Annotated in this window: 51 protein-coding genes (1 of these 51 running past the window's edge); 22 read left to right on the top strand and 29 right to left on the bottom strand. The window is 25.8% G+C overall.

Features of this window, described 5'->3' with window-relative positions; all coding sequences use genetic code 11:
* The 14 genes from CP523_RS00250 to CP523_RS00185 form a co-directional block, all read left to right on the top strand.
* Positions 1 to 1158, top strand: the end of a protein-coding gene (locus CP523_RS00250; RefSeq protein ID WP_120140393.1) for a glycyl radical protein. Its footprint begins 1251 nt before the window's first position; the window shows 1158 of its 2409 coding nt (coding positions 1252-2409); its start codon lies beyond the left edge, outside the window; the stop codon is at positions 1156 to 1158.
* Between the two features lie 243 nt (positions 1159 to 1401).
* Positions 1402 to 2157, top strand: coding sequence for a DeoR/GlpR family DNA-binding transcription regulator (locus CP523_RS00245; RefSeq protein ID WP_066677372.1), 756 nt, complete (start codon positions 1402 to 1404; stop codon positions 2155 to 2157).
* A gap of 287 nt (positions 2158 to 2444) precedes the next feature.
* Positions 2445 to 3122 carry a fructose-6-phosphate aldolase gene (locus CP523_RS00240; RefSeq protein WP_066677374.1) on the top strand — a complete coding sequence of 226 codons (678 nt, stop codon included), beginning with the start codon at positions 2445 to 2447 and terminating at the stop codon, positions 3120 to 3122.
* 233 nt (positions 3123 to 3355) lie between these two features.
* Positions 3356 to 3988, top strand: coding sequence for a cysteine hydrolase family protein (locus tag CP523_RS00235; protein WP_066677377.1), 633 nt, complete (start codon positions 3356 to 3358; stop codon positions 3986 to 3988).
* 43 nt (positions 3989 to 4031) lie between these two features.
* A complete protein-coding gene (locus CP523_RS00230) occupies positions 4032 to 5498 on the top strand; it encodes a nicotinate phosphoribosyltransferase (protein ID WP_066677379.1) in 1467 nt (488 codons plus the stop codon).
* Between the two features lie 109 nt (positions 5499 to 5607).
* Positions 5608 to 9840 (top strand): 2-hydroxyacyl-CoA dehydratase, encoded by a 4233-nt coding sequence (locus tag CP523_RS00225; protein WP_083089542.1) that lies wholly within the window; start codon positions 5608 to 5610, stop codon positions 9838 to 9840.
* A 250-nt stretch (positions 9841 to 10090) separates the two neighbouring features.
* Positions 10091 to 10594, top strand: coding sequence for a QueT transporter family protein (locus CP523_RS00220; RefSeq protein ID WP_391489237.1), 504 nt, complete (start codon positions 10091 to 10093; stop codon positions 10592 to 10594).
* A 102-nt stretch (positions 10595 to 10696) separates the two neighbouring features.
* Positions 10697 to 12619: an ABC-F family ATP-binding cassette domain-containing protein gene (locus CP523_RS00215; RefSeq protein ID WP_066677383.1), complete on the top strand. Its 1923-nt coding sequence runs from the start codon at positions 10697 to 10699 to the stop codon at positions 12617 to 12619.
* Positions 12620 to 12748: 129 nt separating this feature from the next.
* The gene (locus CP523_RS00210; RefSeq protein WP_066677385.1) at positions 12749 to 13228 is read left to right on the top strand and encodes a DUF4358 domain-containing protein; all 480 of its coding nucleotides are present in this window, start codon (positions 12749 to 12751) and stop codon (positions 13226 to 13228) included.
* 72 nt (positions 13229 to 13300) lie between these two features.
* A complete protein-coding gene (locus CP523_RS00205; RefSeq protein WP_120140392.1) occupies positions 13301 to 14677 on the top strand; it encodes an MBOAT family O-acyltransferase in 1377 nt (458 codons plus the stop codon).
* 13 nt (positions 14678 to 14690) lie between these two features.
* Positions 14691 to 15821, top strand: coding sequence for a DHHW family protein (locus CP523_RS00200; protein WP_227909505.1), 1131 nt, complete (start codon positions 14691 to 14693; stop codon positions 15819 to 15821).
* A gap of 25 nt (positions 15822 to 15846) precedes the next feature.
* Entirely contained in the window at positions 15847 to 16032 is a 186-nt protein-coding gene (locus CP523_RS00195; RefSeq protein ID WP_066677389.1) for a hypothetical protein, read from the top strand.
* Between the two features lie 186 nt (positions 16033 to 16218).
* Positions 16219 to 17688: a DUF2828 family protein gene (locus tag CP523_RS00190; RefSeq protein ID WP_066677390.1), complete on the top strand. Its 1470-nt coding sequence runs from the start codon at positions 16219 to 16221 to the stop codon at positions 17686 to 17688.
* Positions 17689 to 18575: 887 nt separating this feature from the next.
* Positions 18576 to 19553, top strand: coding sequence for a tyrosine recombinase XerC (locus tag CP523_RS00185; protein ID WP_391489236.1), 978 nt, complete (start codon positions 18576 to 18578; stop codon positions 19551 to 19553).
* 66 nt (positions 19554 to 19619) lie between these two features.
* On the opposite strand, the gene CP523_RS00180 is transcribed toward CP523_RS00185, so the two are convergent.
* On the bottom strand, positions 19620 to 20003 hold the full coding sequence (locus CP523_RS00180; protein ID WP_066677392.1) for a hypothetical protein: 384 nt from the start codon (positions 20001 to 20003) through the stop codon (positions 19620 to 19622).
* Positions 20004 to 20170: 167 nt separating this feature from the next.
* Here CP523_RS00180 and lexA point away from each other — a divergent pair, with 167 nt between their 5' ends.
* The gene (gene lexA / locus CP523_RS00175) at positions 20171 to 20785 is read left to right on the top strand and encodes a transcriptional repressor LexA (RefSeq protein ID WP_066677393.1); all 615 of its coding nucleotides are present in this window, start codon (positions 20171 to 20173) and stop codon (positions 20783 to 20785) included.
* A 69-nt stretch (positions 20786 to 20854) separates the two neighbouring features.
* The gene (locus CP523_RS00170) at positions 20855 to 21445 is read left to right on the top strand and encodes a metalloprotease family protein (RefSeq protein ID WP_066677395.1); all 591 of its coding nucleotides are present in this window, start codon (positions 20855 to 20857) and stop codon (positions 21443 to 21445) included.
* 15 nt (positions 21446 to 21460) lie between these two features.
* On the opposite strand, the gene CP523_RS00165 is transcribed toward CP523_RS00170, so the two are convergent.
* The 9 genes from CP523_RS00165 to miaB form a co-directional block, all read right to left on the bottom strand.
* On the bottom strand, positions 21461 to 22738 hold the full coding sequence (locus CP523_RS00165; RefSeq protein WP_066677396.1) for a methionine gamma-lyase family protein: 1278 nt from the start codon (positions 22736 to 22738) through the stop codon (positions 21461 to 21463).
* Positions 22739 to 22903: 165 nt separating this feature from the next.
* A complete protein-coding gene (gene hfq, locus CP523_RS00160) occupies positions 22904 to 23134 on the bottom strand; it encodes an RNA chaperone Hfq (protein WP_066677398.1) in 231 nt (76 codons plus the stop codon).
* A 43-nt stretch (positions 23135 to 23177) separates the two neighbouring features.
* The gene (miaA, locus tag CP523_RS00155) at positions 23178 to 24104 is read right to left on the bottom strand and encodes a tRNA (adenosine(37)-N6)-dimethylallyltransferase MiaA (protein ID WP_066677400.1); all 927 of its coding nucleotides are present in this window, start codon (positions 24102 to 24104) and stop codon (positions 23178 to 23180) included.
* Between the two features lie 29 nt (positions 24105 to 24133).
* Entirely contained in the window at positions 24134 to 26080 is a 1947-nt protein-coding gene (mutL, locus tag CP523_RS00150) for a DNA mismatch repair endonuclease MutL (protein WP_066677401.1), read from the bottom strand.
* A gap of 13 nt (positions 26081 to 26093) precedes the next feature.
* Positions 26094 to 28736, bottom strand: coding sequence for a DNA mismatch repair protein MutS (gene mutS / locus CP523_RS00145; protein ID WP_066677402.1), 2643 nt, complete (start codon positions 28734 to 28736; stop codon positions 26094 to 26096).
* Positions 28737 to 28840: 104 nt separating this feature from the next.
* Positions 28841 to 29641 (bottom strand): class I SAM-dependent methyltransferase, encoded by an 801-nt coding sequence (locus CP523_RS00140; RefSeq protein ID WP_066677404.1) that lies wholly within the window; start codon positions 29639 to 29641, stop codon positions 28841 to 28843.
* Positions 29642 to 29701: 60 nt separating this feature from the next.
* Positions 29702 to 32956 carry a DEAD/DEAH box helicase gene (locus tag CP523_RS00135; protein ID WP_066677406.1) on the bottom strand — a complete coding sequence of 1085 codons (3255 nt, stop codon included), beginning with the start codon at positions 32954 to 32956 and terminating at the stop codon, positions 29702 to 29704.
* Positions 32957 to 33027: 71 nt separating this feature from the next.
* A complete protein-coding gene (locus CP523_RS00130; RefSeq protein ID WP_066677407.1) occupies positions 33028 to 33531 on the bottom strand; it encodes a hypothetical protein in 504 nt (167 codons plus the stop codon).
* Between the two features lie 87 nt (positions 33532 to 33618).
* Entirely contained in the window at positions 33619 to 34950 is a 1332-nt protein-coding gene (gene miaB, locus CP523_RS00125; RefSeq protein ID WP_066677408.1) for a tRNA (N6-isopentenyl adenosine(37)-C2)-methylthiotransferase MiaB, read from the bottom strand.
* 457 nt (positions 34951 to 35407) lie between these two features.
* Between miaB and CP523_RS00120 the strand changes: the two genes are divergently transcribed.
* From CP523_RS00120 to CP523_RS00110, 3 genes are all read left to right on the top strand, one after another.
* Complete coding sequence (locus tag CP523_RS00120; protein WP_120140391.1) at positions 35408 to 35593, top strand: hypothetical protein; 186 nt, start codon at positions 35408 to 35410, stop codon at positions 35591 to 35593.
* Positions 35594 to 35605: 12 nt separating this feature from the next.
* Positions 35606 to 35857 (top strand): spore coat protein, encoded by a 252-nt coding sequence (locus tag CP523_RS00115; RefSeq protein WP_120140390.1) that lies wholly within the window; start codon positions 35606 to 35608, stop codon positions 35855 to 35857.
* A gap of 152 nt (positions 35858 to 36009) precedes the next feature.
* Positions 36010 to 36786 carry an IS3 family transposase gene (locus tag CP523_RS00110; RefSeq protein ID WP_120140389.1) on the top strand — a complete coding sequence of 259 codons (777 nt, stop codon included), beginning with the start codon at positions 36010 to 36012 and terminating at the stop codon, positions 36784 to 36786.
* A 147-nt stretch (positions 36787 to 36933) separates the two neighbouring features.
* Here CP523_RS00110 and CP523_RS00105 read toward each other — a convergent pair whose 3' ends face one another.
* The 11 genes from CP523_RS00105 to CP523_RS00055 form a co-directional block, all read right to left on the bottom strand.
* Positions 36934 to 37236 carry a spore coat protein gene (locus CP523_RS00105; RefSeq protein WP_120140388.1) on the bottom strand — a complete coding sequence of 101 codons (303 nt, stop codon included), beginning with the start codon at positions 37234 to 37236 and terminating at the stop codon, positions 36934 to 36936.
* A 21-nt stretch (positions 37237 to 37257) separates the two neighbouring features.
* Complete coding sequence (locus CP523_RS00100; protein WP_066678936.1) at positions 37258 to 37455, bottom strand: hypothetical protein; 198 nt, start codon at positions 37453 to 37455, stop codon at positions 37258 to 37260.
* 238 nt (positions 37456 to 37693) lie between these two features.
* Positions 37694 to 38665, bottom strand: coding sequence for a ComEC/Rec2 family competence protein (locus tag CP523_RS00095; protein ID WP_423243255.1), 972 nt, complete (start codon positions 38663 to 38665; stop codon positions 37694 to 37696).
* A gap of 270 nt (positions 38666 to 38935) precedes the next feature.
* Positions 38936 to 39223, bottom strand: a complete 288-nt coding sequence (locus tag CP523_RS00090; RefSeq protein ID WP_066678939.1) for a hypothetical protein — start codon at positions 39221 to 39223, stop codon at positions 38936 to 38938.
* A gap of 19 nt (positions 39224 to 39242) precedes the next feature.
* Complete coding sequence (locus CP523_RS00085; RefSeq protein ID WP_066678942.1) at positions 39243 to 40196, bottom strand: GNAT family N-acetyltransferase; 954 nt, start codon at positions 40194 to 40196, stop codon at positions 39243 to 39245.
* Between the two features lie 157 nt (positions 40197 to 40353).
* Positions 40354 to 42261, bottom strand: coding sequence for a bifunctional 4-hydroxy-3-methylbut-2-enyl diphosphate reductase/30S ribosomal protein S1 (locus CP523_RS00080; protein WP_120140386.1), 1908 nt, complete (start codon positions 42259 to 42261; stop codon positions 40354 to 40356).
* An 84-nt stretch (positions 42262 to 42345) separates the two neighbouring features.
* Positions 42346 to 42990 carry a (d)CMP kinase gene (gene cmk, locus CP523_RS00075; protein ID WP_066678948.1) on the bottom strand — a complete coding sequence of 215 codons (645 nt, stop codon included), beginning with the start codon at positions 42988 to 42990 and terminating at the stop codon, positions 42346 to 42348.
* 99 nt (positions 42991 to 43089) lie between these two features.
* Positions 43090 to 44310 carry a BaiN/RdsA family NAD(P)/FAD-dependent oxidoreductase gene (locus CP523_RS00070; protein WP_066678949.1) on the bottom strand — a complete coding sequence of 407 codons (1221 nt, stop codon included), beginning with the start codon at positions 44308 to 44310 and terminating at the stop codon, positions 43090 to 43092.
* A gap of 180 nt (positions 44311 to 44490) precedes the next feature.
* Positions 44491 to 45387, bottom strand: coding sequence for a MurR/RpiR family transcriptional regulator (locus CP523_RS00065; RefSeq protein WP_066678950.1), 897 nt, complete (start codon positions 45385 to 45387; stop codon positions 44491 to 44493).
* 139 nt (positions 45388 to 45526) lie between these two features.
* A complete protein-coding gene (gene mnmM, locus CP523_RS00060; protein WP_066678955.1) occupies positions 45527 to 46069 on the bottom strand; it encodes a tRNA 5-(aminomethyl)-2-thiouridylate-methyltransferase MnmM in 543 nt (180 codons plus the stop codon).
* Between the two features lie 10 nt (positions 46070 to 46079).
* A complete protein-coding gene (locus tag CP523_RS00055) occupies positions 46080 to 46802 on the bottom strand; it encodes a pseudouridine synthase (protein ID WP_066678956.1) in 723 nt (240 codons plus the stop codon).
* A 357-nt stretch (positions 46803 to 47159) separates the two neighbouring features.
* On the opposite strand from CP523_RS00055, the gene CP523_RS00050 reads away from it, so the two are divergent.
* Positions 47160 to 47972, top strand: a complete 813-nt coding sequence (locus CP523_RS00050) for a TIM barrel protein (RefSeq protein WP_120140385.1) — start codon at positions 47160 to 47162, stop codon at positions 47970 to 47972.
* Positions 47973 to 48045: 73 nt separating this feature from the next.
* On the opposite strand, the gene CP523_RS00045 is transcribed toward CP523_RS00050, so the two are convergent.
* Together CP523_RS00045 and CP523_RS15850 are read right to left on the bottom strand one after the other, a co-directional pair.
* Positions 48046 to 48918, bottom strand: coding sequence for an SDR family oxidoreductase (locus CP523_RS00045; RefSeq protein WP_066678958.1), 873 nt, complete (start codon positions 48916 to 48918; stop codon positions 48046 to 48048).
* Position 48919: 1 nt separating this feature from the next.
* Positions 48920 to 49063, bottom strand: coding sequence for a hypothetical protein (locus CP523_RS15850; RefSeq protein ID WP_162925921.1), 144 nt, complete (start codon positions 49061 to 49063; stop codon positions 48920 to 48922).
* Between the two features lie 160 nt (positions 49064 to 49223).
* On the opposite strand from CP523_RS15850, the gene ilvA reads away from it, so the two are divergent.
* Entirely contained in the window at positions 49224 to 50423 is a 1200-nt protein-coding gene (gene ilvA, locus CP523_RS00040) for a threonine ammonia-lyase (RefSeq protein ID WP_066678960.1), read from the top strand.
* A 201-nt stretch (positions 50424 to 50624) separates the two neighbouring features.
* On the opposite strand, the gene CP523_RS00035 is transcribed toward ilvA, so the two are convergent.
* The 4 genes from CP523_RS00035 to CP523_RS00020 form a co-directional block, all read right to left on the bottom strand.
* Positions 50625 to 51863, bottom strand: a complete 1239-nt coding sequence (locus CP523_RS00035) for an IS256 family transposase (RefSeq protein WP_120140384.1) — start codon at positions 51861 to 51863, stop codon at positions 50625 to 50627.
* Positions 51864 to 51975: 112 nt separating this feature from the next.
* On the bottom strand, positions 51976 to 53280 hold the full coding sequence (locus CP523_RS00030; protein WP_120140383.1) for a hypothetical protein: 1305 nt from the start codon (positions 53278 to 53280) through the stop codon (positions 51976 to 51978).
* A gap of 80 nt (positions 53281 to 53360) precedes the next feature.
* A complete protein-coding gene (locus CP523_RS00025) occupies positions 53361 to 54065 on the bottom strand; it encodes a M48 family metallopeptidase (protein ID WP_120140382.1) in 705 nt (234 codons plus the stop codon).
* Between the two features lie 64 nt (positions 54066 to 54129).
* Positions 54130 to 54663 carry a hypothetical protein gene (locus tag CP523_RS00020; RefSeq protein ID WP_120140381.1) on the bottom strand — a complete coding sequence of 178 codons (534 nt, stop codon included), beginning with the start codon at positions 54661 to 54663 and terminating at the stop codon, positions 54130 to 54132.
* 123 nt (positions 54664 to 54786) lie between these two features.
* On the opposite strand from CP523_RS00020, the gene CP523_RS00015 reads away from it, so the two are divergent.
* The gene (locus CP523_RS00015) at positions 54787 to 55809 is read left to right on the top strand and encodes an IS6 family transposase (protein WP_120140380.1); all 1023 of its coding nucleotides are present in this window, start codon (positions 54787 to 54789) and stop codon (positions 55807 to 55809) included.
* A gap of 426 nt (positions 55810 to 56235) precedes the next feature.
* On the opposite strand, the gene CP523_RS00010 is transcribed toward CP523_RS00015, so the two are convergent.
* Positions 56236 to 56427, bottom strand: coding sequence for a hypothetical protein (locus CP523_RS00010; protein ID WP_066677279.1), 192 nt, complete (start codon positions 56425 to 56427; stop codon positions 56236 to 56238).
* Positions 56428 to 56441: 14 nt separating this feature from the next.
* Entirely contained in the window at positions 56442 to 57671 is a 1230-nt protein-coding gene (locus tag CP523_RS00005; protein WP_120140379.1) for an IS91 family transposase, read from the bottom strand.

The following is a 57671-nucleotide window of genomic DNA, read 5'->3' as shown; positions in this document are numbered from 1 at the left end:
ATTGAAAAGGGAGTTTCTAAAAATGATGCTTACAACTATAGCGCTATAGGTTGTGTTGAAGTTGCAGTTCCTGGTAAGTGGGGATACCGTTGTACTGGGATGAGTTTCCTTAACTATCCAAAAACTCTTTTAATTGCTATGAACGGTGGTGTTGACCCAAAATCAGGTATTAAACTTGTAGATGGATTAAAGAAATTTACTGATTTTACAAGTTATGCTGATGTAAGAGAATCATGGGATAAGATAATTAAAGAGCTTACTAAACAACAAGTAATTATAGATACTACTGTAGATAGATGCCTTGAATTAAATACTATGGATGTTCTTTGCTCAGCTTTAACTGATGATTGTATTGAAAGAGGTTTAAGTCTTAAAGAAGGTGGAGCTATATATGATATGATATCTGATTTACAGGTTGGTATTGCAAACCTTGCTGATTCTCTTTCAGCTATTAAGAAATGTGTATTTGAGGATAAATTATTTACTACACAAGAGCTTTGGGATGCTATATTAAATAATTTTGATGGTGAAAATGGTAAGAGAATACAAAAAATACTTCTTGAAGTACCTCCTAAATTTGGAAATGATGATGATTATGTAGATAATTTAATTCGTGAAGCTTACGACTCACATATAGTTGAAATAAAAAAATATCATAATACTCGTTATGGAAGAGGTCCAATTGGTGGAAACTATTATGCAGGTACGTCATCTATTTCTGCAAATGTTGGTCAAGGACTTGGAACAATGGCTACCCCTGATGGACGTAATGCTTGGGAACCACTTGCAGAAGGTTGTGCACCTTGTCATTCAATGGATAAAAATGGTCCAACAGCAGTATTTAAATCTGTTTCAAAATTACCAACAACAGAAATAACAGGTGGAGTTCTTTTAAATCAAAAAGTAAATCCTCAAACATTATCTTCAGAAGAAGATAAACTAAAGCTTATTGCATTGCTTCGTACATTCTTTAATAGATTAGATGGTTTCCATGTACAATACAATGTTGTATCAAAAGAGACCTTAAAAGATGCTCAAGTTAATCCTGATAAACACAGGGACTTAATTGTTCGTGTTGCTGGATATAGTGCTTTCTTTAATGTATTATCAAAGAAAACTCAAGATGATATTATTGAAAGAACTGAACAAACCGTTTAATAATAAATTTTAAATATAAAAATGAATTTATAAAAGGAGTGATTAATATATTTTAATTGCTCCTTTTAAATAATATTAATGGAGATTGTGTATTAGTAATAATATGAATATTGGGGTGTGTAAGGACAAATCAATATGAATAGAAAAAGCTCTTTAGATATTGTTTTTAATATTATAATTATTTTAGTTTGCAAATAGTTTATGATATAATTAGTATAAATTTTATAAATAGGAGGATTTACTATGACAAGTAGGTATACAAAACTTCTTGAAATTGTAAATGAAAATAAACGTATAGAAGTTAGTAAATTAGCTGAGCTTTTAAATGTGTCACAAGTTACTGTACGTAAAGATCTAGATGTTTTATGTGAAAGAGGATTATTAAAGCGTGAACATGGTTATGCTGTAACAACCTCTACCAGTGATGATATAAATAGCAGATTAGCTTTTAATTATAATATAAAACGTAAAATAGCAAATTTAGCATCTGAACTAGTTGTTGATGGAGAAACGGTTATGGTTGAATCAGGATCATCTTGTGCTTTGCTTGCAGAAGAGCTTGCATATAATAAAAAAGATATAACTATAATTACTAACTCTGTTTTTATTGCTTCTCACATTAGAGAAGGAAATGCTAAAGTGGTATTATTAGGAGGAGATTATCAACCTGAATCACAAGTAGTAGTCGGACCACTTACAAAAAAATGTGTAGAGGACTTTTTTGTAGACAAATTATTTGTTGGAACTGATGGTTACAATTCTAAAATAGGGTTTACAGGAAAAAATTTAATGAGAACAGAAACAGTAAAAGTAATGTCAGAAAATGCTAATAAGCTTATAATTTTAACAGAGTCATCAAAGTTTTCAGAACGTGGGGTAGTATCTCAATTTAAGACAGAAGAGGTTGACTATGTAATAACAGATGATAATATTCCAAAAGATGTTTTAGAAAATTTAAAAAATAAAAATATAGAAGTAAAAATGGTAAAAGTAGATTAATTTAATATTATTTTTGTAAAACACATATTCTAATATAAATTTAAAATTAGATTTGTGTTTTTTATTTTTCAAATTTATTTATAAAATTAAAAAATATTATTTCATATGAAAATATATAAAATTTCAAATGAAATAAAAATATTGACAAATGATTATTAAGTTGTATAATATAAGTATATTAATAAAAGTTTTAGAGACAAGAAAGCTCAAATGTAAGATCTTAATATTTCCTAATGTCAGGCTTTATTTTAGAAAACTAGAATATATACTAAAAGGAGAGAATCAAAATGGAATATATGTTTGATACAGCTAATATTGAAATAATAAAAAAATACAGCGATTTTTTTCCAATAACTGGGGTTACAAGTAATCCAACTATTTTAAAAAAAGAAGGAAAAATTGATTTCTTTAATCACTTTAGAAAAATTCGTGAAATAATAGGATTTGATAAAACTCTTCATATTCAAGTTATTGCACAAGATTGTGAAGGAATATTAAAAGAAGCAAAAGCTATTTTAGAAAATGTTGACGATAAAGTATGCATTAAAATACCAGTAAACTTAGAAGGATTAAAAGCAATGAGGATACTTAAATCTCAAGGAGTTTTTATAACAGCAACTGCAATTTACACTACTGCTCAAGGATTGTTAGCTATGGAAGCTGGAGCAGATTTTATTGCACCCTATTTTAACAGAATGGAAAATATGGGTATTGACCCTGGTAAAGTTATAAAAGAGCTTGCTGATATGATGGAAAAATATAATTATAAAACAAAAATACTTGCTGCAAGTTTTAAGAATATTGGTCAAGTAAATGAGTCTTTTGCTTGTGGAGCTCAAACTGCAACAATGGCACCTGAAATATTAATAGATGCATTAAAAATGCCTGCAATTCAAAAAGCTGTTGATGATTTTTCAACTGATTGGGAATCTGTATTTGGAAAAATTTCTATAGCAGATTTATAGATTATACAAATTAAAAGCATATTCTACTAAATTACAAATGTAGAATATGTTTTTTATTTATTAGAAAAATTTAAATTTAACTAATTTGCTATTAACTATATTATATTTATTAATGTAAATATTTTTAAAAGTGCAATTGTTGACATATATAGGAAAGTAACATATATTATACTTAAAGTTAATTATAATACGGAAATAAGAATTCTATATTTTGTAATATTTAGGAGGATTTTATGTTTCAAACCATAGAAAGAATACAGGAAGAAATAAATTCTATAAAAAAAATAACTTTAGATGAGATAAAAGGTAAAAAAGCACTAATTATTGTAGATATGGTTAAAGGATTTTATAATATTGGACCATTAGCTTCCTCTAGAGTATCTAAAGTAATAAATCCTATCAGCATATTAGCTAATAAATTTGAAAATGACGAAAAGATATTTTTCATAGATAGTCATACTAAAAATTCTGTTGAATTTAAAAGCTATCCTATACATTGTGTAAAAGAAAGTGTAGAAGAAGAATTAATAGATGAAATAAAAGTAATTTCGAAATTAACTAAATCAAAAATTATAAAGAAAAATTCTATAAATGGATTTCACTCAATAGAATTTAAAAATTGGCTTGAAAATAATATGGATATAGATACTTTTGTAATTACAGGAGTATGTACTGATATTTGTGTAGAAACATTTGCTCTAACTTTATCTACGTATTTTCATGAATTAAATGTGGAAAAAAATATAATAGTACCCATGAATATGGTCGAAACATATGATTTTGGAAATCATAATGGGGATTTAATGAATTTAATTACTTTTTTTAAGCTTAAATCAAATGGGATAAAGGTTGTAAAATCTATTTGATTATGTTAAATTATTAACTAACTAAAGTCGGAGGATATTTTAAATGAACAGATTAAATTTGTCTGAAACTCGAAATATGACTATGCTTATGGATTTTTATGAGCTTACAATGAGTAATGGTTATTTAAATAACAATTTAGGTAATAAAATAGTATATTTTGATGTTTTTTTTAGAAAAGTTCCTGAAAAAGGTGGATTTGCAATTATGGCAGGTCTTGATCAGGTTATAGAATACATAAAAGGATTAAGATTTAATGAAAAGGATATTTCTTATTTAAGAAGTTTAGATATATTTAAAGAGGAATTTTTACAGTATTTAATTAATTTTAAATTCTCAGGAGATATTTATTCTTTTGAAGAAGGAACTCCTATATTTCCAAACGAACCTATTTTAACTGTAAAAGCTCCTGTTATTGAAGCACAACTTATTGAAACTATGATACTATTAACATTAAATCATCAGTGTTTAATAGCTACAAAATCAAATAGAATAGTTAGAGCTGCTAATGGTAATGGTGTAATGGAATTTGGAGCTAGAAGAGCTCAAGGATATGATGGCGCTATATACGGTGCAAGAGCTGCATATATAGGAGGCGCAATAGGAACAGCAACTACTCTAGCTGGAGAAATATTTGATATACCTGTATTTGGAACAATGGCACATAGCTGGATACAATTATTTGATGATGAGTTTTTAGCATTTAAAACTTATGCTGAAAATTATCCTGATTCTTGTACTCTTTTAGTAGATACATATTCTGTTTTAGGTTCAGGAGTTCCAAATGCAATTAAAGTTGCAAAAGAAGTATTAGAGCCAATGGGATATAGATTAAAAGGAATACGTCTAGATAGTGGAGATATGGCTTATTTATCAAGAAAAGCACGAAAAATGTTAGATAAAGAAGGTTTAACTGACTGTAAAATAATTGCTTCTAATTCTTTAGATGAATATACTATAACCTCATTATTTAATCAAGGAGCCAAAATAGATCTTTTTGGGGTAGGAGAACGTCTTGTAACTTCTAAAGCTGAGCCAGTATTTGGCGGAGTATATAAATTAGTTGCTGTACAAAATGAATCAGGAATTGCTGAACCTAGAATAAAAATATCAGAAAATCCAGAAAAGGTAAGTAACCCTGGATATAAAAGAGTTTATAGATTTTTTGATAAATATTCAGATAAGGCTTTATGTGATGTAATTACTTTAGCTACAGAAAAAATAGATGAAAATAAGCCTTATACTATTTTTGATCCAATTCATGTATGGAAAAAGAAAAAATTGACTAATTTCTATATTAAAGAATTACAGGTTCCAATATTCATAAAAGGAGAACTTGTATATAAATCACCCTCCCTTAAAACTATAAGGGAGAAATGTTTAAAAGAAGTAGATACTTTGTGGGATGAAATAAAAAGATTTGAAAACCCTCATGCATATTATGTAGATTTATCACAAGAGCTTTGGACTTTAAAAGATAATTTAATAAAAAAATTAAGTATTAAAAATTAAACTACCTTATAAAAACCATTGCTTTAAGCAATGGTTTTATTTTTTAGTGCTAATTACAATTTTTAAATCATAAAATATTTGTATCATTATTGAAAAGAGGAAATAGACGATGGAGAGAAATAGAAATGAATTATTTCATATGGGTATAGACGTTGGATCTACAACTGTTAAAGTTGTAATTCTAAATAATAACAATGATATAGTTTATAATGTGTACCAAAGGCATTATTCAGACATTAAAAATACAATAGTAAGAGTTTTAAAAGAAATATATGAACAATTTGATAATCTTACTATATCTACAGTAATGACTGGTTCAGGTGGTATAAGTATTTCGAAAAAAACTAACATTCCTTTTATTCAAGAGGTAATTGCTGCAACTAAAGCTATAAAAACTTATAACAGTGATACAGACATTGCAATTGAGTTAGGTGGAGAAGACGCTAAAATAACTTATTATAAAAATGGTATTGAGCAAAGAATGAATGGAACCTGTGCAGGTGGAACTGGATCATTTATAGATCAAATGGCAATGCTACTGAAAACAGACTCCTTAGGCTTAAATGAACTAGCTAAAAATTATACAAATATATATCCTATTGCCGCAAGGTGTGGTGTATTTGCAAAAACAGATATACAGCCACTTTTAAATGAAGGTGCTTCAAAGGAAAATATAGCTGTATCAGTTTTTCAAGCAGTTGTAATACAAACAATCAGTGGACTAGCTTGTGGAAGACCTATAAAAGGAAAAGTAGCTTTTCTTGGAGGTCCATTACATTTTTTATCTGAACTTAGAAAAAGATTTATAGAAGTATTAGAGTTAAAAGAAGATGACATTATAGTTCCTAAAAACTCTGAATTATACGTTGCTTTAGGTGCAGCTTTATATAGCTTTCAATATGAGAATATTAGTTTAAAGCGCTTGATATTTAAAATAGAAAATCTTGATTCTTCTATAATAGAGGAAAGTAATAGATTAGCCCCTCTTTTTAATAATAAAGAAGATTACAAGAAATTTTTAATAAGACATGAAATGAATAAAGTTAAAAGGGAAGAATTAAAATCCTTTAAAGGAGATTGTTTTTTAGGAATAGATTCTGGCTCCACAACAACAAAAGTTGTACTAATAGATAAATATGGATCAGTTTTATATACATACTACGGAAGTAATGAGGGAAGTCCATTAAAATCTACTATAGACACTCTTAAAAATTTATACAATGCTTTGCCTAAAAGCGCAAATATAGTTGCATCTACTGTAACTGGTTACGGAGAGCTATTAATAAAATCTGCTTTAAAAATAGACTATGGTGAAATAGAAACTATAGCGCATTATAAAGCTGCTGAATTTTTTTGTCCAGAAGTAGATTTTATTTTAGATATAGGTGGACAAGATATGAAATGCCTTAAAATAAAAGATGGTGTTATTCAAAGTATTCTTTTAAATGAAGCTTGTTCTTCAGGATGTGGATCATTTTTAGATACGTTTGCAAATTCATTAGGTATGACCATACAAGATTTTGTTAATGAAGGTTTATTTTCTAAAAAGCCAGTAGATTTAGGATCTAGATGCACAGTTTTTATGAATTCTCGTGTTAAGCAATCTCAAAAAGAAGGAGCTACTATTTCTGATATATCAGCTGGATTATCTTATTCAGTTATAAAAAATGCTCTATTTAAAGTAATAAAAGTAAGAAGTTCAGAAGAACTTGGTAATAAAATAGTAGTTCAAGGGGGAACCTTTTATAATGATTTAGTTCTTAGAAGTTTTGAAATTTTATCTAACAGAGAAGTTATACGACCTGATATATCAGGTTTAATGGGAGCTTTTGGAGCAGCTTTAATTGCAAAAGAAAGATATAAGAAGAATAATATTTCAAGTATATTAACCTTAAAAAAGCTTGAAAATTTTAATATAGATACTACAATTACAAGATGTAAATCATGTTCTAATAATTGTTTATTAACTATAAATAATTTTGGAAATGGAGAAAAATTTATTTCAGGGAATAGATGTGAAAAAGGATTAGGTAAAGTAATTGGAGTAAGGAAACTTCCTAATCTATATAAATATAAATATGAACGATTATTTAAATATAAACCTTTAAATATAGAAAATGCTAAAAGGGGAGTTATTGGTATTCCAAGGGTACTAAATATTTATGAAGATTATCCATTTTGGTTTACTTTCTTTACCAATTTAGGATTTAGAGTAGTTCTTTCTGATAAGACTTCAAAAAATATATATGAAAAGGGAATTGAAACAATACCATCTGAATCTGTTTGTTATCCAGCTAAACTTGTTCATGGACATATAATTAATCTAATGGAAAAAGATATAAAAACTATATTTTATCCTTGTATTACACATGAAGAAAAAGAGCAAAATAATGCAAATAATCATTTTAATTGTCCTATTGTTACCTCATATCCTGAAGTTATAAAGAATAATATTGATATTTTAAGAATTAAAAAGATTAATTTTATAAATCCATTTTTACCTTATTGTAATAAGAAAAAGTTAAAGAAGGTTTTGTTTGAGGAATTAAAAATATTCAATATTTCTAAAGCTGAAATATCTAAAAGTATTGATAATGCAACAAAAGAACAAATTAACTTTAAAAATGATATTAGAAGTAAAGGCGAAGAAACATTAAAATATATACTTAAAAATAATATAAAGGGAATAGTTTTATCTGGAAGACCATATCACATAGATCCTGAAATAAATCATGGTATTCCTAATATTATAAATTCATTAGGAATGGCTGTTTTAACTGAAGATTCAATTTCTCATTTAGGAAAAGTAGATAGACCTCTAAGAGTAGTAGACCAATGGGCATATCATTCAAGGTTATATGCAGCTGCAAGTTTTATATCTACTAAAAATTATTTAGAGCTTGTACAATTAAACTCATTTGGATGTGGTTTAGATGCTATTACAACTGATCAAGTTCAAGAGATCTTAGAAAATAATTCTAAAATATATACATCGTTAAAAATAGATGAAGGAACTAATTTAGGTGCTATAAAAATTAGACTTAGATCTTTAAAAGCCACTATGATAGATAGAGAAAATAATAATTTTAAGTTAACTAGATCTAATAATGCTTATAATAGAATAGTCTTTTCTAAAGAAATGAAAAATAAGCATACAATACTTGTTCCATCAATGTCCCCTATACATTTTCGATTTTTAGAGGAAGCTTTTAAATTATCCGGATACAATTTAGTTTTAATACCTTCTAAAGGTAAAACCTCTGTAGACATAGGTTTAAAATATGTAAATAATGATGCCTGCTACCCAGCTATATTAGTAATTGGTCAAATAATAGAAGCTCTTAAATCTAACAATTACGATTTAAATAATACCTCCATTATGCTATCTCAAACTGGAGGAGGATGTCGTGCAACTAATTATATAGGTTTTTTAAGGAAAGCTCTTAAAGATGCTGGTTTTTCTAATATACCAGTAATTTCATTAAATGCTACAGGCATAGAAAAAAATCCAGGATTCAATTTATCCTTAAATTTATTAAATAGATCAATGATGGGATTAATTTATGGTGATGTTTTAATGAGGGTTTTATATAGAGTTAGACCATATGAGAAAAAAAGTGGTACTTGTAATGAATTATATAAAAAATGGACAACTATCTGCTTAAATTCATTAAAAAATGCAAAAAGAAGAGAATTTAAAAATAATATATACTCTATTATTAAAGAATTTGACTCAGTAGAAATAATAGACAAGGAAAAAATACGAGTTGGTTTAGTTGGTGAAATATTAGTAAAGTTTAATCCTATAGCTAATAATAGTGTTGTAAATTTACTTGAAGAAGAGGACGCTGAAGCGGTTATGCCGGATTTAGCTGATTTTCTTCTATATTGTACTTATAATTCAAAATTTAAGTATAAATACTTATTAGGAACTAAGCTTAATACTATTAGTTGTAATATTGCTAATAAAATAATTGAATTTTATAGAAGTTATTATAGAACAGCCTTAAAAAATAGTAATAGATTTGGAAAATTAAAGTATATAGAAGACATTGCAGCTGAAGCTAGTAAAATTGTATCTTTAGGAAATCAAACTGGTGAAGGTTGGTTTTTAACAGGTGAAATGATAGAACTTATTGAAGATGGAGTTAAAAATATAGTATGTATGCAACCATTTGCTTGCTTACCTAATCATGTTACCGGCAAAGGTGTGATTAAAGAACTGAAGAGAGTTTATCCAGAAGCAAATATTGTTGCTATAGATTATGATCCTGGTGCTAGTGAAGTTAATCAACTAAATAGAATTAAATTAATGTTATCAGCTGCTAAAAAAGAATTTTAATACTTGAAAAAAATTAAAAATTCATATATTATTATAAAGTAAAAAAGAATAAGACAGTTCGAAAGCCTCCTGTCTCAAAATAAAACTAGGTTAAATTACATTACATTATAAAAAATAGTAATAATATTTATCTAGGTATTACATTTCGTAATATCCTATTTTATATATATGTAGTAGATTTAATTACTGGGGGTATATTATATAATATACCCCTTTTATATTTAAAAATATTTAAGTAAAGGAAGGATTAATCTTGAAAAACACTTTAACAAAAAGATTAGTAAAAACAGCTATTATAGCGGCTCTATACGCAATTTTAACTATTATATTAGCTCCTATTAGTTATGGTCCAATTCAATTTAGATTATCTGAGGTTATGGTATTATTAGCATTCTTTGATCCATTTTATATAGGTGGACTAACGTTAGGTTGTCTATTATCTAATATTTTAGGTGGCTATGGCGTAATGGATATTGTATTTGGAACTATAGCTACGTTTATGAGTGTTTCATCTATATCTTTAACAGCAAAATTTTTAAAGCAAAATAAATTTTCTTTATTAATAGCATCCTTATGGCCGACACTATTTAATGGTGTAATAATAGGATGGATGCTAAATTTCGTTTTAGGAGTTCCTATATTTATAACAATGCTACAAGTTGCTATTGGTGAATTTGTTGTTGTAACTATACTTGGAGTTTCAATAGCTATAATTATAAAAAGAAAATATGGAAATAAGTTAAGCTTAATATAAAGTTAAATACCTAGTAAGTAGTTAAATAGACTATCTGCTAGGTATTTAACTTTATAATATGATATAATACCATTATTGTATTTTTTATAAAGGGAGAGGCATATGAATTTATTAACATTAGAAAACATAAATAAAACATATAGTGAAAAAGTTCTATTAAGAAATGTATCTTTAGGAATAAATTCTGGAGATAAGATAGGCCTAATTGGGGTTAATGGTGCTGGTAAGTCAACATTTTTAAAAATACTTACTAATCGTGAAGAATTTTTTGAAGGTACAATTATTAAAGGAAAAAATGTTAGAATAGAATATTTAGCACAAAATCCAGACTTCAACTTAGAAGCAACTGTATTAGAACAAATATTTAGAGGCGATACTCCAGAAATGAAATTAATTATGGAATATGAAAATTTACTTGAAGAGATAAACCAAGGTTTATTTGATGATGATAAAAATAGCAAATTAATAAGACTTCAAGAAAAAATAGATAATATGAATCTTTGGGATTTAGAAAGTGATGCAAAAGCTATTCTTACAAAACTTGGAATAAAAGATTTTAATGCTAAAATGGGAGAATTATCCGGTGGTCAGAAAAAAAGAGTTTTTTTAGCTTCAGCTTTAATTACACCTTGCGAACTTTTAGTTTTAGATGAACCAACAAATCATTTAGATGCTGAATCTATAGAATGGCTTGAAGAATATTTAAATTCTAGGAAAGGCGCTCTTTTAATGATTACCCATGATAGATACTTTCTTGATCGTGTTGCTAATAAAATATTAGAATTAGATAGAGGTAATATTTATTCTTATGAAGGAAATTATAGTGACTTTCTTGAACAGAAATCTGAAAGAATTCAAGTTGAAAATGCAAATGAAGAAAAGAGAAAAAAACTAATAATCAAAGAGCTTAAATGGGTAAGAAGAGGAGCTAAAGCTAGAACAACAAAACAGAAAGCTAGACTTCAAAGATTTGATGAATTAGTTAATAAAGAATTTATACAAACTAAACAAGATATAGAAATGCCTTTTGTTGGTAGAAGACTTGGTAAAAAAATAATAGAATTAAATTCTATTTCTAAATCATTTAACGATAAAAAACTAATAGATAGCTTTAATTACATATTTTTAAGAGATGATAGAATCGGTATTATTGGTAAAAATGGTATGGGCAAAACAACCCTTATAAATATAATAAGAGGTATGATTCCATTAGATTCTGGTGAAATAGAAATTGGAGATACTGTTAAAATAGGAGTGTTTTCACAAGATTCTACTGAAATGAATAATAATATGAGAGCTATTGATTATATAAAAGAGGGTGGGGAGAGAATCCCAACAGATGCTGGATATGATATTACAGCATCTCAACTTGCTGAAAGATTTTTGTTTGATGGTACAATGCAATATACTCCAATCGAGAAACTATCTGGAGGAGAAAGAAGAAGACTTCAATTATTAAGAGTTCTTATGGAAGCACCTAACGTTCTTATTTTAGATGAGCCAACAAATGACTTAGATATAGAGACATTAAAAATTTTAGAAGATTTTTTAGATGAATTTATTGGAGTAGTAGTAGTAGTATCTCATGATAGATATTTCTTAGATAGAATTTGCCATAAAATTTTCTCTTATGAAGGTAATGGACTAATTAAAGAATATACTGGAAATTATAGTTATTTTCTTATAAGTAAAGAATTGGAAAATCAAAAACTAAAAGAAGATGATTTAAATGTGAAAAATACTAACTTTGAGAAAAAGAAGCAATATGTAAAAAATAAAGATGAAAGACCAAAATTTACTTTTAAAGAGCAAAAGGAATTTAACGAAATTTATTCTATTATTAAAAATATAGAAAATAAGGTAGATGAAATAGATAAAAAAATGGAACAAAACTTTTCTAACTATGGATTATTAAATGAACTTACAGCTGAAAAAGAAGAGTTAGAAATTTTGTTATTAGAAAAATATGAACGATTAGAATATCTTGAGGATATAGCAAATAAAATAAAAAATTATAAAAATTAAGTTAATAAGACTAATTTAAATTAGTCTTATTAACTTAATGTAAACTTTTACTTAACAGCTTTAATAAATTAATAATTTATTATATAATATTTTCATAGATGTTATATTTTAAAGAAATGAGGGGCTAATATGAAAAAACTAGTTGGAATTTTATTATCTCTATTTACGTTTGGGGCTATATTTGTAGGATGCAGCTCAAGTTCTAGTGGAAATGAATTAAAAGATAATTTAACATTAAAAAATGTAGTGGAAAAGATAGAGGAAGTTGCACCTATGCAAATGCCAATGGAAGCCGATGAAGAAATGGCAAAAAATATATATCACTTAAATTTAGATGATGTTGAAGAATACTATATAAAAAGTGCTATGGTAATGAATTCTGCTGATAATACCGTAATAGTAAAAGCTAAAGATAGTAAAGTAGATAATGTGAAGAAATCTTTAGAAACACGATTAACAGATGTTCAAAAGTCATTTGAACAGTATTTGCCTGATCAAAAAGAAAAAGCCAATAAAGGTAAAATTTTAACTAAAGGTAATTATGTTATTTTATTAATAAATGATGATATTAAATCTGCTGAAAATGCAGTAAATAGTTGCTTTAAGTAAAATATTATTAAAAGCTAGATTATTAAGTTAATTCTTAATGACTAGCTTTTAATTCTTTATTTAGGAGATATTATGGTTTTTAGTAGTATTGTATTTATTTTTAGATTTTTACCATTAGCAGTTTTCATTTATTTTTTAACACCTAAAAAATATAAAAATTTAGCTATTTTTTTATTAAGTTTAATATTTTACTCCTTTGGGGAACCTAAATATTTCCCTATAATAATTCTTTCAATATTAATAGATTTTATAGTTTCAAATATAATAGAAAACAATAGAGATAATAAAACATTATGTAATACTATGTTAACTATATCTATAATCTTTAATTTAGGATTACTAATATTTTTTAAATATATAAATTTTTTCATAGATAATATAAACTTTATTTTTAATATTTATATTAAGAATATTACTTTAACATTACCATTAGGTATAAGTTTTTATACTTTTCAAACATTATCTTACACTATTGATGTTTATAATAAAAAAATACATGCTGAAAAAAATATAGTTGACTTTGGAGCATTTGTAGCATTATTTCCTCAACTAATAGCAGGTCCAATCGTTAAGTATATCGATATAAATAATCAAATAAAAAATAGAAAAACTTCTTTAGAAGAAATTGAAAGTGGAATTCAGTATTTTATTATAGGATTAGGCAAAAAGGTTCTTATAGCTAATAATATTGGGTTATTGTGGGATGAACTTAATTCATTAGGTTTTTCTAATATATCTACACCATTAGCCTGGTTAGGTGTACTGTCTTTCTCACTTCAGATATATTTTGATTTTAGTGGTTATTCCCAAATGGCAATTGGTATTGGTAAAATATTTGGTTTTTCACTGCCTAATAATTTTAATTATCCATATATATCTAGAAGTATGACGGAGTTTTGGAGACGATGGCATATTTCACTAGGCTCCTGGTTTAAAGAATATGTATATATACCACTTGGAGGAAGCAGAAAATCTAAAAAAAGAACTTATTTTAACTTGTTAATTGTATGGATATTAACTGGATTTTGGCATGGAGCTGAATATAATTTTATACTATGGGGTATATTCTTTTTTATATTAATATCCATAGAAAAAGCTGGATTTATTAATGTTTTAAATAATAATAAAATATTATCACATATATATGTAATAATATTTTTATTAATAGGATTTTCTATATTTTCTATATCAAATACGGCTAAGTTAATAGAATTTTTAAAAAGACTATTTATATTTAAAGGAGGACTTGATTATTTATATTACTTAAAGAACTATGGCATTATATTAATAATAGGTTGTATCTTTTCTATGCCTATATATAAAAAAATAAATTTAAAATACAAGAATATTAAAACTTTAAAAGTAATATTTATGTTAATTATATTTATATTGTCTATAGCTTATTTAGTAGATTCATCTTATAACCCATTTTTATATTTTAGATTTTAGGAGGAATTTTAAAGTGCCTATAAAGAAAATAATGAAATATCCTCTTTTTACTTTTTTTACTATAATAATTGTTATTTTTACATTTTTAGATATTGTTAAGCCCATTAATTTCTTTTCAGAACTAGAAAATAGATCCCTGAGTCAAAAACCTAAATTTACATTATATAACCTTTTTTATAGCGATTATATTAACAACTACAATAATTATATTAATGATCAATTTATATTTAGAGATTTGTGGATTGATTTAAAATCTATAACTGAATATTTATTAGGTAAAAGAGAAAATAATGGTATAATATATACTAAGGATGGTTTTATGTTTCAAAAACAGCAAAATCTAAATTTAGATAGATTAAATAAGAATATACTAGCTATAGAAGATTTTGTTAGGGAAATACAATCTAACAGTACGCTAATGTTAATCCCAAATTCATATACTATATATGAAGAAAAATTGCCAATTGGATTGGAGTTAATAGATGAGAAGAAAATAATAAGTTCAATATACAGCTACTTTAATAAGCTAAGTCTAAATACTTTAGATGTTGTAACTCCTCTTATTAACAATAAGAAAGATTACATATATTATAAAACTGATCATCACTGGACTAGTTATGGGGCGTATATAGCTTATTATACATATGTTAAATCGTTAAATTTAACCCCTGTAGATATAAATAGTCTAGTTAATTATTCTATTCCAGGTTTTTATGGAAGTTATTTTTCAAAAGCTAAGTTATTTAATTCCCAAAGTGATACTATAACATATTTTGAAGATAATAATTTAGAAATATCTATTGATGGTATTGCTTATAAAAGTTTATATGATTTAAATAAATTTAAAGAGCGAGATAAATACTCTGCCTTCTTAAGAGGAAATAATGGATTAACAATTATAAGGAATAAAGATGTAAATGATAATATAAAAGGAAAACGAGTCTTAGTATTTAAAGACTCGTACGCCAACTGTTTTGTAAATTTCTTAACTTACAATTTTGAAGAAGTATATGTTATAGATTTAAGAAGCTTTAACCAAAAAATAAAAGAATTTATAAAAGACAAGTCTTTTAATGAAGTTTTAATTATGTATAATATAGTTAATTTATCTGAAGATGTAAATATAGTAAAATTTAAATATTAATATGTTACTACTAATGGAGGTTATTATGGAATTAAATATTTTTATAAAAGGTAAAAAGGAACCTTTAATATATATAGGTGATAGAATAGATTTATTAGATTTTATCTTAAATGGAGTTAAATATAAACAGATACGAGTTTTTAAAAATGGATTTTCTAAATCAGAATTAATAAAAAGTTCTTTAATAAATAAAACTCAAGAAAAAAATTAAGTGCCTAAAAAGGCACTTTTTTGTTCTACAAGAAATAAATAACCATATATTTATAATATTAAGATACTTCCAGCTATACAACATTTTATAAAAAGTATCTTGTTAAAGACACGTTCAGCTTTTATACACAATCTCCTTTATTATAAATAGAGTAGTGTCTTGTAAATTAACTGAAGGGATGATAGTATGGCTAATAAATTTATAAATAAGTTTAGAGAAGAATTATATAAAGTATCAAGTATAGATGATTTGCAAAGTGATAATAATCAATCTGCTGTTCTTGAGTTTCTTCAAGAAGTTCCTAATCTTAGGAATGAAGGTGATGATAAAATAATAGAACTATTTAGAAGAGTATTATATTCTAATAAAATCCTTGCAATAAAATCTCTATTTTATGTAAGAGATAAGAAGTGTGGAGAAGGAGAGAGAAGGATATTTAACATTTTAATTAAATATCTTGCATTATCTAATCCTGATTTATTAAAAAAGAATCTTCACTTAATCCCTAAATATGGAAGATGGGATGATTTTTATTCTTTATTTGATACACCATTAGAATCTAATGTTATTTGTATCTTCAAAAGACAGATAACATTAGATTTAAACTGTAAAAGTCCTACAACACTTGGCAAGTGGTTAAAATCAGAAAATACCTCATCTAAAGCATCTAAGTTGTTAGGTAAAAAAACTAGAGAACTTTTAGGTTATACCCCAAAAGAATATAGAAAAATATTAAGCACTTTAAGAAAAAAAATAGGAATAATAGAACATAATTTAAGTTCAAAGAATTATTCTAATATTAATTATTCAAAGCTATCATTAAGTACAATTATTAGATATAGAAAAGCACTTATAAAAAATGATAAAATTGAATTTCAAAAGCATTTAAAATCTTTAAAACAAAGAGAGAAAAAAAGATCTATTAAGCTAGATAAAAACATTTTAACAGAAACGCCTTTTAATGTAGTAGATAATATTTTAAATGATAATAATAGAGAGAATATTGATGTTTATTCAAATCTTTGGAACGTAGTTTGTAATAATTATATATCTGATATCAAAGATACTCTTATAACTTTAGCTATAAGTGGATCAGGATGTAACAAACACTCAATATCATATAAATTAGCTATAAGCAATATACTTCTATATAAAAAATTTAACAATAATAGATTTAAAAATCACTATATATATTTTGATAAAAATCCTAAATTTATGAAAATAGAGCCATTATCATTATATGAACAAATTGAATCTATTAAAGCTAACAATTTATTTAGTGAAATTAATATATCCACCGCGCTAGATATGATATTATTTACATCTTTGAAAGAAGGGTTAACATATAAAGAAATTCCCCAAAATATCTTAATAATTTCAAATAATAGCCTAGATGAAGACTATTTTACTGAGGAGCTATTAAAAGAAATAAAAGAAAAATGGAAATTAGCAGGATTTTTACTTCCTAATATTAAGCTTTGGATAATTGATGAAGATGATAATAATAAAAGTATTTTTAATAAAAATAATTGCATTATCATTAAGGGTTATAGTAAAGAACTCTTTAAACTTTCAATAAAAGGAGAATGCATATCAGAAAAATTATTAATGATAAGGAAGTTAGAAGACAATCGTTATGAAGATATAATATTATAAATTTAATAGACGCTTTAAAAGCGTCTATTAAATCACTTTACATAATAAAACATATGGAAAATACCAGTTGTAAAAAAATGGGAAATAATTATAAATTAAAAATTCCTTTGTTTATAATTTTCAATTTATAATTAATTAACATATGTTAATTAAAATGTGAATATAAATATACCGAGTTATTGTATAGCATTTTTTTCATATACATTATTTGATACATTATACTTAAAAAGTCTTTTATAAAGAAGGTTATATTTTAAACAAAAGAAAAATGTAGATTTATACGGATATTATATTTTTGAAATTTATTTTTCTGTATAATTAAGCTTTATATTTTATAATATCTTAATTATCATAGTAAAAATATTATAGTTAATTTTAAATTTTTATAAAATAAACTTCGCTAAATATACATTTAGTGAAGTTCGTTATATTGAAAAACGAATATAGCTATGATATAATAAAATAAAGGGTTTAAAGCCTATTGGAGGTGTTTAAAAATGAATGATTCGCGAAATAAAACTTTAAAATATAAAAACTATAAATATAATGACGAAATAAAGAATCTATTAAATATAAACCTTACTGATTCTGATTTAAGAAAACTAGATAGAATATTTAAAAATTATTATGAATTAAATTCAGAACGAGGATATAAATATTTAATTAAAGACTTGTATATACTAGTTCAAAAGCAAAAGCTAACTACTAAGCAACTATCTTGTGTTTATGATACTGGAATTAGAAATATTCAAATTTGGTTAAAAGAATTAGGACTTAACAGAAGTATAAAAAAATCAAAAAAAATTAAACCTAAAGTTATAAACACGAACCCTCTTTCTGTTAAAAATTCGAATTCTAATACTTCTGATATCGCATCAAAGTTCGGAATTAAAGTATCTGAAACTCAAAAATTACCAGAATCCTTGGTTGATTTTTTAAATTACTTGGAAACAATAAAAGGAAAATCTTTAAATACTATAAATGGATATAAAATTGATTTAATTTTATTTTTTAGATTTTTAAAAGTTTATAAAGGTTTAATTACAAACCCTAGCTTAGAATTTGAAGAAATAGAAATATCAGATATAGATAATTCTTTTATAAGAAAAATTAAGCTTACAGATATATATGCATTTTTATCTTTTGTTGAGAAACAAAGGGCTAATGGTACTTATGCCAGAGCTAGAAAAGTTGCTACTTTAAAATCTTATTTTAAATTTTTAAATATAAAAGCTAAAATTATAGATGAAAATCCTACCTTAGAACTAGAATCCCCTAAAATTAATAAACGTCATCCAGTTTATTTAACTTTAGATCAGAGTATAGATTTATTAAATTCTTTAAGTGTAAATGATAAAAATTTTCATCGTGATTATTGTATACTTACTTTGTTTTTAAATTGTGGAATGAGACTTTCGGAGTTATGCTCTATTGAAATAAATAAAATTAAAGGTGATACTTTAACTATAGTGGGAAAAGGTAATAAAGAACGTACTGTGTATCTTAATGAAGCTTGCTTAAAAGCTATTAATAACTACATGAAGGTAAGAGATGATTCTAAAGTTTTAAATGAAGATAAAAAATATCTTCTACTCTCCTCTCGAAATAAACCAATTAATAAGCGGACGGTAGAAATGTTAGTAAAAAAACATATAGAAAATGCAGGTTTTAGAGATGCTAAATATACTCCTCATAAATTACGACATACAGCTGCTACTTTAATGTATAAGCATGGAAATGTTGATATTAGGAGTCTTCAGAATATATTAGGTCATGAAAATATTTCTACTACTCAAATTTATACACACGTCGATGATGATATATTAAGAGATGCTGTTAAATCTAACCCTTTATCAAAATTATAAAATGAATACGTATTAATTATTATGTAAAGTAAATAAATAAAATGGATAGATCTATATCCATTTTATTTATTTAGATTTTAACTTTCGAACACCTGGAAAAATTTCCTCTGTAAGTTCATCTAAATTAACTTCATCAAAAAAATCTCCATCTTCTAAATACTCAATATGATCGAAAGCATCTACATACCCACTTTCTTCATTATTTTCGGCTAGAAATTCTTCTGCTGTCATAATCCCTTCTTCATTGTTAGAAGTTTTCTTTAATTCTTCTAATGCCTTTTTCAACTCATTCTCTAAATATTCATTTTCTTCTACTGTTTTAGCTATATCCTCTATTTTTATGGCTTTTATATCCATTCCTTGTTCTTCTAGACATTTCCCACAATTATCACATATTTTCTTTCTATTTAAATCACAATAATCATCTTCAGTGTATTTATCATTTATCATATCTGCACCACCTAATAATTTATATTATATATAAAACAATCAAATTTTATTATAACAAATGTTATAGTAAAATTCAAACACATTTTAGTTAACATATCATTTAAGAACATAAGTTTGAGATATATTAAATATTATGTTATAATATTTAATAATAGCGAGGTGATATTATGAGTGATTCAACAAAAGTTAAAGATAAGCAACTTGAGATTTATGAGTTTTTAAAATTATATATAGAAAATAAAGGGTATCCCCCATCTGTAAGAGAAATTTGCTCAGCAGTTTCATTAAAGTCAACATCTACAGTCCATAGTTATTTGAAAAAATTAGAAAATAACGGACTTATACGAAGAGATCCAACTAAACCAAGAGCCTTAGAAATCTTAGGAGATACTTTAAATAAAAGAGAAATGTTAAACATTCCTATAATAGGTAGAGTAACTGCTGGTGTTCCTATTTTAGCAACTGAAAATATAGAAGATACTTTTCCTATACCAATAGATTACATTAAACATAATGATGAACTATTTATTTTAAGAGTTACTGGTGAAAGTATGATTAACGCAGGAATAAATGATAAAGACTTAGCAATTATAGAAAAAGCTTCAACTGCAAAAGATGGTGACATAGTAGTTGCATTAATAGATAATGAAGCAACTATAAAAAGATTTTTCAAAGAAAAAGATCATATTAGATTACAACCTGAAAATGATAATATGGAACCTATAATAGTAGATAATTGTAGTATTCTCGGTAAGTTAATAGGATTATTTAGAGCATATTAATACATTAAGAGTCATATATTTATATATGACTCTTATTTGTTATAAATATATAGATTGTGAGGAAGAATAATGAAATTTTTAAAAGAAATAAGCTCTATTCCTACAAATGATGAAGATTTATTAGAAAGTGTAAATAATCTAACTACTTATAAATTCAATTTTATTAACTTATTAATAAAAATATCCATATCTATAATATATGCTTTTGGACTTGGATATAGCTTATTCTATTGTAACGGCAAAATTATTAGTACGTTTATTAGGTTTTTAATGCTATTTTTATTAACCTACTACTTAATTAAAGTTTTACATGAATTTATACATGCTTTAACTTTACCTAAAATATTTAGTAATAATGTTAATTTACTATTTAATTTTAAAACCTTATCGGTTAATGTTTATTCTAATTCTTCTGTAAGTAAATATAGAATAATTTTCTTTTTACTTATTCCTATAATAATTTTAACTTTTATTCCAACAATATTAAGTTATTTATTAGGTTTTAATATATATTTATATGTATTAGCTTCTGTAAATGCAATATTATCTAGCAAAGATATTCTAAATTTAATTTTAGTAATTAAAAATATTAATAATGATTATAATATACTTATTAAGCCAAATAAATTATACTATAATAAAAATACAGGCAAAGAATAACTTTGCCTGTATTTCTTATAGTATTTTATTTAAAGCAATAAGCACACCTATCTTCACATGATCAAAGGTTAATCCACCTTGTAAATATGCAATGTAAGGCTCCCTTATAGGTGCATCAGCAGATAATTCAATGGATGATCCTTGAATAAATGCTCCAGCTGCCATTATAACTTCGTCAGTATACCCAGGCATAGCCCATGGCTCACATTCTACAAAAGAATCTATAGGGGAACCTTTTTGGATTCCTTTACAAAAATTAATTAGATTTTCCTTATTACCAAATTTTATTGCTTGTATTATATCGCTTCTTTTATCCGTAGGTTTGGGTAATACTTCGAAACCTGCAAGTTCCATTATTTTAGCACAAAATATAGCTCCTTTTACTGCTTCTATAGCTACATGAGGAGCTAAAAACAGACCTTGATATAATTGTCTCATTACTCCGAAAGTAGAACCACATTCACCGCCAATACCAGGCGTTGTTAATCTAAAAGCAGCTTGTTCTACATATTTTGTCTTTCCAGCTATATATCCCCCAGTAGGTGCTATACCCCCACCTATATTTTTTATTAATGATCCTGCTATAAGATCTGCTCCAACATCCGTTGGTTCAATTGTATCTATAAGTTCTCCATAACAGTTATCAACAAAAACTACAACATCTTCTCTTAATTCTTTAACAAACTTAATAACTTCTCCTATTTCAGAGACTAAAAATGAATTTCTCCATCCATATCCAGTACTTCTTTGTATATGAACAAGTTTTATACTTTTATCTGAGTTTAAAGCTTCCTTTATCTTTGCCAAGTCAAATTTTCCGTCTTTTAAATCTATTTGTTTATAATTAACACCATATTCTTTTAAAGAGCCTATATTCTCTTTGCCACTAATTCCTATTATATTATGTAATGTATCATAAGGTGCTCCTGAAATAGCAAGCATTGTATCTCCAGTTCTTAAATTTCCCATTAATGCACAACCTATTGCATGAGTTCCATTAACAAAATGAGGCCTAACAAGAGCAGACTCAGTATTAAATACTCTTGCATAAACTTTATCTAATGAATCTCTTCCTATATCATCATACCCATATCCAGATGAATTAGTAAAATGTGATTCACTAATTCTTTCTTCTTGAAATGCAGTTAATACTTTTAATTGATTATATTCTCTTATTTCATCATAAATTTTGAATTCATTTTCAACCTCTTTAAGGGCTTTTTCATATAAATCTAAAGTTTCTTTCTTAAAATTATAAGTTTTTTTCATTAATTCTTCTGTTAAATTTAACATTTAGTAATGCTACCTAAATTTATAAGTAGCTCCTCCTCTCTAACTAGAAATCCTATATCATTTAAATAATACCATATAATTAGAAACTTAACCAGCATTTAACTTATATTCATATAAACTAATAAAATTTTTACAATAAAAAAGCAAAGAAGTACTTTGCTTTTTTTATTCTGACTCATTAAATAATATTGATTTTCCAGGTGTAATTGTAGTAATTGCATGTTTGTAAATTAACATTTGTTTTCCATCTGAATCTAAAACTACTGTAAAGCTATCAAATCCTTTAACAAATCCTTTAAGTTGAAATCCATTGGATAAATAAATAGTAACTGGAATTTTATTTTTTCGTGCTCCATTTAAAAAAATATCTTGTAAATTATTTACTCCCTTATTCAAACTACACACCTCCTAAACAGGAATATATAATAATTATACCTAATTATTTAGTAAACTCTCTAATTATTTCTGAGAATATATCGTCATCGCTTAAAATATCTTTATCTTTAAATTTAGCTCTTGGATCTCTCTTAAACCAAGTTATTTGCCTTTTAGCATAATTTCTTGATCCTTGTTTAACCATATCTATTGCTACTTCTAAAGAAAGTCCCTCTTCAAGATGATATAATATTTCTTTATATCCTATTCCTTGCATTGATTGTATAGATGAATTATATCCCATTTCCTTTAATTTTATACATTCTTCTAATAATCCTTTTTCCATCATAATATCTACTCTTTTATTTATGCGATTATATAACTTTTCTCTATTCATATTTAAAACATAATAAAAAACATCATATTTACTTTTATAAAAGTCATCTCCAGCATTAAATGAACTAAAAGGCTTACCTGTTAATTTATATACCTCTAAAGCTCTAATAACTCTTTTTCTATTGTTATAGTGTATTTCTTTAAAACTTATAGGATCTATATCTTTTAAATTATTATGAATAAACTTATTCCCTTTTTCATCAGCTAATTTTTCAAGATATTCTCTATACTCTTTATCATTTCCAGCTTCTGTGAAATTCATATTACATGTTAATGCATTTATATACAATCCAGTTCCTCCAGTTAAAATAGGTACTTTCCCACGGCTTATAATATCATCTATACATTTAGATGCCATTTCTTTATAATCTGAAACTGAAAATTCTGTATCAGGTTCTACAATGTCTATCATATGATGTTTAATTCCATCCATTTCATTTTCCGAAATTTTAGCTGAACCTATATCCATATGTTTATAAATTTGCATAGAATCTGTTGAAATAATTTCTCCATTAAGTTTTTTAGCTAATTTTATTGATAATTCAGTCTTTCCTACTGCTGTAGGCCCAGCAAGAACTAGTATTTTTTCTTTCATTAAATTCTCCTTTATTATTAATCCTTAACTTAAATTATTCTTCTAAATTTTTTATCTAATTCATATCCAGTAAATTTCACTATAACAGGTCTTCCGTGAGGACAATGAAAAGGATCATCTATATACCTTAAATCATTTAGTAATTTTTCCATTTCTATATTATTTAAATAATCATTTGCTTTAACTGCAGCTTTACATGCCATAGTTGCTATTTTATTGTATTTCACTTCAGAAGTTTTCCCAGATCCTAACCCCTTTAAATTATCTAATATTTCTAAAAATAAATTTTTAGCATCAAGCTTTCCTAAAAAATAAGGAACCTCTTTTAAAGATAGAGTATTTCCACCGAAATTTTCTATTTTAAAACCTGCATTTTTAAAAACTTCTTTATTTTCTTCATAATAACTATAATCATCCAGTGTTAAATCAATAAGATTTGGAATTAATAATGGTTGAACTACTATACTTCCACTTTCAATATTATTTAAATATTTTTCAAATAATATTTTTTCATGAGCAGCATGTTGATCTATCATATATAATACTTCGTCATACTCTCCTAAAATATAAGTTTTATTAAATTGTCCTATTATTCTAAGCTTTGGAAACTTAGGTAATCTTTCTTTTGTATTTACTTCGACTTCATTTTTAGAATAACTTTCTTCATTTTCAATTTTACTATTTTTTAAATTAATCGGTACCTCTACTTTTGTTGGCATATTAAAGTCTCTATTTATAATTTTTTCTTCTTTTAAACTTCTTAATTTATTGTAAATCTCCTCTTCTTTTTGTATATCATCACTAGACACTTCTCTTGGAATATTAACTATATCTTTTTTATCATCTATTCCATCAAATAATGGCATATTTATATGATTTTTATGCTCATTTATTGGCTCTTTATAAGCCATTTCAAAGGATATATTCTTAGATTCATCTTTATAAATATAACCTTCTTCCTCTTCCTTAATAGAAAAAGTGTTAAAAACAGCTTCTTTAAAAGAACAATGAATACAATCGAAAACTCTTTTAAATATTAATCTTTCATCTTTAAATTTAATCTCAGCCTTAGTTGGATGTATATTTACATCTACAAATTCCGGATAAACTTCTACAAATAATACAAAGTAAGGAAATTTATTTACCGTTGCAAAAGATTTAAAAGCATTTTCTACTGCTGCAACAATAGTTTTATTTTTTATATATCTTCCATTTACAAATATGCTTTGATTATTTCTAGAACCTCTTGCAATTTCCTCTTTACCTATATATCCATATAAAGATAATTCATCTCCATTGGACTCAAAATAAATTATATTTTCACTAATCGTTTTACTGTATAAGTTTCTAATAACATCTTTTAAGTTTCCATTTCCATATGTATGGATTAACTTTTTTCCATTACTATATAACTTAAAAGATATATTAGGATTAGATAATGCAATTCTTGTTATTATATCGTTTATCAATGCTGTCTCACGGGAAGTAGTTTTTAAAAACTTTTTTCTAGCAGGTACATTATAAAACAAATCACGTACTTCTATAAAGGTTCCTTTATTCATACCTACTTCATTAGTTTCTAATAATTCTCCTCCTTCTATTTTGATTTCTTTTCCAAAATTCTCATCTTCCTGTTTACTTTTTAATAATATCTTGCTAACAGAAGCTATAGAAGGAAGTGCTTCTCCTCTAAATCCTAATGTATTTATAGAATATATATCTTCTACTGTACTTATTTTAGAAGTAGCATGTGGTAAAAACGCCTTATTTATATCTTCCTTATGTATTCCATTGCCATCATCTATAACTCTTATTAGTAAAATTCCACCATCTTCAATTTCTATAGTTATATTCTTTGAATCTGCATCAATAGAGTTTTCTACCAACTCTTTAACTACAGAAGAAGGTCTCTCAACAACTTCTCCTGCTGCTATTTTATTAGATGTATTTTCATCTAATAAATTTATCCGTTTCATTAAACCACCTCCATTACTTAAATTTCTTGGCTTCCAATACAAATTTATATAAGGTGTTCATAGCTTCCATAGGAGTTAATCCCATAACATCTATATCTGCAATATTATTTACAAGATTTTCTTTTTCAAGCATAGTAAAATCCATTTGATAATTATTTCCTATTTCTTTATTAGGTACTTTCTCTTCAACTTTACAATTATCTATAGCTATTTCAGACTTAAATATTTCTTTTTTATTTTCTTTACTTAAATCAGTATTTCCCTCTAAAGATTCTAATATTTCCTTTGCCCTATTAATAACATCTATAGGTAATCCTGCAAGTTTAGCCACTTCAATACCATAAGATTGATCTGCTCCACCCTCTATTATTTTACGAAGAAATATAATATTATCATCTATTTCTTTTACTGCTACAGAATAATTTTTAACTCCATTTATTACGCCTTCTAACTTAGTTAATTCATGATAATGAGTTGCAAATAAAGTTTTACATTTAAGAGATTTATTATTTGAAATATATTCTATTACTGACCAAGCTATACTTAAACCATCATAAGTAGATGTACCTCTTCCAACTTCATCTAATAAAACTAAACTTTTAGATGTAGCATTTTTTAATATATTAGATACTTCCCACATTTCCACCATAAATGTAGATTTTCCACCTGCTAAATCATCTGAAGCACCTATCCTTGTAAATATCTTATCACATATTGATATATTCGCTTTTTTAGCTGGTACAAATGATCCTATTTGAGCCATAAGAGTAATTAATGCTACCTGCCTCATATAAGTAGATTTACCAGCCATATTAGGTCCTGTAATTAAAAGTAATTGATTATCTCTTTGGTTTAATGTTGTATCGTTAGCTACAAATTCTCCATTTGAAATAACTTTCTCAACAACAGGATGCCTACCATCTTTTATGTCTATAATTCCCTCTTCATTAATATTAGGTTTAACATAATCATTTTCAACTGATACTAAAGCTAAAGTTGATAAAGAATCTAAATTACCAATAATTTTAGCACTTTTTTTAAGTCTTGATATTTCTTTTTCTACTTTTTCTCTAATATCTATGAAAATATCATATTCTAATGAAATTAATTTTTCTTCAGCTCCTAATATTTTCTCTTCCATTTCTTTTAATTCTTGAGTTATAAATCTTTCTGCATTTGAAAGAGTTTGTTTTCTTACATATCTGCCTTCTGGAATTGAATTATAATTTGCCTTTGATATTTCTATATAATATCCAAAGACTTTATTATATCCTACTTTTAATGACTTAATTCCAGTAAATTCTCTTTCTTTATTTTCAAGAGATGCTATCCACTCCTTCCCATGAGATTTGGCTTTTCTTAGCTCATCTACTTCTTGGTTATAGCCATCTCTTATTATATTACCTTCTTTTAAAGCAATTGATGGATCATCTAATAAAGCATTTGATAATAACTCTCTAATATCTATAAGTTCATCTAATTCATTAAACCATTCTTTAAGCAATGGAGAAGTACATTCTTTAAGTTGTCTTTTAATGCTTGGAATCTTCTCTAAAGAAGTTCTTAATGATACTAGATCTTTTCCGTTTACATTTTTATTTGATATTTTTCCAACAATTCTTTCTATATCATAAATTTCTTTTAGACTAACTCTTAAATCTTCATTAAAAGAAATATTATTATATAGTTCTTCAACTCCTAATAACCTTTTTTCTATTTCTTTTTTTATTATTAAAGGCTCTTCAATCCATTTTCTTAAAGATCTTCCCCCCATAGAAGTAGCTGTTTTATCTAGTACCCATATTAAACTACCTTTCTTGGATTTTTCTTTAAGACTTTCCGTTAATTCTAGATTTCTTCTTGAATTACCATCAATAGTCATATAATTTATTATGTCATAATATTCAAGTGTATTTATATTAGTTAAGCTTATCTTTTGAGTTTCATGTATATATTTTAGTAATACAGAAGAGGATATATTAGCACAATTATCTAATTCCTCAATTTCAGATGTACTAAACTGTTCAACAAGCTCTTCTTTAGTACATTTGAAAACATTGAAATCTCTTTTAGTTATTAAAGCTCCATTTATTGATGAAATATCTTTTAAAAGACTTTCATTAATATTAATATCTACTATAATTTCTTTAGGATCTATTTTTGAAATCTCATCAAATAAAGTTGATTTTAAGCTTTTAAAGGAAGTTGTTTTAAACTCTCCTGTAGAAATATCTGAAGATGATATTCCAAATTTACCTTCCTCTTCCCATAATGCTATTATGTAAGTATTTTTATATTCATTATCTCCATTTTGATCTATATATGTACCTGGAGTAATAACCTTTATTACATCTCTTTTAACTATCCCTTTAGCAACTGCTGGATCTTCAACCTGTTCACATATCGCCACTTTATATCCTTTAGATACAAGTCTTGATATATATGAAGTAGATGCATGAAATGGAATACCACACATAGGCGCTCTTTCTTCTAATCCACAATCTCTTCCTGTTAATACTAATTCTAGTTCTCTTGATGCAGTTTTTGCATCATCAAAAAACATTTCATAAAAATCTCCAAGTCTAAAGAAAAGAACACAATCTGAATATCTTTCCTTTACCTCAAGGTATTGTCTCATCATAGGGGTTAATGCCATTTTAAATCCTCCGTATATTTTTAATTCATATAATGATATTCTAACATAAAATTATTTTTAAAATAAGTATAAATACGAGCTATTAAAATAATAGCTCGTATTTTTCAAATATTTTTCTCACCATATGCCATAATAACCAACATAATTATAGTTGAAGACTCTAAATTATAGAATTTATTATAACTTGATATAATTCTAGAAATTTCAGGGTTTTTAGAAAATATAGTATTTTGCATATTTTTAATACTACTCAAATCTTTAAATTTATCCATTCCTATAAGATCACTATGCTTAACAACAATCTGAAAATCTAAATTTTTAAAACCTGAATATTTTAATATCTTAATTAACTTTCTGCCTATATTTCTATCTCCACCTGAATTATTTTGAAATCTTGCCAAACTATTATTTAAATAAGGAATCAATTTTAATTCTGGATTCGTAACTCCCCATATACCATTATCTATATCAACAATAACTACTTTCCCACCTGGTTTTAACACTCTATATATTTCTTTTGTTGCTTTCAATGGATTATTAATATGCTGATATACAAACCTAACTAATACAAAATCAAAAGTATTATCTTTAAATGATGTATTTAAAATTGATTCATTGACAAAATTCAATCTATTTTTAAAAGTTCCCTCTAACCTATTTCTTGCTATTTCCATTAAATCATTATCCATATCTAAAGATGTAACAATACTATTTTGAAACTCTCTAAGTAAAAGCTCTGTTACAAATCCTGGACCACTACCGACTTCTAATATTCTCATCCCATCTTCTAATCCTAAATTTTTTAACATTTTAACTTCTTTATCCCATCCAATGTATGCTTGTTTTCTCAATCTAGAAATTTCAGTATTTAGTCCTATGGATTTATATATATCACTATATGACATTAGTACCTCCAAATTTTACTTACTCTATTGTAGTATACTAATTTAGATACTATTTGTTCATTAATTAAATAGGTTTAGAATATCCTCATCACTTAAAGAAATTAAAGCTTCAGAATTTGCTAAATCATCTCCTATTAATTTTGAAATTAATTTTCTTTTTTCATCTTGTAATGTTACTATTTTTTCTTCTATAGTTCCTTCTGCAATCATTTTAATAACTTCAACTACGTTTTGCTGACCTATTCTATGAGCTCTATCTGTAGCTTGATCTTCAACAGCAGGATTCCACCAAGGATCAAAATGAATTACTATATCTGCTGATGTTAAATTTAAACCTGTTCCACCTGCTTTTAAACTTATAAGAAATACTGAATTATTGTCACTACTATTGAAGTTTTCAACCATTTCAACTCTTTTTTTTGCTTTAACAGATCCATCTAAATAGCTAAATTCAATATTTTCTTCTTTCAGTTTAGTTGCTATATTTTTAAGAATTGATGTAAATTGAGAAAATACAAGTATTTTATGCCCTTCATCTATTCCTTGATTAAGCAGTTCTATAAGTGCATCTATTTTTCCACTTCCAGATGTATAATTTTCAATTAATAAAGATGGATCTAAACAAAGTTGTCTTAATTTTGTTATATATGATAATATTTCTATTTTACTACTTTTAAATTCATCATCTTTAACTTTCTTAGAAATAAGTTCTACTGCATGTTTAGAAAATACTCCATAAACTTTTTTCTGTTCATCATTTAATGGTACAATAAGTCTCTTCTCTATTTTACTTGGTAACTCTTTAATAACTTCCTTTTTATATCTTCTTAAAATAAATGGTTTTATAAGTCTATTGAGATCATTTAATATTTCAGGACTTTCTTTAAGTTTTTTATAATATCTAACACTAAATCTTTTTTCATCATAAAGGTAACCAGGCATTATAAAATCAAATATAGACCAAAGTTCCATTAATGAATTCTCTACAGGTGTACCTGTTAATGCAAATCTTGTATTTGCATTTATTCTTTTTACAGATTTTGAATTTTGAGAGTTATAATTTTTTATATACTGTGCTTCATCTAAAATACAGTAATCAAATATTTTATCACTATATAAATCTATATCTCTTTTTAATAAATTATATGTAGTTAAGATAATATCAAAGTTATCTTTATTTTTTATTATTTCTTCTCTTTCTTCTTTAGTTCCATTAGCAACTGCAACCTTCATAGAAGGAGCAAATTTCTTAAACTCTAAACTCCAATTATAAATTAAAGAGGTAGGAGTAATTACTAATGAGGATTTACCTTTATTTGATAGTAAAAAAGTTATCATTTGAATAGTTTTTCCAAGCCCCATTTCATCACCTAATATTCCTCCGAACCCTAAATAATCTAAAGTTTTCAACCAATTATATCCTTGTTTTTGATATATCCTTAAATTAGCTTCTAAATCACTAGGCTCTTTAAATTTTAATTTATCTATAGACTTAAATTTATTTTTAATTTCAGATAACTCTTTTTTACCTTTTATATATCTTATTTTATTATCATTTAAATAATAGTCTACAAAAACTCCCTTATTTTTGGGAAAAATAACTTTATTATTTTCTATATTATCTACATCAGAAACTACATCTAAAAGTTTTAAAAAACTTTTAAGTTCTATTTCTTCTAAATCTAAATATTCTCCACTTTGCAATTTATAATATTTTAAATTATCTCTAAAAGCTCTTAAAATATTAGAAGTTTCTAGAGGTGTAATGTCTGCTAACTTAAAATCCATTTCGAAATAATTATATTTACCTGTTCTTATTTCTCCTTTAATATTCTTAGATGATATATTTTTTATACCTTTAAAATTTTCAGAATAAAAAACTTCACCTAATTTTTGAAGCTTTTCTACTTCACTTTTGAAAAATCTAAATATATAATCATCACCCATAATTAAGTAAAATTTATCTAAATTAGATTCAAACCCTAAAGATCTTAAAGTTGATAAAACTACCTCTTCTTTCTTAGAATCTCTGTATATTATTTTTTCTTCAAATTCATCAAATATATTAAACTCATATTTACCATATGTAACTTTTACTATTAATGATATATTGTTATTTTCTTTGTCAAAATAAAACTTAAATTTTACTTCTTCCGAAACAACCTTATTCCTAATATTTTTTGATAATACTAATTCGTTAGAAATTAAATTAATTTCTGGGATAAGATTTAATAATATTTTCTTTTCATCACACTTAGGTAAAAAAATGCTTTTAGTATTATTAAAAACCTCAAAATATGGAGCTACTTTATAACAAAAATCATAACTAGGTATATAAATTGTAGTTCCCTTTAAAAATATATCTTCTTTATCACTTAAAGTCTCTGGAAGAGAGTCTTTAATACTTAGTATATACTGCTCTTTTAAAAGTTTTAAATCAAAATATATTTCAGGTGAAGTTGTTAAAATTTCTGCTTCTACAGGCCTTAAATAAAAACCTTCATTTAAATAAACTCTATGCTTTTGTATTATCAGCAAGAATTGTCTTATTAAATATTTAGGTATTGTAAGAGATTTCCCATCTATATATTTATCCTGTCTTCTTGAAAAAGAAGCAGTATTATCTAATTCTTTTACTAACTCTATAAAATCTATAAGAATCCTATCTTTTGTTGTAAGCTTTTGTTTTTTTATATCAAAAATAAACTCTTTTCCATATTTCACTGGTATCTTATTGTAATATGCTGTTAAGAATTGGTTTAAATCCTTTAATACATATAATTTATTGGATGCCATACCTTTGGTTCCAATTTTAAAATCAACTGTTATTTTATTGTTAAATCCTCTTCTATTTATATATACATCTATTTTTATCTCTTCAGTTATCTTTGTATTTGCTAGCAAAATATCTAAAGTACCGCTAGTATTTTTTTTAAATATCTCATTTGTAACTGTATTTGGAATTAATTTTTCCTTTATAAGAACATTTTTATCTATTTCTTGCATAAATTTATAAAAAGTCGCATTTAAATGCTTGCAACAATAATTATCATTATTAAATTCATGATTTTCATAATCTGCACATGTGCAGTATGTAGAAATTATAGATTTATTATTAATATCAACTTCAATTTTTGTAGAATACTCACTAAAAAAATTCTCAGAAATTACCCTTCCTACTATACAAATAAGTTCATCTTGAATATCCGTAATTATATTTGATACAAGATCATTTTCAAAAACTCTTTTTCCCCTTAAATATCTTTTTCCAGATGTATCCCTTTTAAAATTTTCTAATAATATTTGCTTTATCATCTTAATCCCCTCTATATTGAACTATCATTTAATTATAGCAAAAAGAAGTAGCTCTTGCTACTTCCTATATTTTAGTATATTTTAGTTTTCTTCCACACATCTACTATATTTGAAAAACCGTCCTCAATAGAGGATACATATTTATCAAATTCCATTGAACTAATCTTTAATCTATTTACTTTCTTTATATATTCTCGAATATTATTTTTAAATATATTGTGACACCATGCAGTAAAAACACTACAATTATTTTTATCAACGATTGTTATAGGTATCTCATTTTGAAATAAAAGTAATTCTAAATTCTTTCTATCAGTATCATTTGAGTAATTATACCATCTTCCATAAATTAATTTATCACTATCTGCAAATTTAAATAAAATTAATAAAGCCGCTTGTCTATTAGAAAAGTATGATATATCTTTAATATCAATTATTAAATTATCTTTTATTTTCTTTATATTAATATCTGTTTCCTTAAGAAAAAAAGTTGAAAAAGTAATGTCATCCTTAAAGTTACATATATAATTTGTAAGATTTCCTGCTTCAATATCTTTTAATTTTTCATAAACCATAATATACCCCCGTATAACTATATATTATAATTATACTATAGGGGCATATAAACTTTAATCTGTATTTAATGACATATATGTTCTATTTTATACAACTTCTCCAATTAATGAGAATGGTTGAGCTCTTACTATTTTAACATTAACTAAATCCCCTGCACTAACATCTTTTCCCTCAAAATTAACTAGTCTTCCATTTCTAGTTCTTCCTGTAAGCTTAGTTTCATCATTTTTACTTGGACCTTCTACAAGAACCTCAACTACTTTTCCTTCATACTCTTTATTTCCTTTAATAACACCTGCATTAATGACTTCTACTAATCTATTGAATCTTTCATGTTTTGCTTCATCTGGAACTTGATTTAACATCATATCAGCTGGTGTATTATTTCTTCTTGAATATATAAAAGTAAATGCTGATGAGTATTCAACTTCTTTTGCTAATTCTAAAGTTTCTAGGAAATCTTCTTCTGTTTCTCCTGGAAACCCAACTATTATATCTGTTGTAATAGTTACATCTGGAATCTCTGCTTTTATCATATTAATTAATTCTAAATAAGATTCTTTTGTATAGTTTCTATTCATTTTTTTCAATATTTTATTTGATCCACTTTGTACTGGTAAATGAACTTGTTCACAAAGCTTATCACATTCTTTTATAGCCAGTACAACATCTTTATTTAAATCCTTTGGATGAGATGTCATAAATCTTAATCTTTCTAATCCAGGTATTTCATTTATTTTTCTAAGTAATCCTGCAAATGTTATTTCTTCTTCTAATCCCTTACCATAAGAATTTACATTTTGCCCTAGAAGAGTAACTTCTTTATATCCACTTGATACCAAATCTTCTATCTCTTTTATTATATCTTCGGATTTTCTACTTCTTTCTCTTCCTCTTACATAAGGAACTATACAATATGTACAAAAGTTATTACAACCATACATTATTGTAACAAAAGCTTTAACATCACTTTTTCTATCTATTGGTAACCCTTCTATTATTTCAGTTTCCTTATTAAATATTTCTTTTACTTGAACACCTTCTGTTTTTACTCTGTTTAAATATTCTGGGAATTTATATGCATTATGTGTTCCAAAAATTATATTTACATGAGGGAATGTTTTTAAAATTTTATCTGCCATTCCTTCTTGCTGCATCATACAGCCACAAACAGCAATTATAAGATTAGGCTTCTTTTTTTTAAGATGTTTTAATTGACCTAAATTTCCAAAAACCTTATTTTCTGCATTTTCTCTAACACAACATGTATTATATATTATAATATCAGCTTCTTCTTGAGTTTCAGTTTCAGAATATCCACTTCTTTTTAACATTCCAGAAAGTTTTTCTGAATCCTCCTCATTCATTTGACATCCCCATGTTTCTATATAATATTTTAACTCTTTATTTTCTAACATAACAAATCTCCTTTGTAGTATAAACTATTCTCAAGGTATTATATCAAATTTGATGTTTAAAATAAAGTTTAGCCCTTGAAAATCTTTAATTCTTTATGAAAAATTGATAAAAAAATCTAGTAAATACAATTAAATAATTGATTCTAATTTTAGGCTAACATATGTATTTAATATTAATAAAATTATAAATAACAAATTAATATTAGTATTTTCTTACTAATAGACCTCTTTAATTTACTAATTTTTCTTTAAGGATTTTTAAATTAATGATATTTTAGAAAGTAAATCTGCTATTAAATCTTCTGTAACAGTTACACTTGATAAATTATTAATTTAGAATAATTAAATATAAATAATAAACATCTAATAATTAAGGCTTAATTATTTGCTATTTATGCATATTATTTATTAACAATAAACATAATAATATGGAAATACACTATAAGGAGTGATTAAAATGTCAAATTTAACACAATTAGAATTGCAAAATTTAAGACATCTAATAGGAGCTCATGGTACAATTGCAAATAAATTAGATGATTTTGCAAAACAATGTACAGATCCTGCAATATGTAATATGCTTCAACAAGATGCTAATGCAGCAAGAACTAGTAAAGATAAATTAATTACATTCTTAAAATAGGAGGATTTAAAAATGAAAGAAAAAGATATAATGAACGATTACCTAAGTATGATTAATAGTAGCTTAACAGGATATGCTAGCATAATAGCTCAAACCGATAATCAAGAATTACGACAAACTATACAGCAAATGAGAAATGAAGATGAAATTCGCCAATATAAAGTATATCAAACAGCAAAAGAAAAAGGATATTATAAACCTGCACAACCAGCTAACCAAACTGAGATAAATACAGTTAAATCAGAATTAACTGCCAATCAATAAAATTCTTACTAATGCTATGATATTTCTAACATTACTAAAATATAAAAAAAGAGTAAGTTTTAAAATGGAACCTATAAGATAGACACTTATAAAAGAGAGTCTATTCATATAGGTTCTTTTTTTGTACAATAAATTTATGAGGTGAATTAGTTGTGAGTAAAATAAGATTCTCAAAAAATGAAATAGATAAATTATCAAAAAATAAATATGTTCTTAAGGTAAGTGATAAAGCAATAACATATACTAATGAATTTAAGATACATTTTATAGCTGAATACAGTAAAGGTAAAACTTCAAAGGTTATTTTTGAGGAAGCTGGATTTGATGTTGATGTTCTTGGAGTACGACGTATAGACTGCGCAGGCACTAGATGGAGGAAGGCATATAAAGAGAATGGTGTGCTAGGCTTAGATGACACTAGAAGAAACAATAGTGGTCGTCCGCGTCAGCGTAAAATCACCAAAGATGAAATAATAGCGAAACAAAATGCTGAAATTGAGTATTTAATGGCCGAGGTAGAATTACTAAAAAAATTAGAGCTGCACGAAAGGCAGGTGAAAAAAGGTAAATTAGTAGCAGCACAAGCATTTATGCTAATAAAATCTATAGTTAATAAACTACATTTAAATAATGTAATTAAACAGCTATGTAATGTAGCTGGAGTTTCACGTTCCGGTTATTATAATTATTTGAAATCTAAAAAACTTGGACAATCTATGTCCAGACGCAGAAATTGCTGGGATAATGCACCACAGGAATCATTTTTTGGACATATGAAAGATGAAATTAACTATAAATCTTGCTCGAGTTTAGAAGAATTACAATTAATGATAGATGATTATATTGATTATTATAACAATGAGCGTTGTCAGTGGAACTTAAAAAAGCTGACTCCTGTAAAATACAGAAATCAGCTTTTAGCTTCTTAACTCTCTTTTCTTAAATGTCCTTGACATAGGTACCACTTTATTTAAAACTTACTCTTTTTATTAATATTAGTTTTCTAATTCTATATTACTATAATGAACCTCTACTAGTGTTATACTTAAAATTCAGTCTAATAATAAAAACATAAGCTATTTATTTTCATTAATACAAGTTTTTGACTCGTTATAAGAACATGTTAATTGTTCATCAGGTGTATTATATGGTTTAATCCATCCCTTAGTAACGCTTAATTCTGTAAGTGCTGTATGACCTTCAACCATTTGGCCTAACGATGCTGAATATATAGCCCTTAATTCAGGAGTACTACTTGTTAATGTAGAATTAAGATACATATCTGATGCCTCTTTTCCAGAAGAAAGCATACTTAATGCTATAAATTCATCATTTATATCAATGTTATTTTTAATCATATTTCCAATCATATTTTTCATATATTAGTCCTCCTTAGAAACTTATACATTATTATCTTCTATAAATTTTTGTATTCCTTTAATTCTTCCTTCTGTTGCTAATATACTTGCTTCTGATTGTCTTTTTAAATCTTCATCTGATATTAAAGAACCTATAGCTTTTTGCATAATTAACGCATTCTTTTCCATCTTTAATATAGCTGATAAAGATAGATTTTCAGCTTCTGAAAGTTTTTTCATTTAATAACCACCTCCTATATAATTTTTATTTCAAAAATTATAATTCCCTTTAATTAAAGTATTATTCTACTTATTTATAATAAAAATACTTAAATAAACTTAATTAAAAGTATATTTCTTTAAAAATCACATATTTCCTAAACCATACATCAATATTCTATCTATTTATAAATTAAAATTCTTATAAAATAATAGAATTTAATATAAATTATAAAAACAGGACCTAAGTCCTGTTTTTTTATTTCACACATCTAGAACATGGTCTAAGACCTCTATTTTTTGCATCCTCTAATAAAATTTTAATAGGATTTTTCATTTTACTACAGTTATTATTAGAATGATATACTTTAGATTTATTATTTGCAATCCATACGCTATTATCTGAAGTTTCCTTTTCTATACTTGAAGAAGTATCATCTTCATTAGTAAAATTTATTGTACTACCGTTACTCACTGCAATTATAGTTCCACTTATATCTGTTCTAAATACTTGAATATTTTTTTCATTTAGCTTTTTAATAGTCTCTTCGTGTGGATGACCATAATCATTTCCTTTTCCAGCTGAAACAATAGCATATTTAGGATTAACAGCGTTTAGAAAACCTTTACTTGTCGAAGTTCTACTTCCATGATGTCCTAATTTTAAAACATCTGCGCTAATATCTAATTGCTTTTGTAATATTTCACCTTCACTTAAAGATTCTGCATCACCTGTAAATATAAATGATGTGTTCCCATACTTTAATTTTGTAACAATAGAATAATTATTTACCTTTCTATATTTAGGGCTATTAGGTGCTAAAAATTCTAAAGTAACATTACCTATATTCAAAGTATCTCCTACTTTAGGAACTTTAATTTTAACATTTTTATTATTAAGTGCAGTTACCATTCTTTCAAATACTCTAGTTGTTGCTGTTACTTTTGGAGCATAAAAAGTTCCTATATCAAAATTATCTATTATTGTTGCCATACCCCCTATATGATCTGAATGTGGGTGAGTAGCTATAACATAATCTAGCTTAGTTATTCCAAGATTTTTTAAGTAATTATAAGCTAAATCATCATTATTACCTGCATCTATCAGTATATTTTTACCCGATATTTGAATTAATTCTGAATCCCCTTGTCCAACATCAATATAATTTACTATAACATTCTCTTGAATCTGCGCATTTGCATTTAATGGCACACCAAACAGAGAAATCATAATAATTAGAAATAGACTTAATAAATTTCTTACTTTATTCATATTATCAACTCCTAAATAATTAAATTTTATACTTATTTTAGCACATATTTACATATAAGTTTTTTTTATGAATAATCGTACTATAAAACTAATAAGTAACTTTTACCTTTTATAATATCAATAATCCTAATATATAAGATATTAGAATTAAAATTTAAAATTATTTCACAATTTAATATTTATATTTTTTTATTTTAAAAGAAAAAGGTACGAGATTTTACTCGCACCTTAATTACTAAACTCAACTAATTGTAATTTATCTACATTTTTAATTGTAAAAGTATTATATTGATTAATAGTATTATTTAAAGCTTCTACTGCAAATACAAAGTTCATATTTTCACTAATTTCTACATAATAAATAATATCATAATTTTTTTCTGCAATCTTATTTATATTTAAAGAGTAAATAGTATATCCTGTATTTAAAAAAACTATTTTAAAAGCTTCTTCAAACATATTAGGATCAAAATCATCTGTTGTATTAATATTAGCTTTTATTTTTAACGCCTTCATAATACATCTCCTTAAAAAATTAATAGTTTTTGTATCCTCTATCCCATCTTGAAATAGTACACTTATCTACAAATCCTGCCCATTTATATAATTTTTGCGCTGAAATATTATCTTCATCAACCCTTATATAAAGCTTATTAAATCCTTTTGATTTAGATGAAACTATTAAATCATGTAATAGCAATTTTCCTATTCCAAAACCTCTGAATTCATTTATTATTCCAAAATTAACTACAGTGTACATGTTTCTATTATAAATAACCTGTCCATACCCAACAAATTTATCATTTATCATACCAAATAATGATAAATCTTTAAGATAATATTCTTGACTTATATCACTATAAATATCTTCAATTTTCAATGGCTCTCTATTCCACGTTGAAAAAATGTTATTTTGAATCTTACAACGTAAGGCTTCATCCTTTCCTATGATAAACTTCTTATTATTATATTTTGAACTTATATAGTTAGTATTAAAAATGGAGTTATAAATCTTATTCACATAACTATTCTCTAATTGAAGTTTTAACTTTATCTCATTTATGTCTTTATATCTATTATATTTATTTAAATTAAGCTCCATTAAAATTGTAGGTCTTATTCTTTTAAACCCTAATTTTGTTAATATCTTAGTATTTCTAGGATTATCAATAGCTTCATATGATAAAATACTAGTATTAAAAGCTTTTAAAGTATTTTCATCAATAAAACCCATATAATCATTTTCAATGTATAAAGACCAAATTCTTATGGTTGACTCTAATGGTGTATCATACCAAATGTATCCAATTACTTCATCATTATATCTTATTAATTTAAGAAATTTTCTGAACAGAAATTTAATAACGAAATTTTGATTATTATATAAACTAAAAAAATCTTTATCATAATTTTCGTTTAAAAAATTTCTATCATATAATTTTTTAAATATATCCATAGTGTTAGATGTTAATTTTTCTAATGTTATCATATATATCCCCTCTTAAACCTTCTAAGAATAGTATAAATCTTCCAATTATTCATAGTCAAGAGTATTATAGTTGCTAATAGAAATAGTTATTTTAATAAAATAAAAAAAGAAGACACATTTTATTTATATGCATCTTCCTCTAAAAAGTTTCTATTTACTATTCTGTATCTTTAATACTTAAAGCTATTTTTCTATTTTCTTCATCTACTGAAAGTATTTTAGCTTTTACTTCTTCTCCTATAGTTAAAACATCCTTTGGATGATTTACTCTATCATGAGTTATTTTTGATATATGAACTAAACCATCAACTCCTGGCTCCAACTCAACAAAAGCACCAAAATCATTTAATCTAACAACTTTTCCTAAAACTATATATCCTTCTGGATACTTTTCACTTACATTTGACCATGGTTCTGGAGTTAATTCTTTAATACTTAAAGATAATTTATTTTCTTCTCTATTCATATCTATTATTTTTACATCAACAAATTGACCTTTTTTAAGAACATCTTCTGCTGATTTTATATGACTCCATGAAATTTGTGAAAGATGAATTAATCCATCCACTCCATTTATATCAGCAAACGCTCCAAAATTAGTAAATCTCTTAATTTCAGCTTTTACAACATCTCCAATTGATAAATTATCCCACACAGCTGCTTCTTTTATTGCCTTTTCCGCTTCTAAAATTACTCTTCTTGATCCAACTATTTTAGAAGTATTTTCTTTAGAAAAATCTATTAATTGAATTTCTAAATCTTTTCCTATATATACTTCTTTATCTTTGGTAAATTTTATATCTATTTGTGATGAAGGAATAAATATTCTAACGCCTTTATAATAACCTACTAAACCTTTTTCCTTAGCTTCTTTTATTTTTACTGTTATATTTTCTTTATCTTCAAATATTTTTTCTAGTTCTTTAATAGTAGAAATCTTTTCATATTCTAATCTTGAAAGAACAACATTTTTATCTTCATTTTGTAGTTTTATAACCTTAGCAGTTATGTTATCTCCAACTTTTAATTTTTTTACTGCTTCTTCAATATCTTCAAGTGCAGTTAACTCTTTAAATGGAATTACTCCATCTGATTTATATCCAACTAAAGATACAACTATCTCATCTCTTGTTATAGATAAGATTTCTCCAGTAACTTCATCTCCTATACGAAATCTTCTATCTAATTCATTCATTAATGTTAATTGATCATCCATGTTAACTTTTCCCTCCATAATATCTATAATTTCTTTAATTATCCAATCTGGTGTTGATGCTCCAGCAGTAATTCCTATTGTTTTTAAATTGTCATTTTTAATAAAATCATCTTTTAATTCTTTTGCATTCTCTATATGAATAGTATTTTTACAATTTTCTTTAGAAATTTGATAAAGCTTTGTTGTATTAGAACTATTTTTCCCTCCAATTACAATCATAGCATCTACATTTTTTGAAAGTTCATTTGCACTTTTTTGTCTTACCTCAGTTGCTGAACAAATAGTATTGAAAGATAATAATTCCTTACATTGTTTAGATAAATTATTTAAAGTTTTGCTCCAGTTTTCTTCTTTTTCTGTAGTTTGAGAAACAGCACATATTTTATTAGGTAATTTATTTTCGAAATCTCCATTGCTAGTAATAACTGCTTTATTATCGCACCAACCGTTAATTCCTATTACTTCTGGATGTTTTTCATCACCTAAAATAACAATACTATATCCATTTTTAGAATACTTATCAACCTTTTTATGTATATTAGTAACATATGGACAAGTCGCATTAACAACTTTTAAACCCTTGTTTTCTAATACTTCTATTATTGATTTGGGTACACCATGAGATCTTATAACAACTACATCTTCTTCTTTTAAATTATCAATATTTTCAAAATCAATTGCATATATATCATTATCTTCTAAATAATTTACCACATCATTGTTATGTATAAGTGGCCCTAGTGTATATATTTTTTTATTATATAGTTTTTTTATTTTTAATGCTTCCTCTACGGCCCTTTGTACTCCAAAGCAAAAACCTGCATTTTCAGCTAAAATTACTTTTCTCATCTTTTCTCCTAAGTCAAAATCATATATATTATTTATATTATTATAATGCTCTTTTAAGAATACCTTTATTAATTAATATTAAAATTACTTTATATAAGAATTAATTTTTTCTGTAACTTCTTCTATAGTTAAACCCGTTGTATCTATTTCTATTGCATCATCAGCTTTTCTTAAAGGATCCACCTCTCTATGAGTATCTAAATAATCTCGTTTTATTATATCATTTAATATTTCATTGTAATTAACTACTAAACCTCTGTCTTTTAACTCTTTATATCTTCTGTCAGCTCTTTCCTCTGGGGTTGCTGTTAAGAAAAATTTGTATGGAGCCTCTTTTAAAACCACTGTTCCAATATCTCTTCCATCCATAATAACATCGAATTTTTCTGACATTTTTCTTTGAAGACTCACTAATTTATGTCTTACTTCTTGAATAGATGCATATGCTGATACCACTGAACTTATTTCTGGCATTGTTATTTTACTTTGAATATTTTCTCCATTTAATATTAAATCATCATTTTCAAACTTCATTTCCATAGAATCTATAATATTACATATTTCTTCTACGTTATTTATATCCAAATTATTCTCCTTTGCCTTTAACGCTACTGCTCTATACATGGCTCCAGTATTTATATACATTAAATCAAGATTTTTTCCAACAAGTTTTGCAATTGTACTTTTTCCTGCACCAGCTGGTCCATCTATTGCTACTGAAATTTTCAAAATTTTTACCGCCTTTCTCATTTAACTAAAAATGTCTCTTTATAAATTATATTATTTAAAAGTTTCTTTCTCAAGTTAAATTTTATATCTATAATTAATTTATAAATTAGTACCTGCTACAAATCCTGTTGCTAAGGCAATCTGAACGTTATATCCACCAGTAAAAGCATCTACATCTATTACTTCTCCAGCAAAAGATAAATTTTTTATTATTTTAGACTTCATAGTGGATGGATCTATTTCCTTTGTATCAACTCCTCCTGCTGTAACTATAGCTTCAGTAATTGGTCTTAATCCCTTAACTTCCATATTAAATCCTTTTAATAAATTAACTAAAGCTTTTCTTTCTTCCTTAGTTATTTCATTAACCTTTTTGTTTTCTGGGATTTTAGAAAGTGTAATAATTAATGGAATTAATTTTTTAGGAAGTAACTCATCCAATGAATTTTTAAAATCTTTATTTATAAATTTCTTAAAGTCTTTTTGGATTCTTTTATCTAATTCATTTTCACTTAAAGCTGGCTTTAAATCTAATTTTATATTAAACTTCTTATTTTCTTTGATAAATCTTGATCCACTTAATATTAAAGGACCTGATATTCCAAAATGCGTAAATATCATTTCTCCTTGATTTTTGTAAATTGCTTTTTTCTTTCCTTCTTCAAATATTGATATTTCTATATTTTTTAAAGACAATCCCATAAGATCTTTAACCCAAATATCATTAATTTCTATTGGAACAAGGGATGGTTTTAAATCTATTATATTATGTCCAAGCTTTTTAGAAAATTTTTGTCCTTCTCCTGTGGAACCAGTTAAAGGATATGATGCTCCTCCTGTACAAATAATAAAATAATCCCCTTTAATTTTTTCTTTATTATTTATCTCCACCTCTTTAATTATATTATTTTCACTTATAATATTTGTTACTTTACTATTAAGTTTAATTTTAACATGAGCTTTAGATAATGCATTAGATAATCCTCTAATTATATCAGAAGATTTATCTGACTCAGGAAACACACGTCCGCCTCGCTCAACCTTTAATTTTATTCCCTGATCTTCAAAAAACTTAATAGTATCCTCATTTGTAAATGTATATAAAGAACTATAAAGAAAATATGGATTCCCTGGTATAAACTCAAAAAATTCAGAGATATCTTTTGAATTTGTAACATTACATCGTCCTTTTCCTGTTATAAATAGTTTTTTACCTATGCGTTCATTCCCATCTAATAAAATAACTTCATTTTCATTAGATGCAGCTATAGCAGCCATCATACCTGCTGGTCCTGCTCCAATAACTATTACTTTTTTCATGCTTTATTATCCTCCTAGGGTATTTAAATATACCTTTTAAAATAATATCATTTTAAGTTATATTATTCAATAAATAATATCTTTATTTTATTCTAAAAACTTACGCTATAAAAAAGCCTTCTAAACTACTAGATATTAAACTATATAGTAGTTTAGAAGGCCTATAAAAGATTTATATTCTTAGTCATCTCCCACATTTCTATTATTATAAGAATATACATTATATCCTTTCCAAATTTGTTCTAAATTATTAAATGTAGTTGCAATATTTTCTTTTTCTCTCATACCTACAGCAATTATTAAAGCATTTATAACTGATAATGGTGCAACTAGTGAATCAACAAATGATGCCATATTGCTTTGTGCAATTAAAGTATAATCTGCCTTTGAAGCAAGTGGAGAAAGTAAACTATCTGTTATGGCAACAACTTTAGCTCCTCTATCTTGTGAAAAACTTAATGCATCTATTGTTTTTGAAGCATATCTTGGAAAACCTATTCCAATAACTAAATCCCCTTCTCCAACATTTATCATTTGTTCAAATATATCTGATATTCCATATCCAACAGTCTTTACATTTTGTAATATTATATTTAAATAGAATCCTAAAAACTCTGCTAGTGCTGTAGAACTTCTAAGTCCTATTATATAAATTCTTTTAGCTTCAAAAATTTTATTAATAACATCTTCAAATGTATTATAATTTATCTTTTCAAGGGTAGACCTTATATTTTCCATATCAGCTTTTAATACACCTTTTAATGCATATCCTTCGCTTATATAATCATTTGATAATTCTAGTCTTTGAACTGTTGTAAGCTTATTCTTTATTAGTTCCTGGAGAGCTTTTTGTAACTTAGGATATCCTGTAAATCCAAGCTCATTTGCGAATCTAACAACTGTTGATTCAGATACACCAACCGAAGTTCCAAGCTTAGCAGCTGTCATAAAAGCAGCTTTATCATAATTTTTTAATATATATTCAGCTATAAGTTTTTGTCCCTTACTTAATCTTGAAAATCTTAATTGTATTAATCTCATTAAATCCTTTGAGCTATCATTTAGATTTTTATCCATACTATCCCTTCTTTTCTCTAGTATTTAATTAGTATTATTTTAACATCTTATGAATAGTGTATCAACATATATTTCATATTATAATAAATAACACTATTATACTTACTTATAAATACTTTTAGTATAATTATATAACAACTTATTTTTTTTCAATAACTATAAGGGATGGAGCAGTTTTATTCCTATTTAAATAACTATGACTCATTACTCCAAATTTATTTTTAGGCAAAGTTTTTATATACTCTAAAATGCAAGATTCCTCTTTTTTACCTTCATCATGTCCTTTATATATACATATAGTCATGATTCCCCCAGGGTTTAAAATTTCTAACCCTTGTTTAATACTCTTAATAGAAGTTTCATGTAAGGTTGTTATCTCTTTATTTCCCCCTGGAAGAAATCCTAAATTGTACATTATGCAATCTACATTATCATTTATATATTCTATGAATTTATCATGGGAATCATTTATTACCTCTACATTATTTAAAGCCTTTTTATTATATAACTCACAAGGATCTTTTTGTATTTCAAAAGAATATACTTTATTAAAAATTTCAGATAAAAAATCTGTATCATGACCATTACCTAATGTGGCATCTATAGCAATGTTTTTTCTTTCTAAAAAATCTTTTATTATATAATGTGATAAATCACTTATATTTGCAACATATCTAAACATCTATTTCCCCCTATAAAGAATTAATATATGATAACTCTTCATTTGTAATATTTCTCCATTCTCCTTTTTTCAAATATCCTAGCTTTATATTGCCAACAGCAATTCTTTTTAATGATATTACTGGATGATTTAAAGCTGCACACATTCTTCTTATTTGTCTATTCTTTCCTTCATGTATAGCTATTTCTACTATTGAAACTTTTCCTTCTTTAACATTTTCAATTGATATAACTCTAATATCTGCTGGCGCAGTAATATAGTCTCCAATATCTATTCCTTTTTTAAACTTATTTAATTCATTTTTATTAAACTCACCTTTACAAGTAACAATATATGTTTTTTTTATTTTTACTCTAGGATGAATAATCTTATTATAAATATCTCCATCATTTGTTAAAAGCAATAATCCAGAACTATCATAATCTAATCTTCCAATAGGAAATATTCTTTCTTTTACATTTACTAAATCTAATATTGTTTTTCTTCCTTTTTCATCTTTAAGAGATGTTATATATCCTTCTGGTTTATTAAGCATTATGTAAAGTTTGTTTTCTTCTTTCTTTATAATCCTATTATTATATTCAACAATATCTACATTTTCAATAACTTTAGTTCCTAATTCATTTACTATTATTCCATTAACTTTTACTTTACCTTGTAAAATAAGCTCTTCACATTTTCTTCTTGAAGCAACTCCACAATTAGCCATATATTTTTGTAATCTTTCTTCCATTAATATCACTCCATAATATTATTCTACGTATTTATAGTACTATTACAACTAACTTAATGCAATATAAAGAAAATAATAATAAATTTTTATGAATCTATATATATATTGTTAATAATTACGCTCTATTTTATAGTTTTTTTATGTTTAATTAAAAAAAATATTTTTTAAGAATTAAAGAGTAAATGAAAGTATTTATGAGCATAAGTAAGATTAATCCTGTAAATCTTAATATTAAGATTACGAATATTTTCCGATAAATAGTATAACATATCTATATATGGTATTTTCTGTAGAATATTGAAAAGATAAATTCTATTTGATATACTCAATAAAAAAAGATATTAAAAAGGAGTTATTATGGGAAATTTATTATTTGGTATTTCTGGGCTACCAATTGGTGAAGATGATAAATTCACATATCCAACTGGTATAGAATATTTACATAGTATAGGACTAGATGCAATGGAGTTACCATTTGTTAGATCCGTTAATGTAACCCCTAAGAATAGACCTTCTATACTTGAGGCAAAAGAAAAATTTGATTTCTATTTATCCGCTCACGGATCCTATTTTATTAATTTAAATGCTGAAGTAGAGGAAAAACGAAAAAAATCTATTGAAAGAATATTACAAGGATCTGAAGCACTAAGATCCATTGGTGGAAAAAGCTTAGTCTTTCATCCAGGATTCTATTTAAAGTCATCTAAAGAAGAGGCATTAGAAGAAATAAAGAAAAATATCCTTACTTTACCAAACAATATAGATTATAGATTGGAAACTACTGGAAAACCAACTCAATTTGGAGATATTGACGAACTTATAAATATATGTAGTGAAATTCCTTATTGTAAATTATGTATAGACTTTTCTCATATTCACGCAAGAGAAAATGGAAAGTTAAAAGAATATAGTGATTTTGCTAGAATACTAGATAAAGTAGGAGAAGGTCTTGGGAAAGATACTTTATCAGATTTACATATTCATTTATCTGGTATTGAATATTCTCCAAAGGGAGAAAAGTATAATTTACCTTTTGAAGAGAGTGATTTTAATTATAAAGATTGTTTAAAAGCTTTAATAAATTATAATATAAAAGGATGCCTTATTTGTGAAAGCCCTATTCTTGAGCATGATGCCCTTTTATTAAAAAATACTTATGAAAGTATGTAGTTTTTACTTCTAAAATTTATATATAAATAAAAACTAGAATTTATACTATTAAAATTCTAGTTTTTATTTGTTTTTATGAGTTTACCATATCTCCACCATTTACATGTATAGTTTCACCTGTTATATAAGAGGATCCATTGCTAGCTAAAAACACATAACTTTCTGCTAATTCCACTGGTTGGCCAGCTCTTTTCATAGCAGTATTTTCTCCAAATGTAGATACTCTATTATTATCAAATGAAGAAGGAATTAATGGTGTCCAAATTGGTCCTGGAGCTACTGCGTTTACTCTTATACCATTAGTGGCTAAATTTTTTGCTAATGATCTAGTAAATGATGTAAGTGCCCCTTTACTTGATGAATAATCTATTAGAGTCTCGTTTCCTTGATATGCAGTTACGGATGTAGTATTTATTATTGAATCACCTTGTTTTAAATGAGGAATAACTGCCTTGCTTAAATAAAATGCTCCAAAAAAGTTAGTTTTAAATGTTCTTTCTAATTGCTTTGCTGTAATATCCTCTATAGAATTAGCTGTATGTTGCTCTCCTGAATTATTTACCAAAATATTTATTGTTTTAAAATTTTGTATTACTTCATCTACAACTTTTTTACAAAAACTTTCTTCACCAATATCACCTGATATTAAAATACACTTACCACCATTTTCTTCTATTAAACTTTTAGTTTTCTTTGCGTCATCATGCTCATTTAAATAAACTATAGCAACTTTAGCCCCTTCTTTAGCATAAGCTAAGGCTACTGCTTTTCCTATACCACTATCGCCACCTGTGATAATAGCTACTTTATCTTTGAGTCTTCCTGATGGATATGTATAATTTAAAAGAGTATAAATTGGAGCAGGATTCATTAAACTTTCTTCTCCTGGCTGTTTATCTTGATGCTGACCTGGTATTTTTATTTTTAAAATTTTTTCAAATGACATTCTACTCACTCCTATATTTAAGATTTTTATTAACCTTTTCTAAATAATCTTTTTGTGAAACAATATTTTTTTCAAATTCTTCTATAGCTCCTTTTGTAAAATTTCCAACTGTTTTCATGTTTTCTAGTTTATTATTCCCTTTCATTTATATCACCTTTTTTCTCTAATTATATTCATTTATTATTCTTCCTTAAGCTATTAATTTTATTATATAAACATAAAATATTTTTAGAATTTTCTAAATTTACTATTAAATAATGATATAATATATTTATACTTAATTTACTATAACTGAGGTGAAATTTATGCATTTAGAAAAAATTCAATTAGCCAGAGAAACAATAAAAGATGTTGTAATTAAAACTCCACTATTGTATAGTAGTTTTTTTTCTAACATAAGTGGAAATGATATTTATATGAAATGTGAAAATTTACAAGTTACTGGTGCCTATAAAATAAGAGGTGCTATGAACAAAATACGTTCTTTATCTGATATTGAGAAAAGTAAAGGGGTTGTATGTTCATCAGCTGGTAATCATGCCCAAGGAGTTGCTTATGGAGCTTCTTTATGTAATGTTAAATCTACAATAGTAATGCCTAAAACTACACCATTTTTAAAAGTAAAATCAACTAAAGAATTTGGTGGAAATGTAGTTTTGTATGGAAATTGTTATGATGACGCTTTTAATGAAGCTAAAAGAATAGAAGAGGAAAAACATGCTACATTTTTACATCCTTTTAATGATTTTACTGTAATTTACGGACAGGGAACTATTGCTTTAGAAATATTTGAAGATTTAAGTAATGTAGACGTTATAGTATGCCCTATTGGTGGTGGAGGATTAATAAGTGGAATAGCCCTTGCAGCTAAAAAAATTAATCCTAATATAAAAATAATAGGAGTTCAAGCTAAGGGAGCTAATGCTATGGAAAAAAGTTTTAAAACTAACAAACTTGTAAAACTTGACTCCATAAGTACAATAGCTGATGGAATTGCAGTTAAAAACCCAGGAACTATTACCTTTAGTATAATTCAAAATTATGTTGATGATATAGTTACTGTAACTGATAATGAAATAGTTGAGGCTTTTTTAATACTCAGTGAAAAACACAAGCTCCTAGTTGAGGCATCAGGTGCAGTGTCTTTAGCTGCACTAAAAAAATTGAATTTTAAGAATAAGAAAATAGTATCTATAATTAGTGGAGGAAATATCGATATTCTTACTATTTCTTCTCTAATAAATAATGGATTAGTAGAAAGAGGACGATTGTTTTGCTTTGCAGTTGAACTACCAGATATACCAGGTCAACTTTTAGAAATATCTAGACTGTTATCAGAAACTGGTGCTAATGTAGTTAAACTTGAGCATAATCAATTTAAAGCAAATAATAGATTAAGAAATGTTTTATTAGAAGTAACCGTTGAAACTAATGGATTTGATCATATAAATTTAGTAAAAGATACGTTTAAAAATTACGGGTATAATATAATTCAATTATATTGATAAAAATAAAATAGCCATAAGGCTGAGGGAATAGATAATTCTGTGTAATTATCATTTTTATTATTTTAATATTACTGGAAATTTTCATTTCCAGTAATATTTTTTTATATTTAAGAAATACTAATAATGTTTCTTATTACCTTTTTTAGTATTTCAAAAAAATCTAATAGTATGCATATAATTTATAAAAAGTACAAGCTTTTAAGCTAATTCATCTTTTAATTGATCTTCAAATATTATTGATAGCTCTGCTAACGTAGCACCCCAATTATGTATAGGCTGAGTCCATTTTTCTAGTATCTCCATCGTTGCTAAGTAAACACACTTATTTAAAGATTCATCAGTTGGGAATATGACTCTAACTTTAGTGAATTTACGTATTTGACGATTAAAACCTTCTAAGATATTTGTAGTATAAATCATCTTTCTTATAGTTGGAGAGAAGTCGAAAAATGTTGAAAGGTTACTCCAATTATTATACCAGGAATCTATTACTATTCCATATTTATCTCCCCATCTCTCCTTTAAATTATCTAGCTGTGCTAACGCAAGTTCCTCTGTTGTAGCCTTATAAACCTCCTTCAAATCTTTCATAAATGCTTTTTTATCTTTTGAAGCTATGTATTTTATTGAATTTCTTATTTGATGAACAATACATGTTTGAATATTTACTGATGGAAATACTGTTTTTATAGCTTGTGGAAGCCCTTTTAATCCATCCATACAAGCAATTAAAATTTCTTTTACACCTCTATTTTTTAAATCATTGCAAATTCCTAACCAGAATTTAGCACCTTCAGCTTCATCAACCCATATACCTAAAATATCTTTATATCCTTCCATAGTGTATCCTAAGCATATATAGACAGCCTTGTTAACTATCTTTCCATTACTTCTAACTTTAAAGTACATAGCATCTAAATAAACTATTGGATATATTTTATCTAATGCTCTATTTTGCCATTCGGCGGCGCTAGCAAGCACTTTATCAGTTATTTTAGATACCATCGATGGTGATATAGTTATTCCATATAAGTCTTCAATTTCAGCCTGAATATCAGATGTTGACATACCTTTAGCATATAAAGATATAATCTTTTTATCTAACTCAGTACACACAGTTTCATATTTTTTTATAATTTGTGGCTCAAATTCAGCATTTCTATCACGGGGTACGTCTAGGTCGACGTCACCGAAGGAACTTCTTAAATTTTTGCGACTATAACCATTCCTGTAGTTCTTCTTAGTTTGATCAACTGCTTCTACACGTTCATATTTATTTCTTCCTAGATGTTCTTCCATTTCACCTTCTAATATATTTTCAAGAACATCTTTAACTAATCTTTGTATTAATCCGTTTTTACCCATCACATCATCGATTGTTTTACATCTTTTAATTTCCTCGTTGTAATCAAAGTTGGTATCAATTTTTCTTGTCATAATAATTCCTCCTAATTTATATAGTATATTATTCCAAAACTTCCAACTGTTAATACAAAAAAAACAGTAGATAGTTTTGTTTTTACACAAAACTATCTACTGTCTCATAAGGCTATTTTATTTTTATCCAGCAAGGCAATTTTATATTACATTTTTTAGATAGATAAACTATAAATTCGTTAAGTATTATATCAATATTATTTAAATCCCTATCTGATAGTTTTACACCTAAAGTAGTTATAATAATATTATTTTCTATGTAAGACTCTTTAAATTCCATATTTGAATTTATAAATTCATCATATAAATTAACTAAATTATAAATACTATTAGTTATATCCTTATACTCTTCATCTAAATCAACTTTTCTACTAGTTAATTTTAAATAAAATCTTATTTTAGACTTTAAAGTAAAATTAATAGTTTCATCCCATATATCTTTAAAATATGAATTTCCTATACTATTAATATATGTTTCTACACATTTTAATCCCATTATTAAACTTAATAATTTTTCATTATATAAATTATCTATATTTTTTAAAAGCTCTTTATCTGATTTTGATACTTCTTCAATATATTTAGCTTTCTTCAAATGCTCTAAAGATTTTTTATAAAAAAAACCGGAAAAGTTATGGTTACTTTTAAATATTCCATCTTTTAATGTAAAATTTTCATATGAGGATATTAAAGGTGGCTCTTCTTTAATTACTTTATTAATATTATGCTCATTATTTTCATCTATTCTTGATAACCTTGCTAAATGAGCGTCATATAAAGTTTTTGCTAAACTTCTCTTTACTACATTACACCACTCTAAATATTCTTCAGTTTTATCTCTTATTTCTTTTTCATCAACTTCCTCTGACCTTATTAATAAATTAACTAAATAATCATGCTTTTCTTGTAGTGAAAAGATTTCATTAACATAATTAAAATTAAATGTTTCTTCACAGTACCTTATTGAGTCTAAAACTTTCCACTGATATATATTTTCATTATCTAATACTTGATAATAGGAATTCAATATATTTTCTGGAGACTCAATATATCCTTCCTTTTCTTTAAAAGCTACATAATATTTAGATACTAAACCATTTGCTATTATTTCATCATACTCTTTTAAAAGCAAGTCTCTATTTTCTATATTTCTTTTATCTCCAATATATCTTTTATAAAACACTTTCTCTTTAATATTATGAAATATTTTATAATTTGAAATTACTGACTTTTTATAAATAGCTGCTTCTGCTAATTCATCTTCATCTAATTTTGAATAGTCTAATTTCCATAGATTATCTTCTTTTTCTAAAGTTATTTCTCTAGGATTAAAATATTGAATAGCTATTGATTCTACCCACCATTTAGGTAAATTTGTTTGATTAGCCACATTATCTATAATTGTTGAATTTTTCAAATTAAACCTCTCCTAAATACAAATTAATATTCTACATTTAATATTAGCATTTCTAGTAAATTTTGTCGAACCTTATACATTTATAAATTAACTATGCACCCATTTTCTTTAAGCCACATTTCTTTTTCTTTATAATTAGGCATTACTCTATATACATCATTCCAAAATTCCTTAGAATGATTTTTATACTCCATATGACACATTTCATGAATAATTATATAATCAATTACATCTATAGGCATCATTGATAATCTCCAATTAAATAATAACTTATTTTCAAAAGTACAACTTGCCCATATTCTTTTCTGTTCCTTAACTTTTATTTGTTTTGGTTTAATTCTAAAATATCTTTTATAGTATTCGACTCTTTCATTAATAATTTTAAATGATTCATATCTATAAAATTTTTCTAATATACCTCTTATATTTTCAATGGAATTAATTTTTACTTCTAATAACTTCCCTAAAGATAGGATATTAGCATATTCTGTGTTAAAACTACCTTTTTTTATTACTAAATTATAATATTCTCCTAAATATAAATATCTTTCACCATTTATATATTTGTAGCTAGGAATTCTATTTTTTCTACTTTTTATTAAATTTAATTTATTTAATATCCATTTTCCTTTTGTTTCAACAATACTTAATATATATTTTTCATGAAAACTTTTAGGAGAAATAACTTTTACTTTTCCATCCATATCTATTTGTATTGATAAGGTTTTTCTATCTCTATATACAATAACAAATTCTATCAATTCATCTCTATAATAAAACTTCACTATACTCTATCCCTTCCTAAATTAAAATATAACACTTAGATTTTAGTAATCTAAGTGTTATATTTTAATTTACTCCAATATTTCTCATTATATTAATAATTAATTGTTCTCTTTTCTCTGAAAGATAAGGTCCATAAAAATCTATTTCATCTGCTATTCTAATATCATTTATTATTAATTCATTTATTTCTTTTAATATGTATAAATTAATATCCATTCTATATGTTTTTATTATTTGATTTTTTATTTCGTTATACTCATTAATGTTATTACTTTTTTTATATTTTCTAACTAAAGAATCTAAAGAAGTATTATATTTTTTTATTTTATATGTTATTCCTTGAATTACTTTAGATCTACTTCTTATTAAATGTTTTTCATATTGAACTTTTATTTCCATAAGGGCTTTTATAGTAAACTTTTTGTTTTCTACTTCAAATTCTATTTTTTCTTCTTTAAAAGCACTTTCAACTATATATTTTAATAATTCTTCTGAATTACTGAATTTATTTTCTAATAAATTATTTCCACCTACAATTTCTATTGCCTTTTTTAAGTGTTTAATTTTTTCTTCTAAATATTTTTCATTTAAACTCATTTTTTTCTCCTTAAGCTAAAATGCGATCTGTTAAGTTATATGAACATTGCTCTTCTCAACCCAAGGAAATACAATAGGTTTGCAAGACTAAATAATACCCCCTTCGAAAAGGAGAGAAGAACAATGAGCAAAACTAATATAAAATGCCCACGCTGTAATTCTGATAAACTATATAAGTTTGGTATGAATAAGCAGGCTAAACAAAAGTATCAATGTAAGCAGTGTAAGCGCCAATTCGTCCTAGGCGACGGTGACGGACGTCCTAAACTAAATAATCCTAAATGTCCTAGATGCGGTAAGGGAACTTACTTACATCATGCATATAAACATTACAATCGCTATAAGTGCAATAACAAGAAGTGTAATCACATAATAGTAAAACATCACACCACCAATATTGATACAGCTTCTAGTGAATTAGTTAGTGGTTCCCTTTCAATGAAAGGAATGCGTTTTCCGCTACATGTAATACTAACTGCATTAACACTATATTTTTTAAATAATTCATCAACAAGAGCCATTTCTCAATTCTTGATGATTAACTCTGGAATTAAAGTATCTCATGTCACGATAGCCAGTTGGACTAATAAATTTGCACCTTTCTTTAAACAAAAGGCTGATAAATTTAAAGCTAGTTTAAACTTACAATCTGACGATTGGCACGCTGATGAAACAGTAGTATTTATTAATGGTGAAAGATACTACCTTTGGTTAGCTATTGATTCAGAAACTAGATTTATTTTAGCATTTCATTTAACTAAATCTAGAAGTTCTGATTCAGCATACGCATTGGTAAATGAAGCTAAAAAATTTGGTGAACCAGCTAATTTTATAACTGATAGATTACCTTCATATAATGAAGCCGTGGCTACGCTATTGCCCAATACAACTCATATTCCTGTAGCTCCAATGTCTAGTGATACAAATAATAATTTAATTGAATCATTTAATAAAACATTTAAAGCCTGGTATAAAACCAAGAAAGGATTCAACTCTTTTCAAAAAGCTAATAACCTTATATATTTATTTATCTTTCACTATAACTTTATTAGACCACATGGATCATTAAATAACTGTACTCCAGCAGAAGTTGCCGGCTTCGCCAGCGATAGCTTTTCTAAAAACTCTTGGTTTTCAGCATCTTAATTAAATTTAATACCTTTGATTAACCTGCAAAAAATCAATGCTATTGTAGGCTTATTTGCCATACAATAAAACATTCAAACTTATATAATTTTCAAAGAGCAAGTAATTCTATGAAAAATCAAGCTATTTTTTCATATCAACTTAACAGATTCCTAAAATGTTTATATAATATAAATTTCTTTTACATTATATATTTTCTTTTTAATCTTGTCTATTCTATTATAGTACTTGATACTTTAATTTTTTTATTTTTATTTCATCATTTACGAGTATTTCTTATTAGAATAATAATATATTATTATTATTCTACTTTTCTTAAAATTACTAAAAAAGTGGCTTTCGCCACGCTCCCTTCGGGAATTTAATTTTAAGTACCTTAAGAAGCATAGAACCGATATCTGTTCTATGCTATATTTTTCCTATTAATTAATACTTTATTCCATATACTCCAGTATACTCTTTAGGCCTCATTACTCCTCCGCACTTTTCACATGAAAAGCATGGTGGTTCATCAACATTGCTTTGATCCATTTCATCAAAATATTCAACTACTTCTTTAGGAATATTTTCTTTAGCTCCGCAAATAGTACAAATATATAATATTTCCTCTGTTTTCATCTTACTTCCTCCAACTAAGTTGTTTTCGGAATTATTTTACCACTTAATATACGTTTAGTAATAGCATAATTTTCTATAGCCTTTTCTAATTTTTCTTCATTCTCTTCTATAATCTTAATTCTCAGCCGTTCCCTCATGGACCCATATTTAGGATATACAATATCATGAAATCTCATTTTATTACCACAGTTAGGACATTTACACGGATTTACACCACTTATTGCCAGTATTCTATTCTCCCAAGTTGCTATAGATCTTCTTATACTTAATATCTTTTCATCTATCATTTTTATAAAATTAAATTTTCCTTTGCTTCTTCTAGAATAAATTCCAAAGTATCTTATCATTTTAAAATTTTTCTCTGGAATATGTCTTATTATTCTTTTTATGAACTCATATACATGTACAGTTTCAACTATGACCTTATTATCTTCATGTCTAGTATATTTATAAGTCACATTTTCACCATCATATTTAAGAATCCTTGATTCCGCTATCGCAGGACGTCCCACATATCTCCCTACATATTTTGCTGCTGTCTTCGCTGATTTTATCTCAGTTTTAGCATGAACATAAAAACCTTTATCTTTCTCTTTATATAGTTTATTTTTTAGTAATTTAATTTCTTTTGTATTTCCATTTATATAAGTTATTTCATCTAACAAAACCTTTTGCCATCTTTTTCTTAATGATTCATAAGATATGTGCCTTATATGCCTCCATTCTGTTATATTTCCTCTCCCTCCTTCTGTAACCATCATATGTACATGAGGATTCCACTTTAAATCTCTTCCAAATGTATGTATTACAGTTACTATACCTGGTGTGAATTCCTCCTTTCTATTTAAACTATGCATCCAACTCGTAACAGCTCTCGCTGCGCACTTCGGCAATATCTTAAGTCTTTGTCTATCCAGTCCAAAGAATTCTCTTAATTCTTTTGGTATAGTAAAAACTATATGTCTATGCCTAACATTTATTAAATTTCCCAACATATTATCAATCCAATTATCCGTATAAATCTTTCCACATGAAGTACAAAATCTACTTTTACATGTAAATCCGATTCTCTTTGTAGTATTACAATTATTACACTTCAATTCAATAAATCCATACTTTGTATCTTTACACTTTAAAACTTTTTCTACTTCCTTTTTAACATTAGGTCTAATCTTATTTTTATATAACTTTTCAAACTCTTTCCAATGGTCTTCTAATATTCTTTTTATCTTACCTTTTTTCAT

The sequence above is a fragment of the Clostridium septicum genome (genome assembly GCF_003606265.1).
Lineage (GTDB): Bacteria > Bacillota > Clostridia > Clostridiales > Clostridiaceae > Clostridium > Clostridium septicum.
This window is presented reverse-complemented; position numbering and strand designations above follow the sequence as displayed.

What these genes read in the sequence shown, in the direction of transcription:
- CP523_RS00245 (WP_066677372.1), top strand. Translation starts at nt 1,402, where the DNA reads ATGACAAGTAGGTATACAAAACTTCTTGAAATTGTAAATGAAAATAAA.
- CP523_RS00240 (WP_066677374.1), top strand. Translation starts at nt 2,445, where the DNA reads ATGGAATATATGTTTGATACAGCTAATATTGAAATAATAAAAAAATAC.
- CP523_RS00235 (WP_066677377.1), top strand. Translation starts at nt 3,356, where the DNA reads ATGTTTCAAACCATAGAAAGAATACAGGAAGAAATAAATTCTATAAAA.
- CP523_RS00230 (WP_066677379.1), top strand. Translation starts at nt 4,032, where the DNA reads ATGAACAGATTAAATTTGTCTGAAACTCGAAATATGACTATGCTTATG.
- CP523_RS00225 (WP_083089542.1), top strand. Translation starts at nt 5,608, where the DNA reads ATGGAGAGAAATAGAAATGAATTATTTCATATGGGTATAGACGTTGGA.
- CP523_RS00215 (WP_066677383.1), top strand. Translation starts at nt 10,697, where the DNA reads ATGAATTTATTAACATTAGAAAACATAAATAAAACATATAGTGAAAAA.
- CP523_RS00210 (WP_066677385.1), top strand. Translation starts at nt 12,749, where the DNA reads ATGAAAAAACTAGTTGGAATTTTATTATCTCTATTTACGTTTGGGGCT.
- CP523_RS00205 (WP_120140392.1), top strand. Translation starts at nt 13,301, where the DNA reads ATGGTTTTTAGTAGTATTGTATTTATTTTTAGATTTTTACCATTAGCA.
- CP523_RS00195 (WP_066677389.1), top strand. Translation starts at nt 15,847, where the DNA reads ATGGAATTAAATATTTTTATAAAAGGTAAAAAGGAACCTTTAATATAT.
- CP523_RS00190 (WP_066677390.1), top strand. Translation starts at nt 16,219, where the DNA reads ATGGCTAATAAATTTATAAATAAGTTTAGAGAAGAATTATATAAAGTA.
- CP523_RS00180 (WP_066677392.1), bottom strand. Translation starts at nt 20,003, where the DNA reads ATGATAAATGATAAATACACTGAAGATGATTATTGTGATTTAAATAGA.
- lexA (WP_066677393.1), top strand. Translation starts at nt 20,171, where the DNA reads ATGAGTGATTCAACAAAAGTTAAAGATAAGCAACTTGAGATTTATGAG.
- CP523_RS00170 (WP_066677395.1), top strand. Translation starts at nt 20,855, where the DNA reads ATGAAATTTTTAAAAGAAATAAGCTCTATTCCTACAAATGATGAAGAT.
- CP523_RS00165 (WP_066677396.1), bottom strand. Translation starts at nt 22,738, where the DNA reads ATGTTAAATTTAACAGAAGAATTAATGAAAAAAACTTATAATTTTAAG.
- miaA (WP_066677400.1), bottom strand. Translation starts at nt 24,104, where the DNA reads ATGAAAGAAAAAATACTAGTTCTTGCTGGGCCTACAGCAGTAGGAAAG.
- mutL (WP_066677401.1), bottom strand. Translation starts at nt 26,080, where the DNA reads ATGAAACGGATAAATTTATTAGATGAAAATACATCTAATAAAATAGCA.
- mutS (WP_066677402.1), bottom strand. Translation starts at nt 28,736, where the DNA reads ATGGCATTAACCCCTATGATGAGACAATACCTTGAGGTAAAGGAAAGA.
- CP523_RS00140 (WP_066677404.1), bottom strand. Translation starts at nt 29,641, where the DNA reads ATGTCATATAGTGATATATATAAATCCATAGGACTAAATACTGAAATT.
- CP523_RS00135 (WP_066677406.1), bottom strand. Translation starts at nt 32,956, where the DNA reads ATGATAAAGCAAATATTATTAGAAAATTTTAAAAGGGATACATCTGGA.
- CP523_RS00130 (WP_066677407.1), bottom strand. Translation starts at nt 33,531, where the DNA reads ATGGTTTATGAAAAATTAAAAGATATTGAAGCAGGAAATCTTACAAAT.
- miaB (WP_066677408.1), bottom strand. Translation starts at nt 34,950, where the DNA reads ATGTTAGAAAATAAAGAGTTAAAATATTATATAGAAACATGGGGATGT.
- CP523_RS00120 (WP_120140391.1), top strand. Translation starts at nt 35,408, where the DNA reads ATGTCAAATTTAACACAATTAGAATTGCAAAATTTAAGACATCTAATA.
- CP523_RS00115 (WP_120140390.1), top strand. Translation starts at nt 35,606, where the DNA reads ATGAAAGAAAAAGATATAATGAACGATTACCTAAGTATGATTAATAGT.
- CP523_RS00105 (WP_120140388.1), bottom strand. Translation starts at nt 37,236, where the DNA reads ATGAAAAATATGATTGGAAATATGATTAAAAATAACATTGATATAAAT.
- CP523_RS00100 (WP_066678936.1), bottom strand. Translation starts at nt 37,455, where the DNA reads ATGAAAAAACTTTCAGAAGCTGAAAATCTATCTTTATCAGCTATATTA.
- CP523_RS00095 (WP_423243255.1), bottom strand. Translation starts at nt 38,665, where the DNA reads ATGATTTCTCTGTTTGGTGTGCCATTAAATGCAAATGCGCAGATTCAA.
- CP523_RS00090 (WP_066678939.1), bottom strand. Translation starts at nt 39,223, where the DNA reads ATGAAGGCGTTAAAAATAAAAGCTAATATTAATACAACAGATGATTTT.
- CP523_RS00085 (WP_066678942.1), bottom strand. Translation starts at nt 40,196, where the DNA reads ATGATAACATTAGAAAAATTAACATCTAACACTATGGATATATTTAAA.
- CP523_RS00080 (WP_120140386.1), bottom strand. Translation starts at nt 42,261, where the DNA reads ATGAGAAAAGTAATTTTAGCTGAAAATGCAGGTTTTTGCTTTGGAGTA.
- CP523_RS00070 (WP_066678949.1), bottom strand. Translation starts at nt 44,310, where the DNA reads ATGAAAAAAGTAATAGTTATTGGAGCAGGACCAGCAGGTATGATGGCT.
- CP523_RS00065 (WP_066678950.1), bottom strand. Translation starts at nt 45,387, where the DNA reads ATGGATAAAAATCTAAATGATAGCTCAAAGGATTTAATGAGATTAATA.
- mnmM (WP_066678955.1), bottom strand. Translation starts at nt 46,069, where the DNA reads ATGTTTAGATATGTTGCAAATATAAGTGATTTATCACATTATATAATA.
- CP523_RS00055 (WP_066678956.1), bottom strand. Translation starts at nt 46,802, where the DNA reads ATGGAAGAAAGATTACAAAAATATATGGCTAATTGTGGAGTTGCTTCA.
- CP523_RS00050 (WP_120140385.1), top strand. Translation starts at nt 47,160, where the DNA reads ATGGGAAATTTATTATTTGGTATTTCTGGGCTACCAATTGGTGAAGAT.
- CP523_RS00045 (WP_066678958.1), bottom strand. Translation starts at nt 48,918, where the DNA reads ATGTCATTTGAAAAAATTTTAAAAATAAAAATACCAGGTCAGCATCAA.
- CP523_RS15850 (WP_162925921.1), bottom strand. Translation starts at nt 49,063, where the DNA reads ATGAAAGGGAATAATAAACTAGAAAACATGAAAACAGTTGGAAATTTT.
- ilvA (WP_066678960.1), top strand. Translation starts at nt 49,224, where the DNA reads ATGCATTTAGAAAAAATTCAATTAGCCAGAGAAACAATAAAAGATGTT.
- CP523_RS00035 (WP_120140384.1), bottom strand. Translation starts at nt 51,863, where the DNA reads ATGACAAGAAAAATTGATACCAACTTTGATTACAACGAGGAAATTAAA.
- CP523_RS00020 (WP_120140381.1), bottom strand. Translation starts at nt 54,663, where the DNA reads ATGAGTTTAAATGAAAAATATTTAGAAGAAAAAATTAAACACTTAAAA.
- CP523_RS00015 (WP_120140380.1), top strand. Translation starts at nt 54,787, where the DNA reads ATGAGCAAAACTAATATAAAATGCCCACGCTGTAATTCTGATAAACTA.
- CP523_RS00010 (WP_066677279.1), bottom strand. Translation starts at nt 56,427, where the DNA reads ATGAAAACAGAGGAAATATTATATATTTGTACTATTTGCGGAGCTAAA.
- CP523_RS00005 (WP_120140379.1), bottom strand. Translation starts at nt 57,671, where the DNA reads ATGAAAAAAGGTAAGATAAAAAGAATATTAGAAGACCATTGGAAAGAG.